The 54,779-nt window shown below is 64.6% G+C and carries 58 protein-coding genes (1 of these 58 running past the window's edge); 20 read left to right on the top strand and 38 right to left on the bottom strand.

Going from position 1 to position 54,779, the window contains the following annotated elements:
* The 7 genes from LZ012_RS18680 to LZ012_RS18650 all read right to left on the bottom strand — a co-directional run.
* On the bottom strand, positions 1–755 hold the start of the coding sequence (locus LZ012_RS18680; RefSeq protein WP_275712463.1) for a mechanosensitive ion channel family protein. Its footprint begins 766 nt before the window's first position; only the first 755 of its 1,521 coding nucleotides appear in the window; its start codon is at positions 753–755; the stop codon falls past the left edge of the window.
* A 4-nt stretch (positions 756–759) separates the two neighbouring features.
* Positions 760–1,428: a histidinol-phosphatase gene (locus LZ012_RS18675; protein ID WP_275712462.1), complete on the bottom strand. Its 669-nt coding sequence runs from the start codon at positions 1,426–1,428 to the stop codon at positions 760–762.
* On the bottom strand, positions 1,425–2,078 hold the full coding sequence (gene hda, locus LZ012_RS18670; protein ID WP_275712460.1) for a DnaA regulatory inactivator Hda: 654 nt from the start codon (positions 2,076–2,078) through the stop codon (positions 1,425–1,427). The genes LZ012_RS18675 and hda overlap by 4 nt, the downstream gene beginning before the upstream one ends.
* A gap of 229 nt (positions 2,079–2,307) precedes the next feature.
* Complete coding sequence (ovoA, locus tag LZ012_RS18665; protein WP_275712458.1) at positions 2,308–4,419, bottom strand: 5-histidylcysteine sulfoxide synthase; 2,112 nt, start codon at positions 4,417–4,419, stop codon at positions 2,308–2,310.
* 89 nt (positions 4,420–4,508) lie between these two features.
* Positions 4,509–4,718 carry a hypothetical protein gene (locus LZ012_RS18660; RefSeq protein ID WP_275712457.1) on the bottom strand — a complete coding sequence of 70 codons (210 nt, stop codon included), beginning with the start codon at positions 4,716–4,718 and terminating at the stop codon, positions 4,509–4,511.
* Positions 4,719–4,827: 109 nt separating this feature from the next.
* Complete coding sequence (creD, locus tag LZ012_RS18655; RefSeq protein WP_275712456.1) at positions 4,828–6,201, bottom strand: cell envelope integrity protein CreD; 1,374 nt, start codon at positions 6,199–6,201, stop codon at positions 4,828–4,830.
* A gap of 161 nt (positions 6,202–6,362) precedes the next feature.
* The gene (locus LZ012_RS18650; protein ID WP_275712454.1) at positions 6,363–6,968 is read right to left on the bottom strand and encodes a TMEM175 family protein; all 606 of its coding nucleotides are present in this window, start codon (positions 6,966–6,968) and stop codon (positions 6,363–6,365) included.
* A 269-nt stretch (positions 6,969–7,237) separates the two neighbouring features.
* On the opposite strand from LZ012_RS18650, the gene nosP reads away from it, so the two are divergent.
* Genes nosP through LZ012_RS18630 form a run of 4 tightly spaced genes read left to right on the top strand, consistent with a single transcriptional unit; the run spans position 7,238 to position 13,314 of the window.
* Positions 7,238–8,392 (top strand): nitric oxide-sensing protein NosP, encoded by a 1,155-nt coding sequence (nosP, locus tag LZ012_RS18645; RefSeq protein ID WP_275712453.1) that lies wholly within the window; start codon positions 7,238–7,240, stop codon positions 8,390–8,392.
* Positions 8,385–9,536 carry a sensor histidine kinase gene (locus tag LZ012_RS18640; protein WP_275712451.1) on the top strand — a complete coding sequence of 384 codons (1,152 nt, stop codon included), beginning with the start codon at positions 8,385–8,387 and terminating at the stop codon, positions 9,534–9,536. The genes nosP and LZ012_RS18640 overlap by 8 nt, the downstream gene beginning before the upstream one ends.
* Positions 9,526–11,757, top strand: a complete 2,232-nt coding sequence (locus LZ012_RS18635) for a putative bifunctional diguanylate cyclase/phosphodiesterase (RefSeq protein WP_275712449.1) — start codon at positions 9,526–9,528, stop codon at positions 11,755–11,757. The genes LZ012_RS18640 and LZ012_RS18635 overlap by 11 nt, the downstream gene beginning before the upstream one ends.
* A 33-nt stretch (positions 11,758–11,790) precedes the next feature.
* The gene (locus LZ012_RS18630; RefSeq protein ID WP_275712448.1) at positions 11,791–13,314 is read left to right on the top strand and encodes a DUF3943 domain-containing protein; all 1,524 of its coding nucleotides are present in this window, start codon (positions 11,791–11,793) and stop codon (positions 13,312–13,314) included.
* 34 nt (positions 13,315–13,348) lie between these two features.
* Here the strand turns inward: LZ012_RS18630 and LZ012_RS18625 are convergent, their stop codons facing one another.
* The 8 genes from LZ012_RS18625 to LZ012_RS18590 form a co-directional block, all read right to left on the bottom strand.
* Positions 13,349–13,822 (bottom strand): RidA family protein, encoded by a 474-nt coding sequence (locus tag LZ012_RS18625; protein ID WP_275712447.1) that lies wholly within the window; start codon positions 13,820–13,822, stop codon positions 13,349–13,351.
* Between the two features lie 27 nt (positions 13,823–13,849).
* Positions 13,850–14,452, bottom strand: coding sequence for a GNAT family N-acetyltransferase (locus LZ012_RS18620; protein WP_275712446.1), 603 nt, complete (start codon positions 14,450–14,452; stop codon positions 13,850–13,852).
* Positions 14,453–14,593: 141 nt separating this feature from the next.
* Complete coding sequence (locus tag LZ012_RS18615; protein ID WP_275712445.1) at positions 14,594–15,601, bottom strand: N-acyl amino acid synthase FeeM domain-containing protein; 1,008 nt, start codon at positions 15,599–15,601, stop codon at positions 14,594–14,596.
* Positions 15,602–15,818: 217 nt separating this feature from the next.
* Positions 15,819–17,018, bottom strand: a complete 1,200-nt coding sequence (locus tag LZ012_RS18610; protein WP_275712444.1) for an MFS transporter — start codon at positions 17,016–17,018, stop codon at positions 15,819–15,821.
* A gap of 14 nt (positions 17,019–17,032) precedes the next feature.
* Positions 17,033–18,037 (bottom strand): LLM class flavin-dependent oxidoreductase, encoded by a 1,005-nt coding sequence (locus LZ012_RS18605; RefSeq protein ID WP_275712442.1) that lies wholly within the window; start codon positions 18,035–18,037, stop codon positions 17,033–17,035.
* Positions 18,034–18,951, bottom strand: a complete 918-nt coding sequence (locus LZ012_RS18600) for a DMT family transporter (RefSeq protein WP_275712441.1) — start codon at positions 18,949–18,951, stop codon at positions 18,034–18,036. Before LZ012_RS18600 ends, LZ012_RS18605 begins: the two co-directional genes overlap by 4 nt.
* Before the next feature lie 62 nt (positions 18,952–19,013).
* Positions 19,014–20,099 carry an alkene reductase gene (locus tag LZ012_RS18595; protein WP_275712440.1) on the bottom strand — a complete coding sequence of 362 codons (1,086 nt, stop codon included), beginning with the start codon at positions 20,097–20,099 and terminating at the stop codon, positions 19,014–19,016.
* Between the two features lie 105 nt (positions 20,100–20,204).
* The gene (locus LZ012_RS18590; protein WP_275712439.1) at positions 20,205–20,786 is read right to left on the bottom strand and encodes a TetR/AcrR family transcriptional regulator; all 582 of its coding nucleotides are present in this window, start codon (positions 20,784–20,786) and stop codon (positions 20,205–20,207) included.
* A 169-nt stretch (positions 20,787–20,955) separates the two neighbouring features.
* On the opposite strand from LZ012_RS18590, the gene LZ012_RS18585 reads away from it, so the two are divergent.
* Positions 20,956–21,132, top strand: a complete 177-nt coding sequence (locus LZ012_RS18585) for a hypothetical protein (protein ID WP_275712437.1) — start codon at positions 20,956–20,958, stop codon at positions 21,130–21,132.
* A gap of 67 nt (positions 21,133–21,199) precedes the next feature.
* Here LZ012_RS18585 and tyrS read toward each other — a convergent pair whose 3' ends face one another.
* A complete protein-coding gene (tyrS, locus tag LZ012_RS18580) occupies positions 21,200–22,474 on the bottom strand; it encodes a tyrosine--tRNA ligase (protein WP_275712436.1) in 1,275 nt (424 codons plus the stop codon).
* A 356-nt stretch (positions 22,475–22,830) separates the two neighbouring features.
* Between tyrS and LZ012_RS18575 the strand changes: the two genes are divergently transcribed.
* Complete coding sequence (locus LZ012_RS18575) at positions 22,831–24,915, top strand: 4Fe-4S binding protein (protein ID WP_275712435.1); 2,085 nt, start codon at positions 22,831–22,833, stop codon at positions 24,913–24,915.
* Positions 24,916–25,013: 98 nt separating this feature from the next.
* Here LZ012_RS18575 and LZ012_RS18570 read toward each other — a convergent pair whose 3' ends face one another.
* The 11 genes from LZ012_RS18570 to creB all read right to left on the bottom strand — a co-directional run bounded on the left by LZ012_RS18570 (position 25,014) and on the right by creB (position 33,170).
* Entirely contained in the window at positions 25,014–25,403 is a 390-nt protein-coding gene (locus LZ012_RS18570; RefSeq protein ID WP_275712434.1) for a carboxymuconolactone decarboxylase family protein, read from the bottom strand.
* Entirely contained in the window at positions 25,363–25,803 is a 441-nt protein-coding gene (locus LZ012_RS18565; RefSeq protein WP_275712433.1) for a MerR family transcriptional regulator, read from the bottom strand. Before LZ012_RS18565 ends, LZ012_RS18570 begins: the two co-directional genes overlap by 41 nt.
* Before the next feature lie 159 nt (positions 25,804–25,962).
* Entirely contained in the window at positions 25,963–26,385 is a 423-nt protein-coding gene (locus LZ012_RS18560; RefSeq protein ID WP_275712432.1) for an SRPBCC family protein, read from the bottom strand.
* 137 nt (positions 26,386–26,522) lie between these two features.
* The gene (locus tag LZ012_RS18555) at positions 26,523–27,152 is read right to left on the bottom strand and encodes a response regulator (protein ID WP_275712431.1); all 630 of its coding nucleotides are present in this window, start codon (positions 27,150–27,152) and stop codon (positions 26,523–26,525) included.
* Positions 27,149–28,549, bottom strand: a complete 1,401-nt coding sequence (locus tag LZ012_RS18550) for a sensor histidine kinase (protein WP_275712430.1) — start codon at positions 28,547–28,549, stop codon at positions 27,149–27,151. The genes LZ012_RS18555 and LZ012_RS18550 overlap by 4 nt, the downstream gene beginning before the upstream one ends.
* A 102-nt stretch (positions 28,550–28,651) precedes the next feature.
* The gene (locus LZ012_RS18545; protein ID WP_275712429.1) at positions 28,652–28,963 is read right to left on the bottom strand and encodes a DUF2149 domain-containing protein; all 312 of its coding nucleotides are present in this window, start codon (positions 28,961–28,963) and stop codon (positions 28,652–28,654) included.
* Complete coding sequence (locus LZ012_RS18540) at positions 28,960–29,472, bottom strand: MotA/TolQ/ExbB proton channel family protein (RefSeq protein ID WP_275712428.1); 513 nt, start codon at positions 29,470–29,472, stop codon at positions 28,960–28,962. Before LZ012_RS18540 ends, LZ012_RS18545 begins: the two co-directional genes overlap by 4 nt.
* A 23-nt stretch (positions 29,473–29,495) precedes the next feature.
* Complete coding sequence (locus tag LZ012_RS18535) at positions 29,496–30,440, bottom strand: tetratricopeptide repeat protein (RefSeq protein WP_275712427.1); 945 nt, start codon at positions 30,438–30,440, stop codon at positions 29,496–29,498.
* A gap of 141 nt (positions 30,441–30,581) precedes the next feature.
* Positions 30,582–32,009: a two-component system sensor histidine kinase CreC gene (gene creC, locus LZ012_RS18530; protein ID WP_275712426.1), complete on the bottom strand. Its 1,428-nt coding sequence runs from the start codon at positions 32,007–32,009 to the stop codon at positions 30,582–30,584.
* Positions 32,006–32,473, bottom strand: a complete 468-nt coding sequence (locus LZ012_RS18525) for an MOSC domain-containing protein (RefSeq protein WP_275712425.1) — start codon at positions 32,471–32,473, stop codon at positions 32,006–32,008. Before LZ012_RS18525 ends, creC begins: the two co-directional genes overlap by 4 nt.
* Before the next feature lie 16 nt (positions 32,474–32,489).
* The gene (gene creB, locus LZ012_RS18520) at positions 32,490–33,170 is read right to left on the bottom strand and encodes a two-component system response regulator CreB (RefSeq protein WP_275712424.1); all 681 of its coding nucleotides are present in this window, start codon (positions 33,168–33,170) and stop codon (positions 32,490–32,492) included.
* A gap of 209 nt (positions 33,171–33,379) precedes the next feature.
* Between creB and LZ012_RS18515 the strand changes: the two genes are divergently transcribed.
* The 3 genes from LZ012_RS18515 to LZ012_RS18505 all read left to right on the top strand — a co-directional run bounded on the left by LZ012_RS18515 (position 33,380) and on the right by LZ012_RS18505 (position 36,841).
* On the top strand, positions 33,380–35,035 hold the full coding sequence (locus tag LZ012_RS18515) for a methyl-accepting chemotaxis protein (protein WP_275712423.1): 1,656 nt from the start codon (positions 33,380–33,382) through the stop codon (positions 35,033–35,035).
* A 152-nt stretch (positions 35,036–35,187) separates the two neighbouring features.
* The gene (gene purM, locus LZ012_RS18510; protein WP_275712422.1) at positions 35,188–36,228 is read left to right on the top strand and encodes a phosphoribosylformylglycinamidine cyclo-ligase; all 1,041 of its coding nucleotides are present in this window, start codon (positions 35,188–35,190) and stop codon (positions 36,226–36,228) included.
* A gap of 40 nt (positions 36,229–36,268) precedes the next feature.
* Positions 36,269–36,841: a septal ring lytic transglycosylase RlpA family protein gene (locus tag LZ012_RS18505; protein ID WP_275712420.1), complete on the top strand. Its 573-nt coding sequence runs from the start codon at positions 36,269–36,271 to the stop codon at positions 36,839–36,841.
* Between the two features lie 10 nt (positions 36,842–36,851).
* Here the strand turns inward: LZ012_RS18505 and miaA are convergent, their stop codons facing one another.
* From miaA to mutL, 3 genes are read right to left on the bottom strand one after another with little or no spacing between them, the layout of a single operon-like run.
* Entirely contained in the window at positions 36,852–37,796 is a 945-nt protein-coding gene (gene miaA / locus LZ012_RS18500) for a tRNA (adenosine(37)-N6)-dimethylallyltransferase MiaA (protein ID WP_275712419.1), read from the bottom strand.
* A 31-nt stretch (positions 37,797–37,827) separates the two neighbouring features.
* Complete coding sequence (locus LZ012_RS18495; protein ID WP_420839554.1) at positions 37,828–38,208, bottom strand: YkvA family protein; 381 nt, start codon at positions 38,206–38,208, stop codon at positions 37,828–37,830.
* Between the two features lie 8 nt (positions 38,209–38,216).
* Complete coding sequence (gene mutL / locus LZ012_RS18490; protein ID WP_275712418.1) at positions 38,217–40,052, bottom strand: DNA mismatch repair endonuclease MutL; 1,836 nt, start codon at positions 40,050–40,052, stop codon at positions 38,217–38,219.
* Between the two features lie 43 nt (positions 40,053–40,095).
* Here mutL and LZ012_RS18485 point away from each other — a divergent pair, with 43 nt between their 5' ends.
* The 7 genes from LZ012_RS18485 (at position 40,096) to LZ012_RS18455 (ending at position 47,880) form a co-directional block, all read left to right on the top strand.
* On the top strand, positions 40,096–40,737 hold the full coding sequence (locus LZ012_RS18485; protein WP_275712417.1) for a DedA family protein: 642 nt from the start codon (positions 40,096–40,098) through the stop codon (positions 40,735–40,737).
* A complete protein-coding gene (locus tag LZ012_RS18480) occupies positions 40,737–41,444 on the top strand; it encodes a hypothetical protein (RefSeq protein WP_275712415.1) in 708 nt (235 codons plus the stop codon). The genes LZ012_RS18485 and LZ012_RS18480 overlap by 1 nt, the downstream gene beginning before the upstream one ends.
* Positions 41,441–42,088 (top strand): phosphoribosylglycinamide formyltransferase, encoded by a 648-nt coding sequence (gene purN, locus LZ012_RS18475; RefSeq protein WP_275712413.1) that lies wholly within the window; start codon positions 41,441–41,443, stop codon positions 42,086–42,088. The genes LZ012_RS18480 and purN overlap by 4 nt, the downstream gene beginning before the upstream one ends.
* A 6-nt stretch (positions 42,089–42,094) precedes the next feature.
* On the top strand, positions 42,095–43,075 hold the full coding sequence (locus LZ012_RS18470; protein WP_275712412.1) for a DUF3108 domain-containing protein: 981 nt from the start codon (positions 42,095–42,097) through the stop codon (positions 43,073–43,075).
* Positions 43,072–44,334 carry an RsmB/NOP family class I SAM-dependent RNA methyltransferase gene (locus LZ012_RS18465; protein WP_275712410.1) on the top strand — a complete coding sequence of 421 codons (1,263 nt, stop codon included), beginning with the start codon at positions 43,072–43,074 and terminating at the stop codon, positions 44,332–44,334. Before LZ012_RS18470 ends, LZ012_RS18465 begins: the two co-directional genes overlap by 4 nt.
* Entirely contained in the window at positions 44,331–45,590 is a 1,260-nt protein-coding gene (locus LZ012_RS18460; protein ID WP_275712408.1) for a mechanosensitive ion channel family protein, read from the top strand. Before LZ012_RS18465 ends, LZ012_RS18460 begins: the two co-directional genes overlap by 4 nt.
* A 145-nt stretch (positions 45,591–45,735) precedes the next feature.
* On the top strand, positions 45,736–47,880 hold the full coding sequence (locus LZ012_RS18455) for a TonB-dependent receptor plug domain-containing protein (RefSeq protein WP_275712406.1): 2,145 nt from the start codon (positions 45,736–45,738) through the stop codon (positions 47,878–47,880).
* Between the two features lie 112 nt (positions 47,881–47,992).
* Here the strand turns inward: LZ012_RS18455 and LZ012_RS18450 are convergent, their stop codons facing one another.
* From LZ012_RS18450 to LZ012_RS18435, 4 genes are all read right to left on the bottom strand, one after another.
* Positions 47,993–48,172 (bottom strand): hypothetical protein, encoded by a 180-nt coding sequence (locus LZ012_RS18450; RefSeq protein WP_275712404.1) that lies wholly within the window; start codon positions 48,170–48,172, stop codon positions 47,993–47,995.
* On the bottom strand, positions 48,172–48,318 hold the full coding sequence (locus tag LZ012_RS18445) for a hypothetical protein (protein ID WP_275712403.1): 147 nt from the start codon (positions 48,316–48,318) through the stop codon (positions 48,172–48,174). The genes LZ012_RS18450 and LZ012_RS18445 overlap by 1 nt, the downstream gene beginning before the upstream one ends.
* Positions 48,319–48,425: 107 nt before the next feature.
* Positions 48,426–49,862, bottom strand: coding sequence for an ATP-binding protein (locus tag LZ012_RS18440; RefSeq protein WP_275712402.1), 1,437 nt, complete (start codon positions 49,860–49,862; stop codon positions 48,426–48,428).
* Positions 49,849–50,553, bottom strand: coding sequence for a winged helix-turn-helix domain-containing protein (locus LZ012_RS18435; RefSeq protein WP_275712401.1), 705 nt, complete (start codon positions 50,551–50,553; stop codon positions 49,849–49,851). Before LZ012_RS18435 ends, LZ012_RS18440 begins: the two co-directional genes overlap by 14 nt.
* 125 nt (positions 50,554–50,678) lie before the next feature.
* Between LZ012_RS18435 and LZ012_RS18430 the strand changes: the two genes are divergently transcribed.
* Positions 50,679–51,176: a disulfide bond formation protein B gene (locus LZ012_RS18430; protein WP_275712400.1), complete on the top strand. Its 498-nt coding sequence runs from the start codon at positions 50,679–50,681 to the stop codon at positions 51,174–51,176.
* Between the two features lie 52 nt (positions 51,177–51,228).
* Here LZ012_RS18430 and rpmG read toward each other — a convergent pair whose 3' ends face one another.
* The 3 genes from rpmG to radC form a co-directional block, all read right to left on the bottom strand.
* Entirely contained in the window at positions 51,229–51,396 is a 168-nt protein-coding gene (gene rpmG / locus LZ012_RS18425) for a 50S ribosomal protein L33 (protein ID WP_011288870.1), read from the bottom strand.
* 19 nt (positions 51,397–51,415) lie between these two features.
* The gene (gene rpmB / locus LZ012_RS18420) at positions 51,416–51,649 is read right to left on the bottom strand and encodes a 50S ribosomal protein L28 (protein WP_150429468.1); all 234 of its coding nucleotides are present in this window, start codon (positions 51,647–51,649) and stop codon (positions 51,416–51,418) included.
* An 81-nt stretch (positions 51,650–51,730) separates the two neighbouring features.
* Positions 51,731–52,411 (bottom strand): RadC family protein, encoded by a 681-nt coding sequence (radC, locus tag LZ012_RS18415; protein ID WP_275712398.1) that lies wholly within the window; start codon positions 52,409–52,411, stop codon positions 51,731–51,733.
* 49 nt (positions 52,412–52,460) lie between these two features.
* Between radC and coaBC the strand changes: the two genes are divergently transcribed.
* From coaBC to LZ012_RS18400, 3 genes are read left to right on the top strand one after another with little or no spacing between them, the layout of a single operon-like run.
* Positions 52,461–53,654: a bifunctional phosphopantothenoylcysteine decarboxylase/phosphopantothenate--cysteine ligase CoaBC gene (gene coaBC / locus LZ012_RS18410; protein ID WP_275712397.1), complete on the top strand. Its 1,194-nt coding sequence runs from the start codon at positions 52,461–52,463 to the stop codon at positions 53,652–53,654.
* Positions 53,654–54,103, top strand: coding sequence for a dUTP diphosphatase (gene dut / locus LZ012_RS18405; protein ID WP_275712396.1), 450 nt, complete (start codon positions 53,654–53,656; stop codon positions 54,101–54,103). The genes coaBC and dut overlap by 1 nt, the downstream gene beginning before the upstream one ends.
* Complete coding sequence (locus LZ012_RS18400; RefSeq protein ID WP_275712395.1) at positions 54,103–54,474, top strand: c-type cytochrome; 372 nt, start codon at positions 54,103–54,105, stop codon at positions 54,472–54,474. Before dut ends, LZ012_RS18400 begins: the two co-directional genes overlap by 1 nt.
* A gap of 95 nt (positions 54,475–54,569) precedes the next feature.
* Here LZ012_RS18400 and LZ012_RS18395 read toward each other — a convergent pair.
* On the bottom strand, positions 54,570–54,779 hold a 210-nt coding region (locus tag LZ012_RS18395; protein ID WP_275712394.1), incomplete at its 5' end, for an NAD(P)(+) transhydrogenase (Re/Si-specific) subunit beta.

Raw genomic sequence — 54,779 nt, 5'->3', positions numbered from 1 at the left:
CTGGCGTCGGCGATGTCGCCCTGGACCAGCGCGATGACCTTGCCCGGCGATACGGCGAGATCGACGTTGAAGCTGATGTTGCGCCGCCAGGCCGGCTGCGCCTGGTGCTTGTCGCAGAGCACGTAATAGCGGCCCTTCATCAGCTGGCTGTTGGGGACGACGACTTTTTCGCCGTTGCGGGTGAGCAGGGCGGTGAAGCGCCACTGGATGTCGGTGACCTGGCCGGACAGGTCGTCGACCCGAATCCAGTCGCCGATTTCCAGCGAATTGTCCATCTGCAGCGCCAGGCCGCCGAGCAGGTTGCCCAGGGTGTCCTGCATCGAGATGGCGAGCACGGCGGTCAGGATGGCCGAGGTGGCGAACAGGTGGTTCAGTTCGACGCCGGCCAGGTTGAGGCGGAAGAAGGCCCAGCCGATGTAGGCGATGATGATCAGGATGTCGCCGAGGATGCCGGAAATGCGTAGGTTGAGGCGGGGCAGGGCGACGTTGAAGAAGGCCAGGCCGAGAAAGCGGAGCACGGCCAGGCCTTCGCCGAAGACGGCGAGTTGGCGCAGCCAACCGGCCGCCGCCTTGCCGGTCGTACCGCCGGCGGGCAGGCCGGCCAGCACGTCGCCGATGATGCAGGCGAGGAAGAAGACGCTGGTGTTGATCAGCGACGGACGCATCGCCTTGAGCGGACGCAGGATGACGATGAGCAGCAGCACCATCGCGAGGATGGCGAAGGGGGCCTCCGGACTCAGGAAGGGAACGCGCATGGGGTCAGCGCAGGCTCATGACGGTCCAGCCCTGGGCGCCGGCATGGGTGCGCAGCTTGTCGTCGGGATCGACGGCGATGGGGGTCTTCACCTTCTGCATCAGCGGCAGGTCGTTGTGCGAGTCGCTGTAGAAATAGCTGTTGTCGAAAGCGCCCCACCACAGACCCAGGGTTTCCAGCCAGCTCTCGACACGGGTTATCTTGCCGCCCTGGAAGGACGGGGTGCCGGTCGGCTGGCCGGTAAAGGCGCCGCTGTGCACATCGACCTCCGGGATGGTGCCGATCAGGTGCGGGATGCCGAATTCGCGGGCGATCGGGCCGGTGACGAAGCTGTTGGTGGCGGTGACGATGGCGCACAGGTCGCCGGCGGCCAGGTGTTCGAGGACCAGGGTGCGCGCCTTGACGGTCATGATCGGCCGGATGTGGCGTTCGACGTACTCGCGGTGCCAGGCGTCGAGTTCGGCCCGGCTGTGGCGGGCCAGCGGAGCGAGCTGGAAGGCGAGGAATTCGTAGATGTCCAGCGTGCCGGCCTTGTACTGCTCGTAGAAGCGGATGTTCTTGGCTTCCTGCACTTCGCGGTCGACGACGCCCTTGGAAATCAGGAATTGCGCCCACTCGAAGTCGGAGTCGCCGGCGAGGAGGGTGTTGTCGAGGTCAAAAAGTGCGAGATTCATTCGGCGTGTTCCAGGGAAAGCAGTTCGCGCAGCAGGGGCAGCGTGACCGGGCGTTTTTGTTCGAGGGTGTACTGGTCGAGGGCGACGACCAGCATGGCCAGCGTGCGCATGTCGCGCGAGGCGTGGCGCAGCAGGTAGTTGATGATGTCCGGCGACAATTTGAGCGCCCGCTCCTTGGCCTGCGTGGCGATGGCTGCCGCCTTTTCTGCGTCGGACAGCGGTAGCAGCCGGTAGATCAGGCCGGAGCCGAGGCGGGTGCGCAGGTCTTCGCGCAGGGCAAGATGGGCCGGTGGCTGCGGGGCGGCGGTCAGCAACAGGCCGCCGGCCGTTTTCAGCTGGTTGAACAGGGCGAAAAGCGCCACCTGGCCGTCGGCGTCGAGCTGGTCGACGTTATCGATGGCCAGCGCATCGGCAGCGACCACGCCGGCCAGCGACGGGTTGAGCGTGGCGTCGGCCAGCACGAAGCCGCTGGCCTGCAGCAGATGCGAACGTCCGCAACCGGATTCGCCGTACAGGCAGAAGGAGGTGTCCTGGCGCGTACCGGCCAGCCATTCGGTCAATGCGGCCAGCGTCTCGGTGTTGGCGCCGGGAACGAAATTGTCCAGCGAGGGCGGACTTTCCGGCAGCAGGTCGAGGATGAGCTGACGCATCGGGGGAATTCGGATGGCAAGTGGGCAGGGAGCGGATTTTAGCATTGGCCGGGCTTGTGCCCATGCTGAATGCGGGACGGGGGGCTTGATTCGTCTCCGCGTGTCCCACAGGGACTTCCTCGGAGCGCAGGTGGGGATCCAGCTCGTTGATTCTCTGGATTCCCGCCTGCGCGCCCCGCAGGAAGTACCCTTGGGGTGCGGGAATGGCGTCCTGTTGGCGTAATTTCCCTTAAATTCGTTCCCAGATGGTCACTTCGGATAGCGTGTGCTGGAACTTGCGTTTCGTTTCACGGATCACGAAGGGCACCGGCTCGGGGCCATGGACCAGTCGGAAATGCTTGCCGAGCGTGGCTTTCAGACCATCCAAGGTAGTGAAGTTCTCACCATCCTTCTTGAAGCCCCCGATCCATTCCTCGCGCTTGGTGTGTTCTTCCAGCCAGGTGTAGGGCGAGGCGAGCATCAGCAGGCCGCCAGGGTTGAGGCGGGTGTGCACGGTGCTGAGGAACTGCGCCGGGCTGTACAGGCGGTCGATCAGGTTGGCGGCCAGGATCAGGTCGTAGCCATTGAAGATGGGCTTCAGGTTGCAGGCGTCACCCTGGAAGAATTCGACCCTGGCGGCCAATTCGGCAAGGCCGAGTCCGGCCAGCGAGCATTCCTTGTAGGCGACCAGTTCGCCTTCCTCGGTCAGCGTGTAGCGCAGCGTGCCCTGTTCGGCCAGCTGGGTGCCGATGCCGACGAAGCGGGCAGAGAAATCCAGGCCGGTGACCCGGTCGAAATGGCGGGCCAGTTCGAAAGTCGCCCGGCCGGTGGCGCAGCCGAGGTCGAGCGCCTTGCCGGCCGGCTTGTCGCCCATCGCGGCAATGGCCATCTGCGCCAGCGTGCGCGGGAAATTGGCGACGCCGAAATATTCGTCGCCGTAGTGGAATTCGATGTATTCCGAGACCAGGCGGTCGGTTTCGTAGCGCGAGGTGGGCTGGGTGGCGGGCGTGCCGGCCACCACGTAGCGGAAGCCGGCGTGCTGGAAGAAATGCCGGCGGAAGGCGTAGCGCGACAGCGGCGAGGCCTGGTTGCCGCAGGAAATCCACGAGCCGCCCTTGATCAGGTTGTGGCGGTCGTCGAAGGTCGGCGTCGTGAAATCGTCGTAGATCGGATGCACGGCAAAGCCGTCGAACGGGTAGGTCGGTGTTTCCAGCCACTGCCAGACGTTGCCGACGACGTCGAACAGCGGCCCGTGGGCGAAGCGCGTCACCGGGCAGCTCGACGCCCAGTGGCGCAGTTCGCTGTTGGCCGGCGGTGCCGCATCGCCGGGCAGGTCGCCGACGCCGGCGAAATGGCGCAGGGCCTGCCATTCGTCCTCGCTGGGCAGGCGCACGGGCTGGCCGGTCTCGCGGGCCTTCCACTGGCAGAAGGCCTTGGCCTCGTGGTAATTGGTTTCCACCGGCCAATCCCACGGCATGGGTACTTCTTCGAGCATCAGGCGCAGCTTCCACTGGCCGCCGTCACGGACCCAGAAGGTCGGGTGGCGGGCCTCGGTGAACTCCTTCCATGCCGCGCCTTCCTCCTGCCACAGCGTGTCGTCGGCGTAGCCGCCTGCCTCGACGAAGGCGAGGAATTCCTGATTGGTGACCAGGTGGCGGCTCGCCTGGAAGGCGGCAACGTCAGCCGTGTGCCGGCCGAATTCGTTGTCCCAGCCGTAGATCAGCGGTTCGCTGCGCTCGCGGCCGAGGCGGAAGCTGGCGGCCGGGATATCGACCAGCGCATTGGCCGGCGCCGCATCGCTTTCGCGGCACGGCGCCCATGCCGGGTGGGGCTGTACGTACTTGAGTTCGTGCTGGCGGATCAGCACCGACGAGGTTTCGAGGTGGATGCGCTCGTGCTCGATGCCCATCAGCACGATCCACAGCGGGTCTTCCCAGCCGATCGGCTGGCTGAGCGGCGCGCTCAGGATCACCTGCTCGACGGCGGCCCTGACCTGCTGGCGATAGTCATGAACGGCGGCGACGCTCGGCCAGTCGTAGCGCACGTCGCTGAGGTCGTCCCAGCTCATTTCATCGACGCCGATGGCGAACATCGACTCGAAACCCGGGTTGATGCGCTGTTCAAGCAGGCCGGCGAGCACCAGCTTGTTGATGAAGAAGGTCGCCGTATGGCCGAGATAGAAGATCAGCGGGTGGCGCAGCGCGATCGGCTTGCGGTAATACGCCTCGTCACAGCTCAGCACCTCGAACAGCTGCTCGTAGCGGTCAAAGGTGGCGTGGAAGCAGGCGAGGATTTCGTGCCGCTTCTGCTCGGATTCTGCGCCGGCCACCAGGGGCGTGCCGGACAAGGGGATTTGTTTCATACAGTCACCGTGAGGATGGCGTCGGGCAACGGATCGGAAATCGGCCGGTGGTTCAAGCAAGCGCACCGGTCGGCTCAGTTTAGCATTGCTCAACCCCGGACAGCAGGCCGTGTCCGGGTTTGAAACTCGCTCAGCCGCCGCACGCTGTACTGCAAGCGCGAACGGCTGATGTCGCCACGAGCCAGCCCCTGCGCCGCCCCGTAGATGGCCCGGTAAACCTGGCGCGGATCGTAGGAAACCAGTACCAGATCGACGCTGGCGGCGAGCGCTTCGCCGCCAGAAAATCCCAGCGCGGCCACCAGAACAGCAGCGGGGGCTTGAGGTGTCAGGCGCGGACAAGCCGGAGCGGCGGCAACAGCCAGCCGGTCAGCCGGACGGCGGCGGCTGTCCGGGGGAGCGGCCGGCAGCTCATGGCTGCTCCGGCTCGCCGGCCTGGCTGCCGAGGCGATACCAGTCGACGCGGCGGGTGGCGAGCATGGTGGCGCCGAGCGCGAGGAAGAGCAGCAGGCTGCCCATGAGCAGCGAGTTGTCCTCGGACAGCAGCACGCCGTACAGCACGCCGTACAGCCCGGTCAGGCCGGCGCCGAAGGCCAGGCCCTGGCGCACACCGCCCAGCGCCCCGGCGAGGTAGAAGGCGATCAGCCCGATACACGCCGCCGCCGACAGGCCGTAGGCGAGCACGAAACTGACGTGCTCGGACAGCGCGATGAGCAGCAGGAAAAAGATGGCCAGCGCCAGACCGACCAGCAGGTACTGCATCGGGTGGATCGGCGCCCGGCGCAGGATCTCGGTCAGGAAAAAGCCGGCGAAGGTCAGTACGATGAACAGCACGCCGTATTTCACGGCGCGTTCCGATTGCAGATAGACATTCACCGGATCGACGAAATCGATGCTCAAGACCTCGCCGCTGCCGGGTTTCTGCGTCGCTTCGAAATTGCGCGCCAGATGCGAAATGTCCCAGCGGGCGGCGAAGCCGTCCTTGCCGACGGTGCGCGCCGTCGGCAGGAAGCGGCCGCCGAAATTCGGGTGCGGCCAGGCCGATTTCAATTCGATATGGTTGGCGTCGCCGGTCGGCGCGATGGCCAGCCGGGCGGTGCCGGTCAGTTGCAACGGGAAGCTGAAATCGAAGCGGCTTTCGCGCTGCAGGTCGAGCGGGCCGAGATCGATGGCCAGCCGGCCGGCTGACAATCCTTGCGCCGGCGTCCCGTCGGGCAAGGTGGCGACAGACTGCGTTTCGCTCTTGCTGCTGGTCGACGCAAAGCGATACAGCTTGCCGTTGATCGTCACTTCCGGGTCGTTATTGACCCCGCGCGGGTCGGCAATGCCGAGCTGCAGCTGGGCACGGGCCGACACGATGCGGCCGCCGCTGGGCAGTTCGGCCAGCGGCTTGAGGACGAATCGCCCGCTGGTGCCCAGCCCGAGCCGGAACAGCCGCGCCTGGTAGATGCCGCGATTGCGCGTTTCGACGGTGGTCTCGCCGAGCATTTCCAGCTTTTCCGGGGGCAGGAGCAGCGTGCGCTCGACTATGCGGGTGCGCACCCCCGTCTGCTCGGGGTTGCCTTCCTTGGGCATGGCGACATCGACCTGCTCCCGGTAATGCACGGCGATCACCGGCGCCACCAGCACCTGCTCGCCGGCGGCACTGTTGGCGATGCTGGCCTGGACCTCGTTCTGGCGCTGGCTGCGCTCGCGGATCTGGCCTTCGATCAGGCCGAGCGGCACCAGCAGCACCAGCGACATGAAAAGTATCGCCACCATCTTGAAGAGCAGTTTCTTGTCCATTTCTGGCTCCCTGGGTTGAATTGGGAACCAGTGTGGGCGGCGCGTGTGAACGGGTGCAGAAGTCCCGGTGAAGGCGTGTGAAGCGGAGGTGAAGTGGCCGAGAGGTGGGCAGCGTGGCGGCTACCTGGAAACGCCCCTCGGCGATCTGGCTGACCGGGGTATCAGGTTTCCGTGTGGCTGATCGCCCGCTCGATTCTGCGGTCCGGCACCAGCCAGATCAGCGCGACGGCCACGTAGATCGCCTGCGCCACGCCGGGCACCCAGAAGGCCAGTACCATCGCGGTCAGATACAGGAAGGGCGAGGCCTTGCCTTTCCAGTCGCTGCCGAGCGCCTGCTTGAGCAGCGAACCCGGGCCATCGGCGGCGATGACGCTCTGCTGGAGCAGGTAGTACGAGATGGCTGCCATGAGCAGCACGAAACCGTAAATGGCCGAGGGCAGTGCCGCGAAATGGTTCTCGCCCATCCAGCCGGTGGCGAAGGGAAACAGCGACAGCCAGAACAGCAGATTCAGATTGGCCCATAGCACCGGGCCCGAGACGTGTTTTGCCGCGTGCAGCATGTGGTGATGGTTGTTCCAGTAGATGCCGACGTAAATGAAGCTCAGGACGTAGGATAGAAAGCTGGGCAGCAAGGGCTGCAGCGCCTCCAGGTTGGCATGATGGGGAACCTTCAGCTCGAGGACCATGATGGTGATGATGATGGCCAGCACGCCATCGCTGAACGCTTCAAGCCGATTCTTGCCCATCGCCGCCTTTCTGGAATTCAAGAGTCAAAATCACCAACCTGGCACGGCGCTGGTGCGATCGGCCGTTGGATGCGGATTCGGGCGTCCGGTTCCGGCGGCAGCGAAATTCGATCCGGAAAATCCGGCGCGTTTTTTTGCACAAAACATGGTGAAAAAGAGGTTTTTACGGCTGCAACGGACTCTGAACCGAAATTGCCCTGTATCGCTCTAACCTGTGTTTCGACTAGTCAAAAATAACAAACAGACGACCGGGAAGGTCCGAGCGAGAGGAAATCGGTGTGGAGACGAGGATGGGAAGCAGCAGACAGATTCGCACGGCGCAATCGTGCGCCCGCGAAGCGCAGCAGGCAGTGATGGAACTGTATGCCGGAATCGCTCAGGACGAGATGGCGTTGGTGGTCTTCTTCTGTTCGAGCCGCTATGACCGCGACGTCCTGGCTACGGAAATGAATCGTCAGTTTGCCGGCGTTCAAGTCGTCGGGTGCACGACGGCCGGGGAAATCGGGCCGCTCGGCTACTGCGAGGACGGGCTGGTCGGCGTCAGTTTTCCGGCGGCGACCTGCGCCGCGGTGAGTGGCCGCCTTGACCGCCTGCAACAGTTCGAGATCAAACAGGGCCTGAACCTTGCCCAGCAGATGCTGGGCGAACTGGAAAGCGTGGCGCCGGTGGTCAATACCGACAACACCTTTGCCTTTCTGCTGATCGACGGCCTCTCCAAGCGCGAAGAGCCGGTGGCCCACGCCTTGCAGAATGCGCTGGGCGACATCAGCCTGTTCGGCGGTTCGGCCGGCGACGATCTTCGTTTAGAACATACCTGGGTATTCCACGACGGCGCCTTCCACAGCGACAGCGCCGTATTGTTGCTGATCAGCACCGAACTGCCCTTCCGCATCTTCAAGACCCAGCATTTCGTCAGCGAAAGCGAACGCCTGGTGGTCACTGCCGCCGATGCCAGCCGGCGCCTGGTCAAGGAAATCAACTGCCTGCCGGCCGCCGACGAATACGCGCGGATCGTCGGGACGACGGCCGGATCGCTGGACCCGAGCCGCTTCGCCGCCCGGCCAGTGGTGGTGGCGATCGACGGCACCGACTACGTGCGCTCGATCCAGAAAGCCAATGCGGACGGCAGCCTGACCTTCTACTGCGCCATCGAGGAAGGCCTGGTCCTGCGGGTGGTGCGCGGCGTCGACCTGCTCGGCAATCTGCAGGAGACCTTCGACACGTTGCGCTCGGAGATCGGGCCGCTGCAATTTGTCTTTGCCTGCGACTGCATCCTGCGCAGCCTGGAGGTGAGGCAGGCGGGTCTCCAGAAGGAGGTGGCGCAAATCTTCCGCGACAACCACGCCATCGGCTTCAGCACCTACGGCGAGCAGTTCCATGGCGTGCACGTGAATCAGACCCTGAGCGGCATCGCCATCGGCAATATGGAAACCAGCGATGCCTGAAGAAGAAACCTGCCTGGCGCCGGCCCTGGGCGAGATCGCGGCGCTGCAGGCGGAAATTGCTCGCCACAAGAAAATCATCGAAGTGTTGATGGACCACGCCGAGCAGCGGCGCAGTGCGCGCGCTTCCGATTTCGGCCTGTTCCAGACGGCGGTGATGCTCGAAGACCAGGTGCGCGAACGGACCCGCGAGCTGGAAGCCGCGTTGCACGAGAACGAGAAGATCAACCGCAAACTGCAGCACGCTCAGGCGCGGATGGCCGCCGAGATCGAACAGCGCAAGCTGGCGCTCGAAGCGCTGCAGCGCGAGAAGGATGAACAAAAGGTGCTCATCGGCAAGCTGGAGCAGGCCACCAACCAGCTCGTCCAGTCGGAAAAGTTGGCCTCGCTGGGCAGCCTGGTGGCCGGCGTGGCGCACGAGTTGAACACGCCGCTCGGCAATTCGCTGATGGTGGCGTCGGCCATGACCGGACGGATCGAGGAATTCGACAAGCTGCTGGCCGAGGGGGCGCTGCGCAAGCAGGCGCTGCTCGACTTCGTCGACTACTGCCGCGACGCCGCCGCGCTGCTGCAGAGGAATTCGCAGCGGGCGGCCGGCCTGATAGGTAACTTCAAGGCGGTCGCCGTCGACCAGACCAGCATGCGCCGGCGCCGCTTCGACCTGCGCCAGGCGATAGACGAGGTACTGTCCGCCCTGCAACCGAAGCTCAAGCACACCGGACATCATCTCGAAGTTGAGGTGCCGACCGGCATCGAACTCGAAAGCTACCCGGGGCCCATCGAGCAGATCATCGCCAATCTGGTCACCAACTCCCTGCTGCACGGCTTTGACGGCGTTGCCGCCGGCACCATTCGGATCGCGGCGGAAGCGCTCGCCGACGGACAGGTCGCCCTGCGCTATGCCGACAATGGGCTCGGGATCAGCGCCGCCGACGCCAAGAAGGTCTTCGATCCGTTTTTCACCACCAAGCTCGGTAACGGCGGCAGCGGGCTGGGGCTGTACATCGTCTATAACCTGACCACTGCCGTGCTGGGCGGCAGCATCAAACTGTCTAGTCCGCCGGGACAAGGCGTGCTGTTCGAATTCCGGCTGCCGCTGGTGGCGCCGGAGAACCCGCTCGCCGAAGAGGAAAGTTATGCAGCTTGACGACGAGACCATCGATTTCATGGCCGACGAAGCGCCGCCTGCCGAGCCGCGCGATCACGGCGATATGTGGAAACTGCTGGTCGTCGATGACGACGAGGAAGTGCACGAGGCGACGCGCTTCGCCCTGCAGGGCATCTTCCTGTGCGGCCGCCGCCTGCAACTGATTCCGGCGCACAGCGCGGTCGAAGCCGCCGCCATCATGGAGCGCGACGCCGAGATCGCCGTGCTGCTGCTTGACGTGGTGATGGAAAGCCCGGATGCCGGCTTGCGCCTCGTCAAGCACATCCGCCAGGACTTGCAGCGCACCGAGGTGCGCATCGTGCTGCGCACCGGCCAGCCAGGGCAGGCGCCGGAACTCGAAGTGATCCGCGACTACGACATCAACGATTACAAGACCAAGGCCGAACTGACCCATACCCGGCTGATCACCACCCTGATCGCCGCCATCCGCTCCTATGAGCAGTTGCAGGCCCTCAACGACAACCAGCGCGGGCTGGAAATGGTCGTCAGCGGCGCTGCCGAACTGATGCAGGCGGGATCGCTGGCGGCTTTCGCCAAACAGGCCCTGGCCCAAGTATGCGCCTTGCTCCGCCTGCCCTGCGATGGACTGCTCTGCGCCGAGAAGGGCGCACAGCTGGCGGCCGCCACCTCGGAGGATGTCTATATCGTCGCCGCCACCGGCAACCTGGCCGGCTACAGCGGGCAGCGCCTGGATCACCTGGGCGACCCGGATGTCGCCGCCGCCATCAAGGATTGCATCAATCGCCGGCGCCATTCCTTCGGCCAGCGCCATGTCGCGCTCTATCTGCGCGAACGCAACCAGGAAGCGGTCCTTTTCGTGCGCAGCAACAAGGCGCTGACCACGGTCGAACGCCAACTGGCCGAAGTTTTCGCCGCCAACATCGCCACCTGCTTCGGCAACGTCCGGCTGGTCGAGCGCCTCAATTACATCGCCTACCACGATCCGCTGACCGGCCTGGCCAACCGCACCCGCTTTCTCGCCGATCTCGCCAAGGCAGGGGTGCTCGCCAAGCCCGGCCAGGTGGTCTGTCTGCTCGACGTCATCCGCTTCACCGACATCAACAATTCCCTCGGCCAAGAGGTCGGCGACCGTTTGCTGGTCGCCATCGCCCGCCGTCTGAGCTACGCCTGCCGCGACTGCCGGGTGGCCCATATCGGCGCCGACCGTTTCGGACTGCTCGGCGACGCGGCCCAACTGGCGCCGGAACGCATGCTGGACCTGGTGGCTGACCCCTTCGCAGCCGGCGAGCATCAGTTGCAGGTCGGCGTCAATCTCGGCTACTGCCGGATCAGCGGCCGCGAGGCCGGCGACACGCTGTTCAAGCACGCCGACCTGGCGCTGGGCCAGGCCCGACTCAGCCCGAACTTGCGCCATATCGATTTCACTCCGGACATGGAAGCCCGGACGCACTGGCGCCTCGACGTGATCCGCCAGCTGCGCCACGATTTCCAGGCCGGCCGGCTGGAGGTCTGGTTCCAGCCGCAGGTTTCGCTCACCGACGGGCACCTGGTCGGCCTCGAAGCGCTGGCCCGCTGGCCGGGCAACGGAGGCTTCGTGCATCCGCCGGAGGTTTTCATCAAGCTCGCCGAGGATGCCGGACTGATCGGCGAACTCGGCGCCTGGGTGCTCGAGCGCAGTTGCGCCACCTACCGCAGCCTGCGCGACACCGGCCGTGCGCTGCACCATATCGCCGTCAATGTCAGCATGCCGCAGTTCCGCCAGCCGGACTTTCCGGAGCGGGTGATGGATATCCTTGCCGCGCACGACATGCCAGCTACCGCCCTGGAGCTGGAAATCACCGAGAGCCTGCTGCTCGACGAGCCCGCCGTCGTCCTGCGCAACCTGGAAACGCTGCGCCAGGCCGGCGTGCTGATTAGCATCGACGACTTCGGCACGGGGTATTCGTCGCTTAGCTACCTGCGCCAATTGCCCGTCGACTGCCTGAAGATCGACCGCTCCTTCGTCCTGGAAATCGACCGCGGAAAGGGCGACCTGTTCGCCCAGACCATCGTCGAACTGGCCCATAAGCTGGGCATCGACACCGTGGCCGAAGGCGTCGAAACGCAAGCTCAGGTCGAGCGGCTGCGCGAACTTGGCTGCGACACCGTGCAAGGTTTTCTTTATGCTCATCCAATGCCGGCCAGCGAACTGGCGCAATGGTGTGACGGGCGAGGCGCCGGCGGTCGCATGGTGAGCTGAGAAATCGGGCCGCCGGCCCGGGGGAGGGAGAACGTGCGAACACTGGGATGCGATGTCAGGAGTTTCACGGCGAGCGCCTGCCGTTTGGCCATTGGCGGCCGTCCGGCGCGGCTTGCTGCGGTCTTCGCGCTCGGCATGGCAAGCGGCGCGGCGGCTTGGGGCGAGACCGGCTTGGTCATCCCGGCGCCAGCTTGGGCAGTGGCCATAGACGACGCGGCAAGGCCTGCCTCCGACGAATTCGACCTTTCCGTGAAATCGGGGAATCCGCAGGTGCGCAAGAATTTTTACCTGCCGGCCGCCGAAATCATTGGCTTCGAGGCTCTGCTCAATCTGGCCAACCGGCGCGACAGCAGCGGCGACTACAAAAGCAACCTATCGTCGATCCGGCGCAATCTGGGCAGCAGCTGGAACGTCGATCACGACCCCTTCCGTACCAACCAGCTCGGCCATCCGTATGCCGGCTCGATGTACCACACCTTCGCCCGATCGCTGGGCCACGACTACTGGGAGTCGTTGGCCTATACCTTTGCCGGCAGCGCGCTGTGGGAAATCGCCGGGGAGCGCACGCGGCCGTCCCGAAACGACCAGATCAATACCGGCATCGGCGGGACCTTCCTCGGCGAGGCGCTGTTTCGCCTGTCCAACCTGATGCTCGAGCCGGGCGGGGACAATCCGCCGTGGTTGCGTGAGCTGGGCGCGGCGCTGATTTCCCCGGCAACCGGCTTCAATCGGCTGGTGTTCCGCGAGCGGATGGACGCCATTTTCGCCAGCCGCAATCCGGCCTATTACGGCCGGCTGCAACTCGGCTTCAGCCAGACCACGCATGACCATCAAGTCGCCTCGGCATCGCAATTCCCGCGCAACGAAGCCGTTGCCGATTTTTCCATCGACTACGGGCTGCCCGGGAAGCCCGGATATGCCTATACCCGGCCTTTCGATTACTTCAACCTGCAGGCCACCGTCTCCAGTGCCAACGGTTTCGAAAGCCTGATGACGCGTGGCCTGCTGCTCGGCACCGACTACGAGGCCGGCGCCAATTACCGGGGAATTTTCGGGCTATACGGTAGCTACGACTACCTGGCGCCGCAAATCTACCGGGTGTCGAGCACGGCCCTGTCGGTGGGCACCACCGCGGAATTCCGACTCTCCGAGTCGATCGCGCTGCAGGGCACGGGGTTGCTCGGCGTCGGCTACGCGGCAGTCGGCAGTACCCGTCCCAATGCCTCCGACCTCGAATACCACTATGGCCTGGCCCCCCAGGCGCTGATTGCCCTGCGGGCCATTTTCGGCAACAAAACCTCGCTCGACCTCACTGCCCGCGAATACTTCGTCAGCCGGATCGCCGCCGACAGCGGGGGCGGGCGGGACAACATCATTCGAGTCGATGCGACGGTAACCATGCGCCTCAACCGGCGCCACGCGATCAGCGTCAAATACCTCGGGAATCGCCGCGATGCGAGCTTTGCCGGGGGCGACCTGACCCAGACGCGGGCAACGGTGGGGATTTTCTACACCTACCTCGGCCAGGACGGATTCGGCAAAGTCGATTGGCACTGATGCTGACGGCCGGGCGCTTCCGATTCCGGCTGGCCTATTCCACGGTGGCGATCAGCGAAATCTCGACCGTGGCGTTCTTGGGCAGCTGAAATACTCCCACCGAAGTACGCGTGTGCGCCCCGGCAGCTGGGCCGAGGATCTTGAACAGCAGCTCGGACGCCCCATCGGCCACCTCGCTCTGCTGCGTGAAGTCCCGGGACGATTGCACAAAAACGGAAATGCTCGGAATGGCCTTCACCCGCTCCAGGCTGCCCAGCGAACGCTGCAGTAGCGCCAGCGCCCGCATGACGCATATCTTCGCCCCAAGCTGGGCGCGCGCCAGATCGGTCTGCTCGCCGGCGGCGCCGGTAACCACCACCTCGTTATCGACGCGCGGAATCTGGCCGCTGATGTAGATGCGATTGCCGTCCCGAACCAAGGGCATGTAATTGCCGCCAACCTTGATTTGGCCGTCGAAGCTATAGCCAAGGGCGGTGGCTTCTTCCTTGAATTTTGCGTCGCGGGACATTGGTGCTTACTCCGGTGGAATGGCGGATCACGCGTAGATTGCCAGCATGGCTTGATAGGGCATGCCGTTAAATGCTTTCGCAGGCTCGGTGGCCTTGAAGCCAAGTCGTTCATAAACAGGAACAGCAACGAGCGACAAGCGAACTGTAACTGACTTGTTTAGCAATTCATTACTCGAAGCAAATTGCCATAACCGTTTTCCAAGGCCTGTTTTTTGATGGGTTGGGCGAACAAAAAAATACTTAACGTGGCTCTTGTCGCTCACTGCCAGAACCCCAGCCAGCGATTGATTTTCTTCGGCCACCAACCAAGCGATCTGTTCTGAGCTGAGTTGTTTTGCAATTTCGGTCGGGGCCACGCTCGCCTTAAACCACTCGGGGCACGGTTGCTCAGGCGTAAAGCAGCAAGCAAGCGAGGTTGAGTAAATCAATTCGGCAATAGCTGTGGCATCGTTTGTCGATGCGATTCTTATTTTGGGGAGACTTGTCATCTTAATGTTGTTGGTGGTCCGTTTAAGCAACACTGAGGTGACGAAAATTCCCGCCATCTGACGAAACACAAACTGGATATTCAGAAATTGACTTTGTGTTATGCCATATGGATGGTATCTGCCTTGGCCGTAATGGGCCATTGATCGTCGAGAGCGATTGGTTTTTGCACGCTATTGTGGTCAAGCGGGATCAAATCAGCTGTTTGCCGTGGTATCTCGGGAGCATCTTGGTCTGCGCAACTCCGACCAGCAACATGCTGTGCACAGCGAGGAAGGCAATGCTCAAGGCAAAAGCCGTTTCCTTTCCCCCATGATCCGCGAGTTGTTATGCACCCGAGCCAGCCGGCCAGACAGTGAAGGCAATACCTCCCTGTACTCCGGACTATGGTAGATGGCGTGCAGTATCGCCTTCGTGTGTGCGGACAGATTGTCGAAGGTTCGTGTCCGTACATTGAAGAAGTAATCGAGTAGTTCAGGTGTCAGTACGGGATCGCCGTTGCCGGCACTATGCTCTGGTAGCTCGATGTTCGGCAATTTGAGCTGCGTGAAGTAGGCGTAAAGGTTGCTGCTGGCCGGTTTCGAATCGTAGTGTTGGCGGAAATCCTCCTTCGCCTGCCAAATATCCAGCGTGGCGCCAACGGCTGCCGCACCATTGGCGAAATCGTAGTTTTCGACAACGGTCATCGTCAGCCGCCGGAAAAACAGCATCGATTCATAGATCTCGATATGGCGCGGATTGACGGCAATGACCAGGTGGCGGACGTCGACGACGGTCTCGCAGTATTCGCAGACAAGTTTCAACAGCGGAAACAGAATGCTGCCGCTGGTTCGCCGGAATTTGGAATGGATGGCGAGGGCCGACACTTCGGCGATCTGGCCACCTTTTTCGCGTACGGCGCTGAGGTCGAAGATGCTTTGCAACGGGAAGCCAAGGGCATTTTGGCGGATCAGCGATACGGTACCGACCACCCGGCCGTCGTACTTGGCGCACAGGGTCGTCGTGCTGGGCAGGGCGTGGTAGAGCGTTACCCGCATGCCCGACGGATCGGGCCGCATGAAACCGCTTTCGACGTAGGCATCGTGCAGCACCGAGAAGCAGGCTTCGAGTTCTTCCTTGCTTTCGGCGATCTTCAGGACCAGCCGCTTGCTTGGCGCCGGGTCGAATTCCGGAGACGAATGGAGCCTCGCCGGATATCCGTTGTGGAGCTGATAAACGTTCGCTTTTCCGGAGATTTCCTGAGTGGAATTCTCAGACAGCACCGACGATTCTGTTCGTTCCGCACGCAGCATTTTCGTCTCCCTCTCCACTCGCATGGCGCCAAGGTAATGTGCTGCTGTACCGCACGCCATGGGAGGGTGATCCTCTTGGCGCAGGATATCTCCCCCTCCATGGGTCGGACAAATGTACTACATCAGGCACCGGCCGCAATGGAAAAACGATGGGCGTAACCGCCGCTTGCGCGTTGAGCGCCGGCGGGCGGGGACCGAACGGCGGCCGTAGTCGGTTTCAGGCCGCTTGCGTACGGTGGTGTCTGACCAGCAGCGAGGCCAGCGCACCCCCGACCAGCGGCGTGCCGGCGGCGGCGATGAGCAGCATGGGGACGATGCCGGAAACGGCGAGGATGCGGGCGGCAAGCATGACGCCGAGCGACTGGCCGAGGAAGAAGCTGGAGGCGAAGAGGGAGACGGCGGTGCCGCGCACGGCGGGGGCCATCTGGGTGGCGTTGGTCTGCAGGGTGTTGTGCAGCATGTAGAAACCAAGCCCGACGAAATAGCTGGCGGGCAAGGCCCATAGCCAACTGGCACCCCAGGCGAGCATTCCCCAGCCCAGCGCAATGAGGATGCCGCCGCCGGTGGCCAGCCCGACTTCGCCGAGGCGGCGGACGAAATGGCGGGCGGCGAGGATGTAGGTCAGGCCGCCGATGCCGAAGAAGGCCATGGCGGCGCCGGCCATGGTCAGGCTCAGGCCGAAGCGCTCGTGCAGGTAGGAGGGCACGAAGGCCAGCGCGCCGAAAACCAGCATGCCTTCAAGGAAGACGATGCTCAGGATGACCCGCGCCCACGGTTGGGCGAAGACCTGTGCCGCCTGGGCGATGATGCCCTGGCGGCGCGTATCGGCATGGCGGTGATGGGTGCTCGGGTTGGCGCGCGATTCGAGTAGGACGATGGTGCCGATGACCAGATATAGCGTGGCCAGGAAGGCGAAGGCCCAGCGCCAGCCGAGGGTGTCGGCGAAGACGCCGCCGATGAACTGGCCGCCGATGGCGCCGAGGATCTGCCCGCCCATGAAGCGGGCCAGCGTCGCCTGCCGTTGTTCGTAATGCACGGTGTCGCCGATCCACGCCATGGACAGCGGGATGATGCCGGCTGCCGTGGCGCCGAGCAGGATGCGCGCGACGACCAGCGCGTCGAGCGACCAGGCGAGTGCCGAGCCGAGGGCGCCGAGCGTGCTGAGCAGGGTAGTCAGGGCGATCAGGCGGTATTTGCCGAGGCGGTCGCCGAGCGGGCCGAACAGGGCCTGGGTCAGGCCGTAGGCGATGGCGAACGACGAGATGACCGAGGCGGCGGCGGTCGGGGTGGTCGCGAAGCTGCGGGCGAGGTCGGGCAACAAGGGGTCGCACAGGCGCGCCGCCGCCGCGCTGGCGAAGGCGGCGACGGAGAGCAGCATGACGGCACGGCGGTGTTGGGCGTCCGGGGCTTCGGGCATGGGTCAGGTCGGGTTCAGGGCTGCCAGCAGGCTTGGGTGGCGATGTCCAGCGAACGCAGGCGCAGTTCGGGGTCGAAAACGTCGCTGACGAACATCATTTCGTCGGCGCCGGTGGCGGCGTGCAGCTCGCGCAGGCCGTCGCGCACGGTTTCCGGGCTGCCGATCACCGCAGCGCCGAGGAAATCGGCGATGCCGGCGCGTTCCTGCGGGTGCAGGGATTCGACATAGCCCTCGACCGGCGGCGGCAGCGGGCGGCGGTCGCCGCGCAGGATGCCGAGCACGCGCTGGAAGGCGCTGGTGGCGAGGTAACCCGCTTCTTCATCGGTCGGCGCCGCGATGACCGGGACGCCGATGATGACGTAGGGTTTGTCCAGCTTGGCCGACGGCTTGAAGTTGTGCCGGTAGATTTCGATGGCTTGCAGCAGCAGGGCCGGGGCGAAGTGCGAGGCGAAGGCGTAGGCCAGGCCGCGTTCGGCCGCCAGGCGGGCCGAGAACAGACTGGAGCCGAGCAGCCAGATCGGCACTTCGGTGCCGGCGCCGGGGACGGCGACGACCTGCTGGTCCGCCTGGCGGGGGCCGAGCAGGCGTTGCAGTTCGGCGACGTCGCGCGGGAAATCGGCTTCCGTTTCGATGCGGTCGCGGCGCAGGGCGCGCATGGTCAGGCCATCGGTGCCGGGGGCGCGGCCGAGGCCGAGGTCGATGCGGCCGGGGTAGAGCTCGGCCAGCGTGCCGAAGGCTTCGGCGACGACCAGCGGCGCGTGGTTGGGCAGCATGATGCCGCCCGAGCCGACGCGGATGCGCTGCGTGTTGCCGGCGATGTGGCCGACCAGCACGGCAGTGGCCGAACTGGCGATACCCGGCATGTTGTGGTGCTCGGCCAGCCAGTAGCGGGTGTAGCCGAGCGCCTCGACATGGCGGGCGGTGCGCAGCGAAATGGCCAGCGCGTCGGCCACCGTGCCGCCTTCGCGGATGGCGACCAGGTCGAGCATGGAAAGTTTGAGCTTGGCGAGCGGATTCATGCGCTTTCCCGGGCGGCGATGGGGGCGGCTTGGCGTCGGCTGGCCGCCCAGCCGAGCAGCGAGAGCAGGGCGAGGCCGCCGCCGATGAGCAGGATGCCGGTGATCTCGGTACCCTTGAACGATTCGCCGAAGGTCAGGCGCGACGACAGGATGGCGACGACCGGCGTGCCGAGCACCGACAGGCTGGCTTCCCAGGCCGGCACACGGTCGAGGATGTAGATCCACAGCCACCAGCACATGGCCGTGCTGGCCACCGACATGAAGAGCAGGATGCCGGCGTAGGACGGCGTCCAGTTCGTCGCCGGTTCGGGCACGATGAGGGCGAGGAGGACCAGCGGCACGGCGCCGAGGATCATCTGCCAGGCGGTCAGGGTGAGCAGGTCGACCGGCGTCGTGGCGCGCAGGCGCTTGATCAGGATGGTGCCGCTGGCCCAGCACAGGGCGGCGGTGAGGCCGAGGAACTTGCTGAACAGGCTGGCGTGCATGTCCCACGGCTCGATGATCAGCAGCAGGCCGGTCAGCGTGCTGGCGGCGGCCAGCCACTGCTTGCCGCGCACCCGTTCGCCGAGCAGCGGCCAGGCCAGCAGCAGGGTCCAGATAGGCATGGTGAAGATGAGCACGGCGGTCTTGCCCGGGCCGCCTTCGACCAGCGCCCAGGTCTGGAAGATCATGAAGCCGGCGACCTGGGTCAGGCCGATGCCGATGGTCTGCAAGGGGGCGACCATGGTCAGCCGCCGGCCGGTCAGCTTGAGGGCGACGAGCAGCGCCAGGGCGCCGCCGACGCAGCGTTCGGCGGCGAAGGTGAAGGGCGGCGCATAGGCCAGGCCCTGCTTGGCCAGCACCCAGGTGTAGCCCCAAGTCAGGGACAGGACGGCGAGGGCGATGGCGGGCAACCAGCGGCGGTAAGCGTTCATGTTGTTCTCTGTTGGCCGCGCCCGGTATTCCGGTGCGCGGCCTGGGGTTGGGGTTTTTGTTTTTAGGCGGCCAGGGCCGGGTAGTCGGTGTAGCCCTCGGCGCCGCCTCCATAGAGCTTGTCGGCGCGCAATTCGTTCAATGGCGCACCGTCGCGCAGGCGGCGAACGAGGTCGGGGTTGCTGATGAACGGACGGCCGTAGGCGACCAGGTCGGCCAGGCGGTCGCTGACGGCTTGCTTGCCCAGTTCCTTGGTGTAGCCGTTATTGACCATCCAGGCACCGGGGAAGCGGCTGCGCAGCGCGGCGTAGTCGAAGGCCGGGGCGCCTTCCGGTTCACGGGTGCCGCCGGTTTCGCCTTCGATCATGTGCAGGTAGGCCAGGCCGAGCGGGGCCAGCTGGTCGACGACGTAGCCGTAGGTGGCCTGCGGATTGCTGTCGCGGGGCGCGGTGAAGGTGGTCATCGGGCTGAGGCGGATGCCGGTGCGGCCGGCGCCGATTTCAGCGATCACGGCATTGGTGACCTCGAGCAGCAGGCGGGCACGGTTCTCGACGCTGCCGCCATACGGGCCGCTGCGCTCATTGACGCTGTCGCGCAGGAACTGCTCGATCAGGTAGGTGTTGGCGGCGTGGATTTCGACGCCATCAAAGCCGGCTCCGATGGCGTTGCGGGCGGCGCGGCGGTAGTCGTCGATCAGCGCCGGAATTTCGTCGTCGCGCAGGGCGCGCGGCTTGGACACCGGGATGAAGCCGTCGCGGGTGAAGGTCGAGGCGTCGGCGGCCTTGTCGGTGGACGACACCGGCACTTCGCCGGCCGGCAGCAGCGAGGTATGCGAGATGCGGCCGACGTGCCAGATCTGCAGCACGATCTTGCCGCCTTCGGCATGCACGGCGCCGGTCACCGCCTTCCAGGCTTCCACCTGTTCGGCCGACCAGATGCCCGGGGTGTCGAGGTAGCCCTGGGCGGTCGGGCTGATCGGGCTGGCCTCGGCGACGATCAGGCCGGCGCTGGCGCGCTGACGGTAGTACTCGACGGTGAGCGGGCCGGGCTTGTTGCCTTCGATGGCGCGGTTGCGGGTCAGCGGGGCCATCACGATGCGGTTGGCCAGGGTGATGTCGCCTATCTTGATCGGATCGAACAGGGTATTCATGCGCTTCTCCTTGGGGTGGGGTTTATGGCTTGATTAGACCGGTCGTCTAGTGTTGGGGTCAAAAAATGGCCACCGGATCGGCGGCCGCTTATTGGGGGTAGTCGTTTAACGCGATAGCAGCTTACGGGTGAACACCATGGCGGTTTCCAGCGCCGCCGTGTCGCGGTGCAGCTTGCCGAGCAGGCTGGCGCCCAGCCACATCTGGTACAGCGTCTGGGCGCTCATCTGCGGGTCGAGCGGCGGCACCGAGCCGTCGGCGATGCCGGCCTCGATGACCCGGGCGATGCGCCGTACGATCTGGTCGGTGCCGTCGCGCAGCGTGATGCGCATGGCGTCGGAAAGGTCCGCCACTTCGCCGGCCAGCTTGACGACCAGGCATTTCTGCTCGGCGCAGGCTTCCAGTTGCTTGCCCAGCCAGCGCTGCCAGTAGCGCATCAGGCGCTCGTGTCCGGAAGCCGCCTCGGCGCCGAACAACTGGTCGAGATCGGCCAGGTAGTTGTCGAAATACTCCTGCAGCAAGGCCTGCCCATACTGCTCCTTGGATTCGAAGTAATGGTAGAAGGAACCCTTGGGTACGCCGGCCGTGGTCAGGATTTCGTTCAGGCCGACACTGGCGAAGCCCTTCCCCGCGATGATGCGGTGGCCGGTTTCGAGGATGTGCTGACGGGTATCGTGACGTGCGTTCATGGAAATCAGTTTAGGATAGATTAGACCGGTCGTCTAGTGTTTTTTGCATTGGCGTTTACGGCACATTTTTGGGTCCGGAAATCCCCGGCGTGACTTTTCTCACAAAGGGTTTTGGCTGGTTTTACTAAGATGTTCGACATACCAATAATTCGAAAGGCAGGGTTTGGAGATGTCTGTAGCAATCGAAGTTAAAAGTCCGAATGGCGGCTGGTTCCAGCTGGTCGATGGCGTGAAGGAAAAAGGAGAACTGGTCGAGGAGTGGATCGATGTCGCCCACGAGCTCTATCCGACCAGCGAAGTTCGCGTCGTGGAGGCGCCGGAGCAGGTAGAGACCGTCTGTCACTGAACCGAAGCGCCCCAAAAACAAACCCCGGCCGAAGCCGGGGTTTTTGTTTGGCAGCTGAGTTCGGGTATTACTGCCAGCTGACCAGGCCGTAGTTCTTCTTGCCGCGGCGCAGGATGGTGAAGCGGCCGTACAGGCGCTCGTCGCCGGCGATCTGGTGATCGATGGCGTCGGCCTTGGCGCCGTTGATGGCGACGCTGCCACCCTGGATGAAGGTGCGGGCTTCCGATTTCGACTTGGCCAGACCGGCGGCGACCAGGGCGTCGATCAGGCTGCCGTTGGCGGCGTCGAGCTGCACGCCGGGCATGCCGTCCTGGGCCAGTTGTTCGAGGTCGTTTTCGGTCAGGTCGCTGAGCTGGCCGGAGAACAGGGCTTCGGTAATGCGGCGGGCGGCCATCAGGGCGACTTCGCCATGCACCAGACGGGTCGCTTCCTCGGCCAGGATGCGCTGGGCTTCCGGCTTGGTACCGCTGGCCTGGTCGGTGGCTTCGATCTCGGTGATGCGGGTGAGCGGCAGGAAGGTGAAGAACTTGAGGAACTTGTAGACGTCGGCGTCCGAGGTGTTCAGCCAGAACTGGTAGAAGGCGTACGGTGAGGTCTTCTTCGGGTCGAGCCAGACGGCGCCGGATTCGGTCTTGCCGAACTTGGTGCCGTCGGCCTTGGTGATCAGCGGCACGGTCATGCCGTACACCTGATGGTGGTGCAGGCGGCGCGTCAGATCGGTGCCGGCGACGATGTTGCCCCACTGGTCGGAGCCGCCGACCTGCAGCACGCAGCCATGGCGCTTGTAGAGCTCGGCGAAGTCGTAGCCCTGGAGCAGGCTGTAGGAAAACTCGGTGTAGGAAATGCCCTGGTCCTCGCGCTCCAGGCGCTGCTGCACCGACTCCTTCTTGATCATGGCATTGACCGAGAAATGCTTGCCGATGTCGCGCATGAATTCCAGGCAGTTCATGCCGCCGAACCAGTCGTAGTTGTTGGCCATGATGGCCGGGTTGGTGCCGTCGAATTTCAGGAAAGGTTCGACCTGGCCGCGGATCTTGTCGACCCAGGTGGCGATTACGTCCGGCGTGTTCAGCTTGCGCTCGGTGGCCTTGAAGCTCGGGTCGCCGATCATGCCGGTGGCGCCGCCGACCAGCGCGATGGGCTTGTGGCCGGCTTCCTGGAAGCGCTTGAGTATGAGCACCGGCACCAGGTGGCCGAGGTGCAGGCTGTCCGCCGTCGGGTCGAAGCCGCAATACAGCGTCACCGGCTCCTTGCCCAGCAGCTGGTCGAGCGTTGCGGCATCGGTCAACTGGGCGATCAGGCCACGGTCGTGCAGGTCCTGAAGCAGGGGGGACTGGTACATTGCGTTTTCTCCACGGAGCAGGCACCGGCCCGGTGCCAAAAATTCGGACCCGCGATTTTAGCAGAGCGCGCACAGGGACGGCCCGGGAATGGCAGGCAGCGTGATTCGCTGGCGTGCTGATCGAGCGTCCGACGGCCAAGCGGTTAGATTCCGCCTACAGAAAATAGCGACGCCCGGCGTGCAATTTGCCCGCGGAAAGGCGTGCAAGCGGCCCTAGGGACGGCAAAGGCACGATGCGACCATGGCTCGGCAACCCGTCTGATGGGATAACTCTGGAGAACACCATGCCGCCTTGCTCTTTTGCCCCTTCTTCATGGGTAAATTGGCCACTCTTTCGCATCCTTCTGCTCCTCGCCGTGGAATTGCTCGCCCTGCAGTCCGCTCGGGCCGGCACCCTGAGCCGGGACGAGATACAGCGCCGTTTCGGCGTGCCCTATCAGGTGGAGGAAAAGCTCACCGACGTTCCGGCCTGGCCGGTGACCAGTTCGCTGGAGAAGGAAGTCGGACCGGTCGCCTATGCCTTCGAATCGATCGATATTGCACCGCTACCCGGATTCGAAGGGTCGCCGATGAATTTCCTGATCACCATCGACCGCAAGGGCAACTTCATGGGGGTGGAAATCCTGCAGCAGCGCGAGCCGGTATTCACCTTCCGCGATCTCGGCGGACTGGGCGATACGCCGCTCCGCGAGTTCATCGCGCAATACGCCGGCAAAAGCATCAACCAGCCCTTCGTCATCGCCCTGGATGCCGCGCGCAACCATACCGGCATGACCGCCAACCGCGGCACGCATGCCACGCTGGACGGCATTTCCAAGGCCACCACCTCGGTGCGCATCATCCACCAGACCGTGCTGACTTCGGCCCTGGAGGTCGCTCGCGCCAGGCTGGGTTTTGCCGACCGCACAAAACGCGGCCCGCCGGGCAAGCCGCTGCCTGAGGTCTTCGAGCGGCCGAGCTTTGCCCAGATGCTCGACCGCGGCATGGTCGGCCGGCTGCGCCTGAGCAACCGGGACGTCGAAAAACTGTTTGCCGGCACCGAGGGAGCCAACGCCGATGAGGAAGCGCTGGCCCATCCCGACGAGCTTTACGTGGACCTGTACGTCGCCTATCTCAATGCGCCGACCATCGGCCGCGCCATCCTCGGGGACGAGCAATACCAGGCGGCCATGGAGCGCAATTTCGACAACCGGCACCTGTGGTGGATCGCGTCGGCCGGCCGTTTCCGGATTGTCGATGACGATTTCACGCCGGGCACCCAGTCGCCCCGCGTCGCCATGGCGCAGGACGGTGGTTTCCTCGACTTTCGTGACCAGGGCTTCGATCCGGTCGGCATCGCCGGTGCGCCGGAACTGAATTCATCGCGCCTGTTCGGCGTGGCGGCCGATGCCAATATCGATCCCGCCCAGGCGCTGGACATCGTCCTGACCGTAACCCGGGCCAAGGGAATGATTCTGCCGACCCTGACCCACCAGCAGGTCAAGCTGGCCTACCAGCCGCCGAGCCAGTTGTTCGTCTATCCGCCGAAACCGCTGCCCGAATGGCTGCTCGCCTGGAAAAGCCGCTGGCCGGATCTGGCCATCATCAGCCTGTCGCTGCTGATGCTGAGCGTAGTGCTGGCCAAGCCGCGCTGGATATCGGTCAATCCACGGCGCTTGCGTAATTTCCGTCTGGCTTTCCTGGCCTACACGCTGGGTTATCTCGGCTGGTACGCCCAGGGCCAGTTGTCCATCGTGCAGATCACCGGGGCGGTCAAGACCCTGAAATCGGGTCTGGGCTTCAGCGCCTATCTGTACGATCCGGTGTCCCTGCTGCTGATCGGCTTTACGCTGGTCAGCTTCATCGCCTGGGGGCGCGGCACCTTCTGCGGCTGGCTCTGCCCGTTCGGCGCGTTGCAGGAATTTATCGGGCTGGTTGCGCGCAAGCTGCGCTTCCCGCAACTGAATATCAGGCCAAAGCTAGCCAAGCGGCTCGAATGGGGGCGCTATGCCGTGCTGGCCGCGCTGCTCCTCGCCGCCTTCTTCGCACCCGAAGTGGGTGTCAGCCTGAACGAAGTCGAACCGTTCAAGACCAGCATCACAGTCGCCTTCAACCGCGGCTGGCCCTACGTCGCCTACGCCCTGCTGTTGCTGGCTGCTGGTGCGTTCTACTACAAGTTCTTCTGCCGCTTCATCTGCCCACTCGGCGCCGTGATGTCGCTCGGCGGCAAGCTGCGGCGTCCGGACTGGCTGACCCGGCGCAGCGAATGCGGCAAACCTTGCCAGCGTTGCAAGGTGGTCTGCAACTACGACGCCATCGAGCCGAGCGGTGAAATCCGCTACGACGCCTGCTTCCAGTGCCTGGATTGCGTCGGCGTCTTTCACGACGCACAGCGCTGCGTTCCGGTCATGCTCTACGAAAAGAAGGGCAAGGTGCTGGTACCCAAGGTCCAGGGCGCTTGATGGAATCAGGGCCGGCTGCGGCTGGCTCTGATCATCCTGCCGGCAATCCGGAAAAGTCCGGATCGCCTTGTTCGAGGGACAGGCGAGTTCGCCGGTGATCAGCCCGGATGTTCCATGGCGCGTGCGGCAAAGACTTCCCGTGCCGCGAACAGGCCGTTCAGGGCGGCGGGAAAGCCGGCGTAGACGGCCATCTGCATGATGACCTCGACGATCTCATCCCGTGTGACGCCGACATTCAGCGCGCCGCCGATATGGACCTTCAATTGCGGCGCCGCATTGCCCATGGCGGTCAAGGCGGCGACCACGGCGATTTCGCGCGAGCGCAGGTCGAGGCCGGGGCGGGAGTAGATGTCCCCGAACGGGAATTCGATCAGGTAGCGCGCGAAATCGGGGGCGATATCGTGCAGGCTATCAATGACCCGGGTACCGGCCTCGCCATCGATTTCTTCAAGTTTGGCGAGCCCTCTGGCGTAACGTTCTTGCGGCATGTGCTTTCCCTTCTGCTGGCTGGTCATGCGCGAGGGAGTGTTCGACCTGCCGGTAATGCGCGATCTTGGCCTGCAGCACCTGTGCGGATTGCTGCAGGGTTTCGATCTGGGCCAGCAGCTGGTCCAGGTGTTCGTCGAGCATTGCCCGGCGAGCCCCCGTCGTGACATCCCCCTCGCTACGGAGCCTGGCGAATTCCTGCATGCCGGAGATCGACATGCCGGTAGCGCGCAGGCGCATCAGGAATCCAATCCATTCCAGATCGGCGCTGCGATAGCGACGTTGCCCGCCCGTGGCGCGGGCCACCGGCGCGATCAGTCCGATACGTTCGTAGTAGCGCAGCGTGTGGGCGGTGAGGCCGGTGCGCAGGGCCACGTCGTGGATGGTCAGGAAGGATTCCATGGGGAAGGACTCTAGAAGTTTGAGTGCACTCGAAGTCAACTGCTCTTTTTGTCAGCGTTGGCGCCAGGAGGGAACGAAGAGAAACCCCGTCAGTATTGCATGGTAGGAAAATGCTTTCCGGGTGCCACGCGGCCCCGGAAAGCAGGCCGGTGTCGCCGCTCAATGGGCCAGCAGGTCCTTCTCCATCCCGTCGATGCCGTCGGAGATGGCGTTCTTGACCAGATCGGCCACGGCCGCGCTGTCTTCGGGGGACGACTCGAAGTCGATGGTCCACGTGACGACGGCCTGCGCATCGTAGGAGTCGAAGACTTCCACGGTGCCCCGGTAGTGCGTGACCGGGAACGGCGATTCCGTGCGCAGATAGACCAGGCGTTGGTCGGCGTCGCTGACCTCTTCGATCAGGTCGGTGATCTTGCCGCCTTCCAGCGTCATGTGGCGATGCGCGCCGACGCCTGTGCCGTCGACCCGGCAGGTGTTGATGATCGGGAACCAGACGTCGAGCCGGTCGATGCCGCGGATGGCCTGCCACGCCTTGTCGGTGGGGACATTCAGTTTTTTGGTGATGGCTTGCTTGGTGTGCATGTGTTGCTCCGGTGTGGATTGAGGGTTGCTGCAAAAATGATTTTTGCATCGGCCTCAATCGCGGCACAGGGCAAAATGCCCGCCATTCCATGGGAGGCGGACCGACGTTGCACAGCCCGCCGCCGGCAGCCAGACCCCTAATCGATCAGCTTGAGTTTCATGGCCAGGCGGGCCAGTTCGATATCGGTCTTCACGCCGAGCTTGGCCTTGATCTGGTAGTGGCCGTTCTGCACGGTCTTCGGGCTGATGTTGAGGATGTTGCCGATTTCCTCGACGCCGAGGCCATCGAGCAGCAGGCGCAGGATTTCGAATTCGCGCGGGCTGAGTTCCTCGGCCGGGTTGCTTTCCCCCTGTAGCAGGCTCAGGGCCATTTCCGGCGCGATGTCCGGGCTCAACACCTTTTCGCGGCGGGCCACCTTGTACACTGCCTGGATCAGCACTTCCGTGCCGCTGCTCTTGGTCACGTAGCCGAGGGCGCCGGCGCGGATGGCCTGGGCGGCGAACAGCGGGTCGCGGTGCATGCTGAAGGCGAGGATGCGGGCGTCGGGCTGGCGCTGCAGGATGCGCCGGGTCAGTTCGATGCCACCCATGTTGGGCAGCGACAGATCGAGGATGATCAGGTCAGTCTCGATTTCGCGCAGCCGTTGCAGGGCTTCCTCGGCGGAGGCGGCTTCGGCCTCGATGTGCAGGTCGGCGCGCCGTTCGAGCAGGCGGCGATAGCCCTCGCGGACGACGGCGTGGTCATCGACGAGCAGGATGCGGATCATGCGAGTACTCCTTCGGTGGTCGCGCCCAGTCCGGGCAGCGGGAAACGGACGCTGACTAGTGTTCCCCGTCCAGGCGCCGGGCGGATGTCGAGGCTGCCGCCCAGGGCCAGCACCCGTTCCTCCATGCCCAGGCGGCCGAAGCCGGCCGGCTTGCCGGCGCTGTCCGGCGGCGGGCTGCCCTGGCCGTCATCGCGGATTTCCAGGGCGAGGCCGGCCGGCCCGCGTTGCAGCGTGACCGCGACATGCTCGGGCTGGCCGTGACGGACGGCATTGGTGACCGCCTCCTGGATGATGCGATAGACGCTGACGTTGATGTCGTCGGGCAGGCCGTCGAGATCAGCGTCGGCGGTGTAGGTGAAGCGGGTGTCGCGGCTGCGTCGATTCCAGCCGTCAATCAATTCCTGCAGGCTGGGGCCGAGCCCGAATTCCTCAAGGCCGATCGGGCGCAGGCGGTGCAGGATCTGCTGCAGGACTTCCATCATGTGCTCGGTGGTCTTGCTAATGGAGTCGGCGCAGGGGCGTAGTTCGGGCACGCCTTCATCGGCCAGTTCGCGGGCGAAGGCCGCCTCGGCGCTCAACGAGGCAAGGTACTGGCCGAATTCGTCGTGGAGTTCGCGCGCCAGGTGCTGGCGTTCCTCTTCGCGCGCCGACAGCAGCCGGTGGGCGAGGCGCTGCTGGCTGCGGATGGTGCCTTCCAGGCGGTCGGCCAGGTGATTGAAGCCCTGGCCGATATGGTTCAGTTCGATCAGCGCGAAGGCCGGCATGCGGGCGGCGAGATCGCCTTGCTCCATGCGGCTCAGGGTGTTCAGGATGGCGGCCGAAGGCGCCAGGGCATTGCGCACCGGGCGATAGACAAAGAAGCTGAGGAACAGGATCAGGACGCTGACCGCCAGCAGGTTGCCCAGCTTTTTCGCCAGTTCCAGCACTTCGCTGCCGTAATTGGGCGTGACCAGCAGTTCGCCGACCGTGATGCCGGGATATTGGCCGACGCTGCCGTAATACACCGCATCGCCGCCGATCACCCAGCGCATGACGTCCTGGAGCGCTTCCGGCACTGCGGTCGCCCGGGCGAAGCATTGGCGGTCGACGACATGGTCATAGATGTCGGTGAGCCCGATGCAGAAATTGAGTTGCTGGCCGATGGGTTTCACCACGTCCAGGTCGAGCCCGATATCGCCGAGCGTCCGGTTGTAGGACAGGCTGTTGCGCCGGATTTCGTCGGTGATCAGCTGGCGGATGGTGAAGCCGGTGCGCTGGATGTCTTCGCGCACCCGGTAACGGGTTTCGAGCAGGGTGACGGTAGCGCCCAGGAACAGCACGAACAGGGCGAAAAGGCCGACCCGGACGAGGAGATGGCGCTTGAGATCAAGGGGGCGCTGGTAAGGGGCGGCGAGCATGGGCAAACCGGGGAAGCTGTCGAAAGGTACGAAGCATGCCGCAAAAGCGCCGGGAATATTGCCCGACGTGTGGCTCGGGCTCCGCGGCGGCCGGCGTGCGGGCTATTCCGGTACGTACACCAGCGAGCCGTCCGCCATCCGGTAGGCGACGCCGGCCTTGACGCCCTTGCCCTGGCCGGCGGTGCCCGCCGCCTGGAAGCGCTGGATGGTCGCCCCGTCCTTGGTGACGATTTCCATATTTGGTTGCCCGGCATTGCGGATCAGCGTGATCTTGTCGCGGGTGAAGGGATTGAGCGGATTGTTGGCGATGCTCAGCAGCAGGGCGGCGATGATGACCAGGAAGACGTCGATCAGATTGACCACCGACAGGATCGGATCGTCGGCTTCGGAATCGTCGTGCAGTTTGAGCCTCATGGCTGGACTCCGGCATCCTGCTCGGCCAGCATCAGGTCGCTGGCGTACCAGCGGCGGCGGACGTGGGCGATGGCGTAGGTGATGGCCGACGCGATAAGCGCCAGGATGACCGCCGAGAAGGCCTGCATCAGGCTGTTGGCGATGTCGCTCAACTGGCCGTCGCCAAGGGCCTTGAGGGCAGGCCCCATGGGAATCATGGTGGCGACCAGGCCGAGCATGGGAGCGACCCGGGTGACGATGCGCACCACTTCCAGCCGGGTCACTGCCTCGGCTTCCAGGTCGGCGCTGCTCAGATGCGGCGCGGCGCGCTGCAGGGCGAGCAGTTCGAACGCTTCCGGCTGCCCGCGGCGGCGTTGCACGGCCTGCCAGCTGAAGGCGCCGAGGGCGTAGAAGGCGTACAGGAAGAGCCCGGCGATGGCGAGCATGACGGGAATCAGGAACAGCTGGCTGAGGCCGTACATCAAGCTTTCCAGCGAATGGCCGAGGGGCGGGGCGAAGGTGGGATTCATGGGCGTTGGCAGTCAGGAAAAGATCAACGGAAGGAGAGGGCGGCCTGGCCCGAGCGGGCGCTCCGCCGCTGGCGCAGGATGCCGGCGGCAAAGCTGACGAGCAGGAGTAGGCCGACGCCGAGCGAAGCCGGCGGAACAGCCGGCGGCGGCAAGGCGGCACGGCGTTCCAGCCGCTGGCCCTGGATGTCGGCCTCCGGCGGTGCCGGGTCGGCGGCCGGCGGCGGGGCGGTTTCCGGCATAGGCGCTGGTGTCGGCGCCGTGGCATGGGCAAGGCGGACGGCCGTCACCGCCTCGCCGGCCGGGGTAGCCTCCGCCTTCGGCCGCGGCAGGCTGGCGTTGTCGCCGGTCGGCGGGCCGGCCAGCGCGGCGGCGGTCGGGGTGCCGGCACCCATGCCGTTCAACTCCCGGTGGCCGGTGTGGTAGCCGGTCTTCAGGAATTCCTTGGCTTCTTCGCTGCCTTGTGCGGCGGCGGCCTGGAACCATTGCCGGGCGGCGGCCTCGTCCTTGGGCACGCCGCGCCCGAGGTGGAGCGCCGTGGCGTAGTGCATCTTGCCGATCGCCGCATAGGCCGGATCGTCGCTCTGCGCAGCCCGATGCAGCAGTTCGGCCGCCTGCACGGAGTCCTGGGCGATGCCGGCGCCGTCCTCGAGCAGCAGCGCCTTCCAGATCATGGCCCCGGCGTAGCCGGCGGCGATGCACTTGTCGAAAATCTTCAGGGCGTTTTCGTGGTCGCCGCATTTTTCGAGCAGATAGCCCTTGGCGCAGGTCACCATGCTGGCCGGTTGCTCGACGGCGTGTTGCAGGCTCAGGTCGCTGATGACGTGGTCGAGGTCGGCCGGATCGCCCGGGGTGGCGGCACTGCCGCAGAAATTGCCGGGGCTTGCCGCCGCGGCCGGATCGACGGCGGCCAGCGCCAGGAGCAGGCCGCCCGCCCAGGCGCGGCGGCGGAAGGTGGATGCGGAATTCATGGCGGTCTCGGGGGGATGGCGACCGGGACAGAGTAGCCAGCGGCGCGGCGGCCCGAATGAGCAAAGTCCACGCGCCTGGCCGGGCAATTTTCCCGACCCTTGTCAGCCGGCCGCTACGGCCGATTCAGCGTGGCGTGCCGGTCAGGCGGCAGGCAGGCGGAGGACGGCCAGACCGCCACCTGCCGCGTGGTTTTCGAATCCGGCATCGCCGCCATGCAGGCGGGCGACTTCGCGCACCAGGGCGAGGCCGAGGCCGGTGCTCTTGCGGCCGGTGGCCGGACGGGGCAGCGAATAGAAGCGGTCGAACAGCTGCGGTAGCGCGTAGTCGGGGGCGCCCTGGCCGCGGTCGCGGACGGTGAGGACGATATCGTCGTCCGCATCGGTGGCCGACAGTTCGATCAGGCCGCCTTCCGGCGAAAACTCGATGGCGTTGTCGAGCAGGTTGAGCACGGCCTGTTGCAGCAGGAAGGCGTCGCCGCGTAGTTGGGCTTGAGTGTCGACGGCGATGCGGCAGTCGAGTTGGCGGGCCTGCAGGGCCTGGCGGCGCAGTTCGACGCAGGTATCGAGCAGCGTGGGCGGGGCGATGGTGGTGATGCCTTCCGGCGACTGCAGCTGTTCGACGCGGGCCAGCATCAGCATGCGGTCGATGATGGCCTGCAGGCGTCGTGATTGTTCATGGATGCTGTCGGCGAAACGGCGGCGGTCGGCTTCCGGTGGATCGCCTTCGAGGATTTCGGCGGCGCCGATCACCGCGGTAAGCGGGCTTTTCATCTCGTGCGCCAGGTTCTGCACGTAGTGTTCGACGTACTGCTTGCCTTCCAGCTTCTCGCGCATGGCGGCCAGCGCCTGGGCCAGTTCGGACAGCTGGCGGCCGCCGCCGGTCGGCACCTCGGCCTTGCGCCCTTCGCTGACGGCGCGGGCATAGGCGCGCAGGCGGTGGATGGACCAGCTCAGCCAGCCCGTGAAGAAGAGGCCGATGGCGGCGCTGGCGGCAAGCAGCAGCAGGCCGGATTCCTTGACCCGGCGGGCGGCGCGCTCGACGTAAGGGGCCACCGAGGCCATCGGCTTGGCCAGCGACAGTACGCCGATCAGCTCGCCCTGCCAGAAGATGGGGGCGGCCACATGCATCACCGTCGACGCCGGATCGTAGGGGTCTTCGCGCGTCTGGCGGGCGCCGTATTCGCCGCGCAGGACGCGGGCGATGTCGCGCCATTGCGAGAAATCCTCGCCGATGGCCGCCTGCTTCGAGTCATAGACGACGATGCCGCGCGCATCGGTGACGTAGATGCGGAAATCGATGCTTTCCTTGTGCACGCCGGAAATGTCGGCCTGCGGGCTGCGCCGGATGGCGGCGCGCACCGCATCGGCGAAGGGTCCGTGTGCGATGCGGCCGGCCGACAGTTCCAGCGCGGCCATTTCGGCCAGCACATGGGCGGTATCGACCAGGGTTTCCTCGGTCGCCTGGCGGATGCCGGGCTCGGTTTCGCGATTGACCGTGTTGAGGACAAACCAGGCGGCCAGGCCGACGACCAGGAAATAGCCGAAAAAGAGGCGGACCGAAATGTTCATGGCGCGTCGGGCGTTACCACCAGCGCGGCACCGACGGCGATCTCGCCGCCCTCGACGACCATCGCCCGCAAGCCGCCGCAGCCGACCCAGCGGCGGATGACGGCCGCTGCCGGCAGCCTTTCGTCGGCCAGGGCGCGGCCCAGGCTGGAGCATGGTTCGCAGGTCTCGATGCCGCGCAGCGTCACGCTGCCGAGGGTGAAGGTACGGCCGACCAGGGCGTTGAGGCGGATGCCGCGGGTGATCAGGTTGCGCCGGGTGATTGCCAGGTCGGCAGGGCGGCCGAATTCGGCGCAGAAGCGCTCGATTTCCTCGGCTTCGACCAGCGTCAGGTTCTGGCCCGGCCAGTCGTTGTGGCCGAAATGGCGGTCGCCGACGATGCCGCGCTCGGATTCGACCCGGATGCGCGCGCATTCCTGCTGCGCGCCGCCCGGTTCGCGGCTGATGAAGATGCGTTCGACGCTCATCGCGGGCTGGGGGACATCAACCGGCCGCGATGCTGTAGCCGAGGCCGCGATGGGTGAGGACGACTTCCTCGTCGCGCACCGCCCGCAGCTTGCCGCGCAGGGTCTTGATGTGGGTGTCCACCGTACGCTCCAGGCTTTCGCCGCCGTCCTGCCAGACGCTTTCCATGATCTGCGGCCGGCTCAGGATGCGCCCGGGGCGTTCGAGGAGCAGGGCGAGCAGCAGGTATTCGTAGCGGGTCAGGTTCAGCCACTGGCCGCAGTAGGCGATGCGCAGGCCGGCGCGGTCGATGGCGAAGCGGGCGGTTTCGGCGGCCGGTGCGCTCGGCAACCGCGGTTCGGGATGCAGGCGGCGCAGGATGGCGCGAATCCGCGACGCCACCTCGCGCGGGCTGAAGGGCTTGGCGACATAGTCGTCGCCGCCCAGTTCGAGGCCGACGATGCGGTCCACCTCGTCGGAACGGGCGGTCAGGAAGAGCACCGGGATGTCGGAGGTCCGGCGCAGCGCCCGGCACACGTCGAAGCCGCTCATGTCGGGCAGGCCGACGTCGAGGACGACGAAGTCGATGCCGCCGGCGCCCAGCCGCTGCAAGGCTGCGCCGCCCAGCGTGCAGCTGTCGACGGCGAAGCCGTCGGCCCGCAGCGTGTAGGCCAGCGTGTCCGAGATGGCGGGCTCGTCGTCGACGATGAGAATCTTCATGGCCGTGATGGTAACCGAAACGGGTATCGGGGCACGGTCACCAAGCGCGATATCTGCTTGGAATATAAACGATTTTTCATGTGGTTTTCCCCAGCTTGCGGGCTGTTTCGGCGCATGGGATGATCACCGCGGAGGCGTTGCGTTCTGGTTTTGACGGGCCACGCATTCAGCATAAATTCAATAATGACAGCACCCCGGAGGAGATGGGTATGAACGGTATGTCTGCGTGGTGGGGCAGGGTTGGGCTGCAGTTGAAGCTCCAGCTGTTGATCCAGGGTTTCCTGATCCTTGCGCTGGTGGCCGCCCAGCAGTGGATCTTCCGCCTGTTCGAAGACCAGTTGCTGACCGCCGCCAAGGAGCGGGCACTGGCTGTCGCCGATGGCACCATCAATGGCCTCAATACCCTGATGATCATCAAGGCCGGGGCCGACGAAGTCATCAGCAACCAGAAAAGCCGCGCCCAGTTCATCGAGAAGATGGGTAAATCGGAAAGCGTCCTCGAAATGCGGGTGATCCGCGGCAAGGGAATCGATGACGAATTCGACGGCGGCCTGCCGCAGGAGCGTGCGGTCGACGACATGGACAAACGGGTCCTGGCTAGCGGCGTCACCGAGTCCCTGGTGATCAACAAGGGCGAAGAAACCTCGCTGCGCATGGTGTTGCCCTACATCGCCAAGAAGAATTTCCGCAGTATCAACTGCCTCGAGTGCCATGGCGTCGATGAAGGCACCGTGGTCGGTGCGGCCAGCGTGACCATCAACATCAAGGACGATCTGGCGACCATCAAGAAGATCAATACCGGGATGTGGGTCGGCCAGGGCATCCTGCAGGTTGTGCTGTTCTTCGTCATCGGCTTGATTGTCCGCCGCCTGCTCAGCCAGCTGGGCGGCGAACCGGCCTACGTCATCGATATCATCCGCCAGATCGCCGGCGGCAATCTTTCCGGCAATATCGTCACGCGCAGCAGCGACAGTAGCAGCCTGCTGTACACCACCAAGCAGATGCAGGGCAGCCTGAAGGGCATGATCGGGCGAATCCTGACCACCTCCGACCAGCTTGCGCAATCGGCACGCCAGTTGGCCTCGTCGTCGCAAAAGGTGCAACAGGCCTCGGAGCGGCAGGGCGATTCGTCGGCGGCCGTGGCTGCGTCCATCGAGCAAATGACGGTGTGCGTCGGCCAGATTTCCGAGAATGCGGCAGGGGCCCAGAAATACGCCTCGGAAACTGGATCGCTGGCCAAGGATGGCGCCCAGGCCGTGCAGGGCGTGATTGTCGAGATGGACAAGATATCGACGGCCGTCGCCACCTCGTCCGATGTCATCACCTCGCTCGGCGAGAAGTCGCATCAGATTTCCAACATCGTCATGGTGATCAAGGAAATCGCCGATCAGACCAATCTGCTGGCCCTCAACGCCGCCATCGAGGCAGCCCGGGCCGGCGAGCAAGGGCGCGGTTTCGCCGTGGTCGCCGACGAGGTCCGCAAGCTGGCCGAACGGACGACCCTGTCCACCCAGGAAATTGCCACGATGATCCAGTCGGTCCAAGGCGGCACCGACGATGCCGTTGCCGGCATGGCGCAGGGCAGTACCCTGGTCAGTGAGGGCGTCGAGATGGTCGGCGTGACCGGGGCGTCGATGGAAAAGATTCAGGAGGGCGTGCAGAAGGTTCTGGCGGCGGTGGACGACATCTCGTCGGCCCTCAAGGAGCAGAGTTCGGCCAGCCAGCTGATCGCGCGCAATGTCGAGAGCATTGCCGAGATGACTGAAGAGACGAGCACCGTGATCAAGGAAGTTTCGCTGTCCGCCGCCAATCTGGAACAACTGGCGGCCCATTTGAAGGCGACGGTCGGCGAGTTCAAACTCTGACCGGCCAGCGGCCCGCCTGCCACCGGGGGCCGGCCGCACCGGGCGGTGGCCGGATTTCCTTGCCCCGTGTCGGGTTAGGGTCGGCCGCCGGTTTCGGGTAAAATTGCTTTTTTATTCAAGCGGCACCCGCCGCGCCTGGCCCAGAACCGACCATGACCCAGAATACCTCCCTCTCCTACCGTGATGCCGGCGTCGATATCGATGCGGGCGATGCCCTTGTCGACCGCATCAAGCCGATGGCCAAGAAGACCCTGCGCGACGGCGTGCTGGGCGGCATCGGCGGCTTCGGCGCGTTGTTCGAAGTGCCCAAGCGCTACAAGGAGCCGGTGTTGGTGTCCGGTACCGACGGTGTCGGCACCAAGCTCAAGCTGGCCTTCGAGCTGAACCGCCACGACACGGTGGGCCAGGATCTGGTCGCCATGAGCGTCAACGACATCCTGGTGCTCGGCGCCGAGTCGCTGTTCTTCCTCGACTACTTCGCCTGCGGCAAGCTCGATGTCGATACCGCCGCGGCGGTTGTCGGCGGCATCGCCAAGGGTTGCGAACTGGCCGGCTGCGCGCTGATCGGCGGCGAAACAGCCGAAATGCCGGGCATGTACCCGGCCGGCGAATACGACCTGGCCGGCTTTGCCGTCGGCGTCGTCGAAAAATCCAAGGCAATCGACGGCAAGAGCATCCAGCCGGGCGACGTCGTCCTCGGCCTGGCTTCCTCCGGCGCCCATTCCAACGGCTACTCGCTGGTGCGCAAGATCATCGAACGCTCCAATCCGGACATGAACGCCCCGTTCGACGGCGAGCGCAGCCTGGCCGACGTGGTCATGGCGCCGACCCGCATTTACGTCAAGCAAGTGCTGGCCACCCTGGAAAAGGTCGCCATCAAGGGCATGGCTCACATCACCGGCGGCGGCCTGCTCGAGAACGTGCCGCGCGTCCTGCCGGAAAACACCGTCGCCGAGATCCAGAAGGCCGCCTGGCCGCGTCCCAAGCTGTTCGACTGGATGCAGAAGGAAGGCAATGTTGCCGAGAAGGAAATGCACCGCACCTTCAACTGCGGTATCGGCCTGGTCATCGTCGTTGCGGCCGCCGATGCGGAGGCCGCCATGGCCGAGCTGAAGGCGCAGGGCGAAGCGGTGTACAACATCGGCGTCATTCGGGCCCGCCAGGGTGACGAAGCGCAGACCGTCGTGGTCTGACATCACGCGGTGGGCTGCGGCATGTGCCTGCAGCCTGCTGTTGTGCCAAGTCCCGTCGACCGTTTGGGCGGCGGGCAAGAAAACATCGGCCAAGCCGGCATCCGCCCGGCACGCCAAGAAGGCGGTACGCAAACCTGCGTCTTCCGCCTTGCCGGCCAGCGAATTCGGGCCGGCCGATATTCTCGAAGATGATGGAAAAGGCCTGCACGGCCAGGCCAGTTTCTACGGCCACGGCTTCCAGGGGCGCAAGACTTCGACCGGCGAGCGCTATGACGTCAAGCAATTCTCCGCTGCCAGCAACCGTTTTCCCCTGGGTTCCCTGGTCGCCGTCCATCGGGTCGACAACGATCGCTGCGCCATCGTCAAGGTGAATGACCGCATGCACACCGCGCACCGCAAGCGGGTGATCGACGTGTCGCATGCGGTCGCCGAATACCTCGGCATGCTGCGGGCGGGCGTCGTTCTGGTGCGCGTGGCGCCCCTCAAGTCGAAAGCTTCGGCGCCCGACGCCTGTCAGGCGGCATTCGAGTCGCAGGAGCCCTGCGCCACCTGCGACAAGCCGGCACCGCGACTGCCCGACTTCCAGCCCATGGGGATGGGCGGCGCGGGCTGAGCGTTAGCGCTTAGCCGTTCAGAAAAGCGTCGGTACGCTCGGCAACCCGGTCGGCCAGCGCCGAATCGAGGCAGTCGTAGTTTTCGGCTTCGAAGGAGTTGGTCAGCCAGGTGATCTGGCGCTTGGCCAGTTGACGCGTGGCGAAGACGCCCCGGTCGCGCATCTCGCCCTTGGGCATCAGACCATCCTGCGCTTCCCAGACCTGGCGGTAGCCGACGCAGCGCATTGAGGGCAGCCCCAGATCCAGGTTGTACTTGCTGCGCAGCCGGCGGACTTCCTCGTCCAGCCCGGCGAGCAGCATTTCGTCGAAGCGGTGGGCGATGCGTTCGTGCAGCGCGGCGCGGTCGGAGGGCAGCAGGCCGATGGACAGAAAATCGTAGGACGGCTTCTGGCTTTCGCTTTCGGCCAGCAGGTCGGACATCTTGCGGCCGCTCAGGGAGCAGATTTCGAGCGCGCGCTGCAGGCGCTGGCTGTCGGTCGGATGCAGGCGGGCGGCGGTTTCCGGGTCGATGGCGGCGAGTTTGGTGTGCATGGCTGGCCAGCCGTGGATGGCCGCCTCGGCATCGATGGCGGCACGCAGCGCGGCATCGGCCTGCGGCAGATCGGCCAGCCCGTGCAGCAGAGTACGGAAGTAGAGCATGGTGCCACCGACCAGCAGCGGGACCTTGCCGGCGGCCGTGATGTCGGCCATCGCAGCCAGCGCGTCGCGGCGAAATTGGGCGGCCGAGTAGCGCTGCTCAGGCGTGATCAGGTCGATCAGACGGTGCGGGTAGCGGGCCAGCGTGGCGCGATCCGGCTTGGCCGTGCCGACGTCCATGTCGATGAACACCTGCGCCGAATCGACGCTGATCAGCTCGACCGGAAAACGGTCGGCCAGGGCCATGGCCACGGCGGTCTTGCCGGAAGCGGTCGGCCCCATGACGAGGATGGCGGGCGGGTGGCGGGGGGAAGTCATGGCGGCGAATGCTATCACGCCAGGCGGGCGCCTAAACGTAAGCCCAGAGCCAATTGATCAGCCCGGCCAATAACGCCAGCCAGAGCGCCACGATGAAGACGGCGGCCGCTCGGCTGACCGGGCGTTCGGCGGCTTGCGCTGCCTTGGCTCTGGCTTCGGCGATGATTTCCGGCGGAGTCAGGCGGACGACCAGGGCAATGCCCAGTGGCAGCAACAGCAGGTCGTCGAGATAGCCGATGACCGGTATGAAATCCGGAATCAGGTCGATGGGGCTGAGCGCGTAGGCGGCAACGAGCAGTGCCAGCACCCGGACGAACCACGGCGTGCGCGGATCGCGGGCGGCAAAATAGACGGTCAGGGTCTGTTGCTTGAGCTGCCGGGCCCAGTGTTTCAACGTAGACGGCGGGCTCATCGGCGTTCCTACTGGCCGCGCAGGAAGAGCTTGTCGAGCTGGTCCAGGGTCAGTTCGGTCCATGTCGGCCGGCCATGGTTGCACTGCCCGGCGCGCTCGGTTTCCTCCATCTGGCGCAGCAGGGCGTTCATTTCCGGTACGGTGAGCTGGCGGCGGGCGCGCACGGCGCCGTGGCAGGCCATGGTGGCGAGCAGTTCGTTGCGCCGCGCCGTGGCCAGCTGCGTGATGCCATGCTCGCGCAGTTCGGCGATCAACGAACGGGCCAGCGCCGCCGGGTCGCCGGACTGCAGCAGGGCCGGCACGCTGCGCACGCCGAGCTGGTTGGGGCCGAGCGGGGCGATGTCGAAACCGAGATCGCGCAGCGCTTCGCTGTGCTCCTCGACGGCTGCGATGTCGAGCGGATCGGCCGAGAAGACGGCCGGGATCAGCAGATTTTGGGTAGCGATCTGGCGATTATCGAAAGCCGCCTTCAGCTTTTCGTACAGGATGCGTTCGTGGGCGGCGTGCATGTCGATCAGGATCAGGCCGCGGGCATTCTGGGCCAGCACATAAATGCCGTGCAGTTGGGCCAGCGCATAGCCGAGCGGCGGCGCTTCCTGGCTGGCGCTTTCAGTCGGCTGGAACTGCGGCATGGCTTCCGGGCGTGGGGCCGGCGCCTGGCCGACGCTCTGCGCGGCTCGGGCGAAGGCCAAGTAGGCAGCGGCAGCCGGTTCGGCGACGCCGAGGCTGGCCTGGCGGGGGGCTTCCCAGTGGGGCGTGCGCTGGCTGTAGGCGAGTGCCGTTGCCGGGGCATGGGCTACGGTGGTCGCCATTTCCGCGTGTTGTGGCACTTCGGTCGCCAGCGACGGCGCGGTTTCGGCCCGGACGGGCGCCGCCAGCGTGCGCTGGATGGCATGGAAGACGAACTGGTGCACGGCGCGCGAATCGCGGAAGCGGACTTCGGTCTTGGCCGGATGGACATTGACGTCGACCAGCGCCGGATCGATGTTCAGGAACAGGCAGACGGCCGGCTGGCGGCTGCCGTGCAGCACGTCACGGTAGGCTTCGCGCAGGGCATGGCCGATGATCTTATCGCGCACGAAACGGCCGTTGACGAAGACGTACTGGCCGTCCTTGGCATCGGTGGCGCGCGTCGGGTCGATGGCGAAGCCGGCCAGGGTCAGTGGCCCAGACACGGCTTCGATATTGCGGGCGGCACCGATGAATTCCTCGCCGAGGATGTCGGCGATGCGCCGGCCGGCATCGGCCGGGGCCAGTTGGAACAGGCTGCGCCCGTTGTGGGTCAGGCTGAGCGCCACGTCCGGCCGGGTCAGGGCCAGGCGGCGTACGGCGTCGGCGCAGTGGGCGAATTCGGTGCTTTCCGACTTCAGGAACTTGCGGCGGGCCGGGGTGTTGAAATACAGGTCCCGCATTTCGACCACCGTGCCGGCCATCAGGGCCGCCGGTTCCGGTTCGGCCGCCGGCTCGCCGCGCAGCTTCCAGGCATGGCTGGCGCCGCGTTCGCGGCTAGTCAGGCTGAGGCGGGCAACCGATGCGACCGAAGCCAGCGCCTCGCCGCGAAAGCCGAGAGTGCCGACCCGTTCCAGGTCGTCAAGGCTGGTGATCTTGGATGTCGCATGCCGGGTCAGGGCCAAGGCCAGTTCGTCCTTGGCGATGCCGCAACCGTCGTCGGTAATGCGGATCAGCTTGACGCCGCCCTCCTCGAGATGGACCTGGATGGCCTTGCTGCCTGCGTCGAGGCTGTTTTCGAGAAGTTCCTTGAGGACGGAGGCAGGTCTTTCGACCACTTCGCCAGCCGCAATCTGGCTGATCAGGAGGTCGGGGAGGCGGGCGATGGTCGGCATGGGCGGATTATAATGCGGCCTTCTCCAAAGCCCGGCCCGCCGCATGGAACTGCTGACCCAATTCATCGACATCGTCCTTCACCTCGACAAGCATCTGGCGGTCATGGTGCAGCAGTACGGGCTGTGGATCTACGGCATCCTGTTCTTCATCGTCTTCGCCGAGACAGGCTTCGTGGTCACCCCCTTCCTGCCCGGCGATTCGCTGCTCTTCGTGGCCGGTGCGCTGGCCGCAATCGGCGAGGGCGGCATGGATATCGCCACGCTGATCGGCGTACTGAGCGTGGCGGCGGTGCTCGGCAACACGGTCAATTACCAGATCGGGCGCTTTCTCGGTCCCAAGGTCTTCCACTGGGAAAACTCCCGTTTCTTCAACCGCGACGCGCTGGTCAAGACCCACGCCTTCTATGAAAAGCACGGCGGCAAGACCCTGGTCATTTCCCGCTTCCTGCCTCTGTTCCGCACCTTCGCCCCGTTCGTCGCCGGCATCGGTTCGATGAGCTACGCCCGCTTCACGCTGTTCAACCTCATCGGTGCGCTGGGCTGGGTGGTTTCGCTATGCCTGGCCGGCTACTGGCTGGGCAACATCCCGTGGGTCAAGGCCAACCTGTCGCTGATCATCGTCGGCATCATCGTCTTTTCGCTGGTTCCCGTCGGCATCGGCTACGTGAAGAGCAAGGCCGCCTGATGCGCGGACTGGCCGTCCTCCTCGCCCTGATCCTGGCGGCGGCCTGCTCGACGAAGCTGGGCAAGGACGGGCGCAGCGATACGACGGTCGATGTCAAATACCTGGCCAAGACCGAGATCGATCGCATCGCCGACACCAATCGCAGCGAGGTGGTCGATAGCCTGCTGCTGATCGCCGACAAGCTCTACAAGCGCAATCCCAAGGAGTGGAAAAAGGCCGGCCAGCCCAGCCGCGAGGCCGCCCTGGAGCGCTTGCGGACACGCCACTATCAGCGCTGGCCGGAACTGAACGGCCTGCGCGAAGGGCAGGCGGCGTCGCTCGCCTTCAATGAGGCCTACACCGGCGACCGGGTCGCTGCCCTGATGTTCGGGCTGTTGACCATGGTCGACGCCGCCTACGAGCACAAGGAGGAGTTCTACATCCTCGACAGCCTCAACGAAACCAAGCTCTACAATTCGGCACGCAACATGGACGTCGCGGTGTGGAAGCTCGGCCACGACCGTAATGCCGCCGGCGAACTGTTCCTGCTCTCCAACGAACTCGACCCGGCTAACCGCAACCTGTCCTTCGAACGCGAATTCGGCCGTGTCATGGGCCTGCTCGACTTCATGGCCAAGGTCGTCGCCGACCGCAACGGCCGCGGCCTTTCCCGGCTGACCCAGACCGTGGTCAGCACCATTTTCCTACCGGTGAGTTTTTTGAAATGAAGAATATCGTCATCCTGATTTCCGGCCGCGGCAGCAACATGGAGGCGTTGATCGCCGCCCGCGATGCCGGCAATCTGCCCGTCAACATCGCTGCCGTGATCAGCAACCGGCCCGATGCCCTGGGTCTGGAGACGGCGGCGAAAGCCGGTATCGCCACCCATTACATCGACCACAAGGCCTTCGCCGGGCGCGAAGCCTTCGACGCCGCGCTGGCCGAGTGCATCGACGGCTTTTCCCCCGACCTGGTGGTGCTCGCCGGCTTCATGCGCATCCTGAGCGAAGGTTTCGTGCGCCATTACGAAGGGCGACTGATGAACATCCACCCCTCGCTGCTGCCATCCTTCCCCGGCCTGCACACCCACCAGCGGGCGCTGGAGGAAGGGGTGCGCATCCACGGGTGCACCGTCCATTTCGTGACGCCGACGCTGGATCACGGCCCAGTCATCATCCAAGCCGCCGTGCCGGTCCTCGATGGTGATAGTGAAGCCAGCCTGGCGGCGCGCATCCTGGTCCAGGAGCACAAGATCTATCCGCAGGCCGTGCGCTGGTTTGCCGAGGACAAGCTGACTCTGGACAAGGGCCGGGTGCGGCTGGCGGCCGAGCTGGCCGACGGTGCTGCCTTCATCTCGCCGGTGCTGCGCTAGGTCTTCATGCCGATCGCCATCGTCCTGGCGCTGGCGGCTTCGCTGGGCATCCACGCCGCCACCCTGTTCGGGACCGATGTTGAACTGTTCGGCGGCGCCACGGACGAGCCAGTTACCCTTCACGCCGAACTGCAGCCGCCGCCTGCTGCCAAGGCACCGGCCGACAGCAAGCCGGAGTCCAAACCGCCAGTCAGGCCACGACCCAAGGCAAAACCGGCGCCGCTGGTCCGCGCCAAGCCGAGCCCGACTGCCCCGACCACGCCGGTCGAACCCGAAGTTCCGGTGCCGGTCGACGAGTCAACGGCGGAGCCGGCTACGGCTGACGCTGCCAAACCGCCGCCGGAACCGGTCAAGCCTCTGCTGCCGGCCCATGGCGTCATCCGCTTCATCATCTGCATGGGAACCAGCGGTTTCCAGATCGGCCGCGCCGAGCATCGCTGGGAGTTTACCGAGGACGGCCACTACCGGCTGTACGGCGTGACCGAAACCAGCGGTCTGGCTGCCTTGTTCAAGACCGTCCGCTTCGAGAACGAAAGCCGCGGGCGCCTGGTAGCCGGCGGCCTGCAGCCCGAACACTACCTGAGCCGGAAAAACGGCAAGGACGCCAACGAGAATGCCGATTTCGACTGGTCGTCGCCGCAGGTCCTGCTCTCGCGCGACGGCCAGGTGCGGCCGATACTGCCCGGTACCCAGGACATCCTGTCCCTGAACTACCACCTCGCCTACGTCCGCCAGCCGGAATCGGGTGCCACGCTCGGGGTGGTTACCGGCAAGAAATACGAGCGCTACGCCCTCGATTCGCTCGGCGAGGAAGAGATTGACACGCCGGCCGGCCGCTTTCGCACCCTGCACCTGCGCGCCATGACCGATAGCGTCACGGAAATCTGGCTGGCGCTCGACCATCATCGTTTGCCGGTTAAAATACGTTTTACCGACAAGAAAGGCGACGTTTTCGAACAGATCGCCACCGAATTAGGAACTCCATGAAAGCCCGCTTCACCCCAGCCCTCTTCGCCCACGCCGAGGCCGTTCTCGGCCAGTTGCTGCGTTTCGATCATCCGGCCGATGCTGTCGTGTCGCGCTATTTCCGCGAGCATCGCCAACTCGGCCATGCCGATCGGGCCTTCGTCGCCGAGACGGTATTTGCCGTGCTGCGCCGAGGGCGGAGCATCGAAGCGCGCTGTGCCGGCCAACTGTCCGACCGTCGCCGCCTGCTCGCCACGCTGGCCCTGGTGCGCGGCTGGAGCCAGCGCGAACTGGCGCCGGTACTCAAGGCTAGCGAAGAGGAATGGCTGGCCGCCGCCAAGGCCATGCCGGAAGCCGAGCTGCCGCCGGCCGTTCGCTGCGACCTGCCGGAATGGCTGTACGCACGCCTCGAGCAGCAGTTCGGGGCCGACGAAACGCTGGCTCTGGCCCGGGCGATGAACCAGTCGGCGCCGCTCGACCTGCGCGTCAATACGCTGAAGGCCGACCGCGAGACGGTGCTCGCGAAACTGGCGGCCGACGATATCACCGCGGCACCCGGTGCCTTGTCTCCGCTCGCTGTCCGCTTGCGCGACAAGCCGGCGCTGGCCAAGCATCCGCTCTTCCTGGATGGCGCTTTCGAGGTGCAAGACGAGGGCAGCCAGTTGCTCGGTTTCCTGCTCGAACCGAAACGCGGCGAAATGGTCGTCGATTTCTGCGCCGGCGCTGGCGGCAAAACCCTGCTGCTCGGCGCGCTGATGCGCAATACTGGCCGCCTCTATGCCTTCGACGTGTCCGACAAGCGCCTGGTTAACCTGAAACCGCGTCTGGCCCGTTCTGGCCTGTCCAATGTCCATCCGGGCCGCATCGAGCACGAGCGCGACCAGAAGATCAAGCGCCTGGCCGGCAAGGCCGACCGCGTACTGGTCGATGCGCCGTGTTCCGGTCTCGGCACGCTGCGTCGCAACCCGGACCTGAAATGGCGGCAGAATGAGACCTCGGTGACCGAGCTGACCGTCAAGCAGGCCTCGATACTCGAAGCGGCGGCGACGCTGGTCCGGCCCGGCGGCCGCCTGGTCTATGCCACGTGCAGCCTGCTCAGTGCCGAAAACGACGCCATCGTCGGTGCCTTCCTCGACAAGCACCCCGAATTCACGCTGCTGCCGGCTTCCGCTGTGCTGGCCAGGCAAGGCATCGCCTGCGACGGCGACGTGCTGCGCCTGCTGCCGCATAAGCACAATACCGACGGCTTCTTTGCCGCGGCGCTGGAACGCAAGGCATGAACGAGAAAAGCCAGGCCCTGCGCCTGATCAACGACCTGCTGGACGATGTCCGCGATCCGGGCTTCATCTGGCAGGTCGTCGCGCTGGTCGCCTGCATCGGCTCGGCGCTGTTGATCGCCCGCTGGTGGCACAGCCGTCACGAAGAGGGGGCGGGGCGCTTGTCCGATGCCGGTGCCCGTCTGGTTTTTCCGCTGACCGGCATGCTGCTGACCGGGGTGGCGCTGGGTACCCTCGGGTCCTTCATGCGCCTCAACCTGCTCAAGCTGGCCATGCCCCTGCTCGGTTCGCTGGCCCTGGTGCGCGGCGTCGTTTTCGTGCTGCGCCAGGCTTTCCCGCGTGCCACCTGGCTCACCGCCTGGGAGCGCATCATCGCGGTCACAGTATGGGGCTGGCTGGCCCTCTACATCACCGATCTGGCGCCCTTCGTCATCGATGCGATGGAGAGCGTGCAGTTCCACGTCGGCAAGCAGCAGGTCGACCTGTGGACCGTGCTGCGCGGCATCGCCACCATTTTCCTGACGGTCGTCTTTGCGCTGTGGATTGCCGGCGTGATCGAGGCTAGGCTGATGCGCGTCCAGACGCTGGACGCCAACCTGCGCATCGTCGGGGTGCGGGTTGCCAAGGCGGCGCTGACCGTGGTGGCCATCCTGACCAGCCTGGCGCTGGTCGGCATAGACATGACCGCGCTGTCGGTATTCACCGGCGCGCTCGGCGTCGGTCTCGGCTTCGGTCTGCAGAAGATCGCCAGCAACTACGTGTCCGGCTTCATCATCCTGCTCGATCGTTCCATCCGCATCGGCAACATCGTGCAAGTCGGCAGCGACAGCGGCGAGGTGACGCAGATCACGACGCGCTATACGGTGCTCAAGCATCCGGGCGGCAGCGAGTACATCGTGCCGAACGAAACGCTGATCGGCTCGACGGTCCAGAACCAGACTTATTCCAATACCCGGATACGGCTGGCGACAAGCGTTGGCGTCGCCTACGACAGCGACCTCGACCTGGCCTGCCGCCTAATGACCGAGGTGGCGCAGGCCCATCCCCGAGCGATGGACGATCCGGCACCCAAGGTCTTCCTGGCACAGTTCGCCGACAGCGCCATCAATCTCGAACTTGGCTTCTGGATCGACGATCCCGAGGAGGGCAAGGGCAATATCGTTTCCGATGTCAATTTCGCCATCTGGCGCGCCTTTAAGGAACACGGTATCGCGATCCCGTTTCCGCAGCGCGAAGTGCGTCTGATTCCCGGTGCATAAGCCCTCCAGGCGGTGTGGACCTAGCCTTTATCCTAGGTTCAAATTTGTCAAATTTTGTTAAAATGCGCGCCGGCCACAGATGTTTAAACGGAGTGACCGCGGGCTAGCCAGGATCGTCTTGGAGCCGGCTTGTTGAATGGATGCCGTGAATACCAAGACTCTCCTTTCCGCGCTGTTTTCTCCGCGTTTGCCTGTGCTGCTGGGCGTCGCGATGGCTTGTCCGGCGCAGGCAGACGAAGAGGATGTCTTCTTCTCCAGCCTGCCCGTCGTCGCTTCCGTCAGTCGTTTGCCCCAGCAGCTTTCCGAAACGCCGGCGTCGGTCACGGTCATCGACCAGGAAATGATTCGCGCCTCGGGTATGCGCACGGTGGAGGATCTGCTGCGTCTGGTACCCGGTTTCCAGGTCACTTCGCACAACCAGGATCCGGCCATCGTCGCCTATCACGGGTTGAGCTACGGCTTGTCCAGCGAAGAATACGGGCCGCGCGTGCAGGTGCTGGTCGATGGCCGCTCGCAGTATTCGCCGCTGTTCAAGTCCGGCGTCAATTGGAACCTGTTGCCGGTGGCGCTGGAGAATATCGAGCGCATCGAGGTCATTCGCGGTTCGAACACCATTTCCTATGGTTCCAACGCCTTCATGGGCGTGGTCAATATCATCACGACCGATCCGGCCCTGACCAAGGGCTGGACGGTGTCGGCCAACCACGGCAACAACGGGATACGCGACGAAGTCCTGCGCTGGGGCGGCAGTGTCGGCGACGCCAACGTCCGTTTCACGGCGCGCTCGTTCCAGGACGACGGCTTCCAGTATGGTTTCTATAGCAACCAGTGGGTCGCTTCTCCGGATAACCGCCAGTCGCAGCTGTTCGACCTGCGGGCCGACATTCCGCTGAGCGACCGCGACGAACTGCAACTGACCGGTACCTTTGCCCGCGACATGTCGCAGTACGGCCGTCCGGATCGTCCGACGTCCGATCCGATCCGCAATCTGGAGCAGTCGTCGACCGCCTTCAATGTCCTCTGGCGGCGCACGCTATCGGCCAAGGAAGACATCAAGCTGCGCTACGGCTATACCGAAGACTGGGCCTACTCGCTGGCCCTGCGCGGCGTCAGTTTCAACACCAATCGTGTGGCGCCGGCGTCGGTAGCATTTCAGCTGCCGATCGATCCGGGCGGGCGTTCCAAGCAGCATGAACTCGAATTCGAGCATCTCCTGGCACCGCTACAAAATCTGCGCCTGATGTGGGGCAGTGGACTGAAATCGACCGCCGTGCAATCCGTTGCGCAATTCTCGTCGCTCGACCGGAAAGGCCGGTTTGCCTATCGCGTGTTCGGCAATATGGAATATCGCCCGGTCGACCCTGTGATCTTCAATCTGGGGGCGAGTTACGAACATGACAACATTACCGGCGGCATGTTCGATCCGCGCACCAGCGTCAACGTGCACATCGCGCCCGGCCATACCCTGCGCCTGGCGGCTTCGCGGGCTCACCGCAACCCGAGTTTGTACGAGACGTCGGGGTATGCGCAAACGCGGGATTCTTACGGTACCAACCCCACCAATCTGACCGATGTCATCTATTACGCGCAAGGCGTGCGGCCGGAACGTATCGATACGGTCGAACTGGGCTATCTGGCCGAGTTGAAGCCGATCCGTGCCACGGCGGACGTTCGGGTGTTCAGCGAATGGATTCCGAACTATATCCAGATATTGCCGCTGGCTTTGCCGACGAACACGCCGGACGACAAGGAGTCCAACGGGCTGCGGAACAATGCGGTCAATTTCGCCATTTATCCCAATGGCCGGGCGGATTCGGCAGCCAATATCGAAAATGTCCACATCCACGGCTATGAATACCAGCTCGATTGGCGACCGTTCGATTCTACCCGCTTAATGTACGGCAATGCGCTGGTTTGCGTGGCCGCTGATTTCACGGATGTTTCGCGGATCGCCGACGATTTCAACAATGTGCCGAAAATCGTCCGCCAGACCCGCGACTCGGCACCGACCCACTCGCAGTCGGCCATGCTGATCCAGAAGCTGCCCTACGACGTGACCGCATCGGTCATGTACTTCCGGGCTTCGCCGATGCGCTGGCGCCGTAACGACGACAATCCGATCGATGCCAGCGAGCGTATCGACTGGCGTCTGGCCAAGGGCTTCCGCCTTGGCCCGATGGGCGGCGAGCTGGCCTACATTTCGCAGATGGTCAATGAGCAGCAGCAGGGCCGGACCATCAATCGCCTGGCTGACCGCGTGCACTGGCTGTCGCTGCGCGTCAATTTCTGATCGCCCGCCGGCAGCCTGCAAAAAAAGACCCCGCCACGAGGGCGGGGTAACAGGGAGGTCTCGAATCGGGGGAAATTCGAGAGGAGGGTAATCAGTACGGTGATGCGGCGGTTCAGCCCTTTTTGCGGTGCTTCAACAAGACGCGGGCGATGGCGATGATGCCGCCGGCGGCGATGGCGGCAATGGCCGCCTTGACCGGTTCGGCTTGGCCTTCGGCCAGCCAGTCGTAACCCGTGATGCCGACGAAGACGCCGAGCGATTCACTGACCGGCAGGTTGTCCACAAAGGCCATCAGCGATCCTTGCGGACGGGAATGGTGGCCAGGGCAGGTTGCACGGGCGCCAGCTCGAACAGGTAGCGGCGGGCGGCTTCGATAAATTGCTTGATGTTCATTTTCATTTCCTCGTCATCCTCTTGGCGGGCTTTGTTTTCCGACATGCCTCGCATTCTAGAGAGGCCGGCGCCGGGCGTCTGTTGCGTCAGCGTTGCGCCGAGGTAACGGGTTTTGATCTTCTGTGACGCTTTGTAACAGGGCCGGAAATGGCCTACTGGTGGGCTTTCCAGGTCAGCGTGAAGCGTGCTCCACCGAGCGGCGAGGCATCGGCCGTGGCTGTGCCGCCATGCAGTTCGAGTACCCGGCGGGCGATGGCCAGGCCGAGGCCGTAACCGCCGGTTGAACGGTCGCGCGAGCGGTCGAGGCGGGTAAAGGCCGAGAAGACATGTTCGCGTTCTTCCGGCGGGATACCGATGCCGTCGTCGTCGACGTTGATGCGGATGTCCTCGCCGACCATCTCTGCATTGACCGAGATGTGCTTGCTGGCGTACTTGAAGGCGTTGCGCAGCAGGTTGCGCAGGGCGTAGGGCATGGCCTTGCGGTCGAGGTCGATGTGCAGGTGGTCCGGCAGGCGTGTCGTATCGACGGTCACTGCCAGCTGGCGGCCGAGCAGGCGGACGGAATCGACCTCGTCGGTCAGCCATTCGGCGAACTTGACGCTGGAGAAGTGCGGTTCCGGCGCCTCGCGTTCGAAGCGGGCGTAGGTCAGGCTGGTATCGATCAACTGGTCGAGTTCGTCGAGATCGGCTTCCATCATCGCCCACAGGCGTTCGCGCTCCGCGCGTTCGTCGGTTTCGGTGAGCATTTCCAGGGCGAAACGCATGCGGGCGATCGGCGTGCGCAGTTCATGCGAGATGCCGCAGGACAGTTCGCGATGGGTGGCGAGCAGTTGGCGGATGCGATCGGCCATGCTGTTCATCGTGTCGGACAGGGGGGCGAAGAGCTGGGTTCTGGCAGCGGGTGAGCGGGAATCGAAATGGCCGTCGCCGAGGTCGCGGGCGGTCTGGCGCAAGGCTTCCAGGTCGCGCCACACGGGGCGTATCCAGAACCACAGGGCAATGGCGAAGATGACGCCGATCAGACTCCAGGTCAGCAGGCGCAGGCGCAGCTCGAGCGGCAGGCGGTCGGTCAGTTCGGGATTGCGGCTGGAGGCGAGCGGGCCGACGACCAACACCTGGCTGGAGGTGCCGAGGCGGTGGTACATGATGTCGCCGTCGTGGTCGATGGCGATGTCGCCGGCGTCCAGTTTGTTGACCTGCGCCGGGGTCAGGGTGCGGTCGAGCGAAATGCGTTCGACGATGCCCAGGCTGTATGAGAACTTGTCGTCGATCTCGCCGATCCGCCTTTGCCATTCGCGGCGCGGATGGCGGAACAGTTCGTCCTCGATCAGCGTAATGGTGCCGCGCATGAAGCGGCGGGCATAGTCGTCGGTAATGCCGCGCTGCGCCGTCGAAATGACGAAATCGGCGGTGAAGGCGATCGCCACGAAGGAGCCCATGGCCAGCAGGTAGAAGTTGAAGAACAGCCGCGACAGGCTGTAGCGGCTGCCCCGCCAGCGCGGCAGCGAGACCCGGAACAGCGAACGGGCCAGCCCCTGGTTTTGTTCCTTGGCCGGCTTCTCTTCGGCTGGCGAGTCAGTTCCAGTCATGTTTGCTGAACAGATAGCCTTTGCCGCGCACGGTCTTGATGCGGGTCGGATTGTCCGGGTCGTCGTTCAATTTCTTGCGCAACCGGGAGATGCGGGCGTCGATGGAGCGGTCCAGGCCGTCGAAGCCGATGCCGCGCAGTTCCTGCAGCAGGTCGTCGCGCGACAGGACATTGCCGGCGTGTGTGGCGAGCAGCCACAGCAAGTCGAACTCGGCCGTCGTCAGATCGATGGTCTCGCCGGCCAGGGAGGCGGTGCGTGTCGCCTGGCTGATCCGGAACTGGCCGAAGACCATGTTGTCCGCTTCGCCGGCCGGGGCGTCGCCAGGCGTGGGCAGGCGGCGGAGCAGGGCCTTGATGCGGGCGAGCAGGACGCGCGGCTGGACCGGCTTGGCGATGTAGTCGTCGGCGCCCATCTCGAGGCCGAGAATCTGGTCGAAATCCTCGTCGCGGGCGGTCAGCATCAGGATCACGCCGCGGTACTGGGTGCGCACGGCGCGGCACACTTCAAAGCCGTCCTTGCCGGGGAGCATGACGTCGAGTATGACCAGGTCGGGTTGTTCAGCCAGGATGCGCGTCTCGGCGACATCGCCGCGCGGTTCGATGGAGACTTCCAGGTCATTCTTGGTGAGGTATTCGGCGGTAAGTTCAGCCAGCCGTTCGTCGTCTTCGACAAGGAGGATGCGTGTATTCATCCGCCAATCTTAACGGTCAGCCGGGCCGTGGTCCACCATGCCCGGGCCAAACGGATGTTCTCCGCTCGACGGTGCGGCGCAGCTCTGGCTTAGAATGCGTGCTGGTTAATTTTTGGAAGCTGCCGATGATGTGGTCGAGAGTGCCCGTGCGGGCGTGGTTTGCGACGTTGGGATTGGGTTGCCTCGGTCTGGTGGCCGTGGGCATGGAGCTGCAGAGCTTGTTGCGCCTGGCGCCTTGTCCGCTGTGCATTTTCCAGCGCCTGCTCTATATGGTGATCGGTGTGATCGGCCTGCTCGGCTGGGCTGTGCCGGCCGGACGCCTGCTCTGGTCGGCGCTGACCGTCGGCCTGGCGGGGCTGGGTTTCGGCGTGGCGGCCTATCAGACGTGGATGCAGGCTTACCCGCACCTCGCTCCGGAGTGCAGCTTTACCGATCCGAACGCCATCGAGAGCCTGGTCGACTGGTTAGGCATGCAGATGCCCTCCCTGTTCCTGGCCACCGGCTTCTGCACCAGTCGGGACTGGGAATTCCTCGGCATGTCGATGGCCAACTGGTCGGTCGTCATCTTTGCCGGCATCGTGGTTTATGCCGCTCTGCTTTTCCGGAGCAAATTCCGGAACTGAAAAAACAAAACCCGCCGAAAGGCGGGTTTGTCGAATGCCGGAGTCAGCTGAATTACTTCAGCTTAACTTCCTTGTAAGCGACGTGCTTACGGGCCTTCGGATCGTACTTCATGAACTCCAGTTTTTCAGGCGTCGTGCGCTTGTTCTTGGAGGTGGTATAGAAGTGTCCGGTACCAGCTGTAGATTCCAGCTTGATCTTTTCGCGACCGCCTTTAGCCATTTTTCGTATCCTTCCTTAATCAGACTTCGCCGCGGGCACGCAGATCGGCCAGAACGACTTCGATGCCCTTCTTGTCGATGATGCGCAGGCCGGCGTTGGAAACGCGCAGGCGCACGAAGCGGTTTTCAGTTTCGACCCAGAAACGACGATACTGCAGGTTCGGCAGGAAGCGGCGCTTCGTTTTGTTGTTGGCGTGGGATACGTTGTTCCCAACCATCGGGGCTTTACCCGTTACTTGGCAGACTCGCGCCATGATGGTGCTCCAGAATTCGCTAGAAGAAAGCCCGTGAGTATAACCAAAAGTCCCGAATGGGATCAAGGGGTTTCTGCATTTTCATAACAAGCCGCGCTCGGCAAACGATAGCGGCAGGGTGGTACCGGCGACGATGAAATGGTCGAGAACTTTGACATCGACCATGGCCAGGGCTTCCTTCAATGAGCGGGTGAGCATTTCGTCGGCCCTGGACGGTTCGGCTACACCGGAGGGGTGATTATGCGCCAGGATAACGGCGGCTGCATTATGAGACAGCGCTGCCTTGACTACCTCTCTTGGGTAAACAGATGTCTGGGTCAGCGAACCGGTGAATAATTCCTCGGCTTTGAGCAGGCGGTTCTGCGCATCCAGCCACAGGGCCATGAAGATTTCCTGCGGCCGGTGAGCGAGTTTCAGGCGCAACCAGTCGCGCACCTTGCCGGGAGATGTGAAGTTGTCGCGACTGCCCATTTCCTGCGACAAGGCACGACGGGCCAGTTCGAAGCTGGCCTTCAACTGGGCGGCCTTGGCCATGCCGATGCCGGACACGCTGGCCAGTTCTTTCAGCGAGGCTTCGACCAGCACGCCGAGCTTGCCGTCGAAGCGGTTCAGCAGATCGCGTGCCAGGTCGACGGCACTCTTGCCACGCACCCCGACGCGTAAATAGATGGCCAGCAGTTCGGCATCGGAGAGTGCCGCCGGGCCGTGGGCGAGTAGTCGCTCGCGCGGTCGTTCGCCTTCCGGCCAGTCGGTGATCGCCATTTTCTTTCCAAGAGTAGAATGTGCAGAATCGAATTCTAACGGTAAGACAATGGAATTAAATGGTAAGCGCATCGTCCTCGGCGTGACCGGCGGGATTGCCGCCTATAAGGCGGCCGAACTGGTTCGCCTGCTGGGCAAGCAGGGGGCCGACGTCCAGGTGGCGATGACCGAAGGGGCGACGCATTTCGTGACGGCAACCACCTTCCAGGCGCTGTCCGGCCAGCCCGTCTATCTCGACCAGTGGGACGCACGTATGCCGAACGCCATGGCGCACATCGACCTGTCGCGCTCCGCTGATTTGATTGTGGTCGCGCCGGCTTCCGCCGATTTCCTGGCCCGCATTGCCCACGGCATGGCCGACGATCTGCTGGCGACCATGGTCTTGGCCCGCGACTGCCCGCTGCTTGTCGCCCCGGCCATGAACCGCCAGATGTGGGAAAACCCGGCGACCCGGCGCAATGTCAGCCAGCTGCAGGCTGACGGCGTGCAGATGCTCGGTCCGGCCAGCGGCGAGCAGGCCTGCGGCGAAATTGGCGCCGGCCGCATGCTGGAGCCGGAGGAAATCGTCGAGGAGGTCGTTGCCTTCTTCGCGCCCAAGGTTCTGGCCGGCCGCAAGGTGCTGATCACGGCCGGGCCGACCTTCGAAGCCATCGATCCGGTGCGCGGCATCACCAACCTGTCGTCCGGGCGCATGGGCTATGCCGTGGCCCGTGCCGCGCGGCAGGCCGGCGCCGCGGTGACGCTGGTCTCCGGACCGGTCGATCTGGCGGTGCCGCAAGGCGTCGAGCGGGTCAAAGTGCGGAGTGCGCTCGACATGCATGCGGCCGTGATGGCCCGCGCGGCAGGGTCGGATGTCTTCGTCGGCGTGGCGGCGGTGGCCGATTACCGTGTGAACAATGCCGCCGAGCACAAGCTGAAGAAGGACACCGGCGGTATTCCGCCGATCGAGCTGATCGAGAACCCGGACATCCTGGCCGAAGTTGCCGCTTTGAAGAACGGTCCGTTCTGCGTCGGGTTCGCGGCGGAGAGCCGCAATCTGGAAGAGTATGCGCAGACCAAGCGGCGCAAGAAGAATATCCCGCTGATCGCCGGCAACCTGATCCAGGATGGCTTCGGCGGTGACGACAACCGGCTGGTGCTGTTCGACGACCATGGCTCGCATCCGCTGACGCCGGCGCCCAAATCCGTACTCGCTCGCCAGCTGGTCGAGCATATTGCCCAATTGTTAACAGGAAAAATGTAATGCACCGTATCGACGTCAAGATTCTCGACACCCGTTTGCGCGACAACCCGCCGCACTACGCTACACCCGGCTCGGCCGGTCTTGATCTGCGCGCCTGTATTGACGGCCCGCTGCATGTCGAACCGGGGCAGACCACGCTGGTGCCGACCGGCATGGCGATTCATCTGGCCGATCCGGGGCTGGCGGCGATGATCCTGCCGCGCTCCGGCCTGGGTCATAAGCACGGCATCGTGCTCGGCAACCTGGTCGGCCTGATCGACAGCGACTATCAAGGCGAACTAATGGTTTCGGTGTGGAATCGCGGCCACGCTGCATTCACGCTGAATCCGCTGGATCGCATCGCGCAACTGGTGGTCGTCCCGGTGCTGCAGGTCGGTTTCAACGTGGTGGACGATTTCGACGCCAGCCATCGCGGCGAGGGGGGCTTCGGTAGCACCGGCAAGTCCTGATGCGCCGTCTGGTCGTGCTGCTGGCCGCTTGCTGCGCCCCATTGGCACAGGCGGCCGGCGATGCCTCGCTGATGCAGCGCGGCGAAGAGCAGGTGATGGGCACCTGTTTTCTGTGCCATGGCGTTACCGGGAACAGTTCCGGCAAGCTCTATCCGGAGCTGGCCGGGCAGAACGAAGCCTACTTGCTCGAACAGCTACGCCATTTCAAGGCCGGGGCGCGCGACAGCAGCGACATGCGCAAGGTCGTCGCCGACATGAGCGATGACGATATGCGCGCTGCCGCGCATTTCTTCAGTCGTCAGCCGCCGGGTCGTGATAACCCGGCCTCTGGCGACAGGCGAGCGTTGAACGAGTCGACGCCCAGGCTTTGATCGGCTTAAGGCGCCGATCGCTCCTCATCCCCACTAACTGATAGACGTCATCCCGCGCAAGCGGGAATGACGTTTTGGGGGAAGCGATTCCCGTCTTACCCCATTGCCTTGAGATGCTGAATGATCTCCCCGGCCATCGGCTGGGCATCGCCATAGAGCATGCGGCAGTTGTCGGTATAGAACAGGGCGTTCTCGACGCCGGAGTAGCCGGTGCCTTTCCCGCGCTTGATCACGATCACGTTCTGCGCCATGTCGGCGTTCAGAATCGGCATACCGTAGATCGGGCTCGCCTTGTCGGTGCGGGT

This window comes from Dechloromonas hankyongensis (assembly GCF_022012295.1).
GTDB lineage: Bacteria > Pseudomonadota > Gammaproteobacteria > Burkholderiales > Rhodocyclaceae > Azonexus > Azonexus hankyongensis.
Note: the sequence above shows the minus strand (reverse complement) of the source record. Positions and strands in the feature narration are given on the sequence as shown.

Coding starts and splice junctions, on each gene's coding strand:
- LZ012_RS18675 (WP_275712462.1), bottom strand. CDS start 1,428: ATGAATCTCGCACTTTTTGACCTCGACAACACCCTCCTCGCCGGCGAC.
- hda (WP_275712460.1), bottom strand. CDS start 2,078: ATGCGTCAGCTCATCCTCGACCTGCTGCCGGAAAGTCCGCCCTCGCTG.
- ovoA (WP_275712458.1), bottom strand. CDS start 4,419: ATGAAACAAATCCCCTTGTCCGGCACGCCCCTGGTGGCCGGCGCAGAA.
- creD (WP_275712456.1), bottom strand. CDS start 6,201: ATGGACAAGAAACTGCTCTTCAAGATGGTGGCGATACTTTTCATGTCG.
- nosP (WP_275712453.1), top strand. CDS start 7,238: ATGGGAAGCAGCAGACAGATTCGCACGGCGCAATCGTGCGCCCGCGAA.
- LZ012_RS18640 (WP_275712451.1), top strand. CDS start 8,385: ATGCCTGAAGAAGAAACCTGCCTGGCGCCGGCCCTGGGCGAGATCGCG.
- LZ012_RS18635 (WP_275712449.1), top strand. CDS start 9,526: ATGCAGCTTGACGACGAGACCATCGATTTCATGGCCGACGAAGCGCCG.
- LZ012_RS18625 (WP_275712447.1), bottom strand. CDS start 13,822: ATGTCCCGCGACGCAAAATTCAAGGAAGAAGCCACCGCCCTTGGCTAT.
- LZ012_RS18620 (WP_275712446.1), bottom strand. CDS start 14,452: ATGGCCCATTACGGCCAAGGCAGATACCATCCATATGGCATAACACAA.
- LZ012_RS18615 (WP_275712445.1), bottom strand. CDS start 15,601: ATGCTGCGTGCGGAACGAACAGAATCGTCGGTGCTGTCTGAGAATTCC.
- LZ012_RS18610 (WP_275712444.1), bottom strand. CDS start 17,018: ATGCCCGAAGCCCCGGACGCCCAACACCGCCGTGCCGTCATGCTGCTC.
- LZ012_RS18605 (WP_275712442.1), bottom strand. CDS start 18,037: ATGAATCCGCTCGCCAAGCTCAAACTTTCCATGCTCGACCTGGTCGCC.
- LZ012_RS18600 (WP_275712441.1), bottom strand. CDS start 18,951: ATGAACGCTTACCGCCGCTGGTTGCCCGCCATCGCCCTCGCCGTCCTG.
- LZ012_RS18595 (WP_275712440.1), bottom strand. CDS start 20,099: ATGAATACCCTGTTCGATCCGATCAAGATAGGCGACATCACCCTGGCC.
- LZ012_RS18590 (WP_275712439.1), bottom strand. CDS start 20,786: ATGAACGCACGTCACGATACCCGTCAGCACATCCTCGAAACCGGCCAC.
- LZ012_RS18585 (WP_275712437.1), top strand. CDS start 20,956: ATGTCTGTAGCAATCGAAGTTAAAAGTCCGAATGGCGGCTGGTTCCAG.
- tyrS (WP_275712436.1), bottom strand. CDS start 22,474: ATGTACCAGTCCCCCCTGCTTCAGGACCTGCACGACCGTGGCCTGATC.
- LZ012_RS18570 (WP_275712434.1), bottom strand. CDS start 25,403: ATGCCGCAAGAACGTTACGCCAGAGGGCTCGCCAAACTTGAAGAAATC.
- LZ012_RS18565 (WP_275712433.1), bottom strand. CDS start 25,803: ATGGAATCCTTCCTGACCATCCACGACGTGGCCCTGCGCACCGGCCTC.
- LZ012_RS18560 (WP_275712432.1), bottom strand. CDS start 26,385: ATGCACACCAAGCAAGCCATCACCAAAAAACTGAATGTCCCCACCGAC.
- LZ012_RS18555 (WP_275712431.1), bottom strand. CDS start 27,152: ATGATCCGCATCCTGCTCGTCGATGACCACGCCGTCGTCCGCGAGGGC.
- LZ012_RS18550 (WP_275712430.1), bottom strand. CDS start 28,549: ATGCTCGCCGCCCCTTACCAGCGCCCCCTTGATCTCAAGCGCCATCTC.
- LZ012_RS18545 (WP_275712429.1), bottom strand. CDS start 28,963: ATGAGGCTCAAACTGCACGACGATTCCGAAGCCGACGATCCGATCCTG.
- LZ012_RS18540 (WP_275712428.1), bottom strand. CDS start 29,472: ATGAATCCCACCTTCGCCCCGCCCCTCGGCCATTCGCTGGAAAGCTTG.
- LZ012_RS18535 (WP_275712427.1), bottom strand. CDS start 30,440: ATGAATTCCGCATCCACCTTCCGCCGCCGCGCCTGGGCGGGCGGCCTG.
- creC (WP_275712426.1), bottom strand. CDS start 32,009: ATGAACATTTCGGTCCGCCTCTTTTTCGGCTATTTCCTGGTCGTCGGC.
- LZ012_RS18525 (WP_275712425.1), bottom strand. CDS start 32,473: ATGAGCGTCGAACGCATCTTCATCAGCCGCGAACCGGGCGGCGCGCAG.
- creB (WP_275712424.1), bottom strand. CDS start 33,170: ATGAAGATTCTCATCGTCGACGACGAGCCCGCCATCTCGGACACGCTG.
- LZ012_RS18515 (WP_275712423.1), top strand. CDS start 33,380: ATGAACGGTATGTCTGCGTGGTGGGGCAGGGTTGGGCTGCAGTTGAAG.
- purM (WP_275712422.1), top strand. CDS start 35,188: ATGACCCAGAATACCTCCCTCTCCTACCGTGATGCCGGCGTCGATATC.
- miaA (WP_275712419.1), bottom strand. CDS start 37,796: ATGACTTCCCCCCGCCACCCGCCCGCCATCCTCGTCATGGGGCCGACC.
- LZ012_RS18495 (WP_420839554.1), bottom strand. CDS start 38,208: ATGAGCCCGCCGTCTACGTTGAAACACTGGGCCCGGCAGCTCAAGCAA.
- mutL (WP_275712418.1), bottom strand. CDS start 40,052: ATGCCGACCATCGCCCGCCTCCCCGACCTCCTGATCAGCCAGATTGCG.
- LZ012_RS18485 (WP_275712417.1), top strand. CDS start 40,096: ATGGAACTGCTGACCCAATTCATCGACATCGTCCTTCACCTCGACAAG.
- LZ012_RS18480 (WP_275712415.1), top strand. CDS start 40,737: ATGCGCGGACTGGCCGTCCTCCTCGCCCTGATCCTGGCGGCGGCCTGC.
- purN (WP_275712413.1), top strand. CDS start 41,441: ATGAAGAATATCGTCATCCTGATTTCCGGCCGCGGCAGCAACATGGAG.
- LZ012_RS18470 (WP_275712412.1), top strand. CDS start 42,095: ATGCCGATCGCCATCGTCCTGGCGCTGGCGGCTTCGCTGGGCATCCAC.
- LZ012_RS18465 (WP_275712410.1), top strand. CDS start 43,072: ATGAAAGCCCGCTTCACCCCAGCCCTCTTCGCCCACGCCGAGGCCGTT.
- LZ012_RS18460 (WP_275712408.1), top strand. CDS start 44,331: ATGAACGAGAAAAGCCAGGCCCTGCGCCTGATCAACGACCTGCTGGAC.
- LZ012_RS18450 (WP_275712404.1), bottom strand. CDS start 48,172: ATGGCCTTTGTGGACAACCTGCCGGTCAGTGAATCGCTCGGCGTCTTC.
- LZ012_RS18445 (WP_275712403.1), bottom strand. CDS start 48,318: ATGTCGGAAAACAAAGCCCGCCAAGAGGATGACGAGGAAATGAAAATG.
- LZ012_RS18440 (WP_275712402.1), bottom strand. CDS start 49,862: ATGACTGGAACTGACTCGCCAGCCGAAGAGAAGCCGGCCAAGGAACAA.
- LZ012_RS18435 (WP_275712401.1), bottom strand. CDS start 50,553: ATGAATACACGCATCCTCCTTGTCGAAGACGACGAACGGCTGGCTGAA.
- LZ012_RS18430 (WP_275712400.1), top strand. CDS start 50,679: ATGATGTGGTCGAGAGTGCCCGTGCGGGCGTGGTTTGCGACGTTGGGA.
- rpmG (WP_011288870.1), bottom strand. CDS start 51,396: ATGGCTAAAGGCGGTCGCGAAAAGATCAAGCTGGAATCTACAGCTGGT.
- rpmB (WP_150429468.1), bottom strand. CDS start 51,649: ATGGCGCGAGTCTGCCAAGTAACGGGTAAAGCCCCGATGGTTGGGAAC.
- radC (WP_275712398.1), bottom strand. CDS start 52,411: ATGGCGATCACCGACTGGCCGGAAGGCGAACGACCGCGCGAGCGACTA.
- coaBC (WP_275712397.1), top strand. CDS start 52,461: ATGGAATTAAATGGTAAGCGCATCGTCCTCGGCGTGACCGGCGGGATT.
- dut (WP_275712396.1), top strand. CDS start 53,654: ATGCACCGTATCGACGTCAAGATTCTCGACACCCGTTTGCGCGACAAC.
- LZ012_RS18400 (WP_275712395.1), top strand. CDS start 54,103: ATGCGCCGTCTGGTCGTGCTGCTGGCCGCTTGCTGCGCCCCATTGGCA.